Consider the following 57,671-nt stretch of genomic DNA (forward strand, 5'->3'; position numbering starts at 1 on the left):
TAATAATAAAGCATTAAAATTGAAGTTCAATATATATTTATATACCCGATTAAAGTCACAACCAAATGATAGTTTTAATCGTATTATATTAAAACTTACAGCGCTGAATTATAAGATATTCAAAAAATTCAATTGAAATTTTATATTTTCAATACCCTGTATTTTATGGTAATTTGCTCGAAATATCTCAAATTAGTTAATAATTTTCATTAATTATTAACTTTATAAGCACAAAGTATGTTTAATCACCAAAATAAACGCATAAACCAATCTGGCTTTACATTAATTGAACTAGTCGTTGTCATTATTATTATCGGGATTCTAGCCGCTACAGCCGCTCCAAAATTAATTAATATTAGCTCAGAGGCTAATGTGGCTGTTTTAAAATCGATGGGAGGCGCCGTTTTATCAGGTGCTAAATCAGTTTATACAAAATCATTAATCGCTGGAGTACAGGATCAACAAAAAACGACTATCGATCTTAATGGCGATGGTGTCGATGACGTTGAGGTATCTTATGGTTACCCAAGTGCGAGTAGAGGTAATGGTATTTCAAAAATAATGGCCAGTAACTTTGTAACTGAGTGGACGTGGTCTACAACCTACGGTGATACACGTTTTTGGTTAACTACCGCTTCATTAGGTGGCCGCTCAGGACAGTATGTTAATCAAACTGCCGTTCTAGCAAGCGGTTGTTATATTCTTTATGATCCTGCGCTAGCTCCAGGGGACTCGCCCTCAATCAGTTACATTACAACAGACTGCTAGTAAAAATTCGACCTTACTTTCGCTGATTAAGCTAATGCGCATTGATCTTGGTCTTGGTCTTGGTCTTGGTCTTGGTCTTGGTCTTGTAGAAAATGATGATAAATTATTTTAAAGTGCACTTTTTTATAAAACAACTACCCACCACTTTCACAAAGTAAAAATTCATTCAACATATGATAGAAATCCCCCCTCTTATTGGGATAATTTTAAGTGGGATAATTTTAAGCTCTATCATTTATTAAAATTTTCACATCACCCCCTTCCTTTACTAAGCTATACCTAGCCTTTCATTGTGGCCGATATCAGTATCAGGCCACATATAGTTAATGGTGCGGCTCAATATTATTTAAGTTAAGTCGAATGACGAAATATCCATAAGTAATGGCTGAAAGTATGTTATATGGCAATATCAATATTCCGCACTATTTAAAATGGTTTAAAAGTAAAATTTAACTAGCACATACGGTTCAGTTTTCATTAGAATGCTCGCATTATTTCTATTGTAACTATCGCTAACGATTACCAAGTTATTCGTTAGTCATTTTGAGGAAAAGCATATGCTTTTTAATGGTTCGTTTATCTCAGATTGCCCTACTCGTCAAAAAATTCGTGATTTTTATCGAATTGATGAAAATACAGCGGTAGATCATATTTTGCCCCTTGCTGAAGTAAATGTAAGTGCCCGAAGTCGTGCTTGGGAAAGAGCACGTAAAATGGTGCTTAAAATACGTAATGACCAGTCAGGTAACGGCGCAATAGATGCCTTATTAAATGAGTATTCATTATCCAGTGAAGAAGGCGTAGTATTAATGTGTTTAGCCGAAGCTTTGCTGCGCGTGCCAGACAAACATACTCAAGATGCGCTTATTCGTGACAAAATTTCTCAAGGCCAATGGAGCTCACATTTAGGCAGCAGCGAATCATTATTCGTTAACGCTTCTTCATGGGGTTTATTAATCACTGGCGCGATGGTGAATTATGCCGATAAACGTAAGCAAGACAGCTTTGGTTTATTGAAAAAAACCATCGGACGTTTAGGTGAGCCAGTTATTCGTAAATCAATGAACTATGCCATGAAAGTTATGGGCAAACAGTTCGTGATGGGTGAAACCATTGTTGCCGCTACAGAGCGTGCTGCAGAAAAAGAACAAAAAGGCTATGTATATTCTTACGATATGCTTGGTGAAGGCGCACGTACAATGGCCGATGCAGAACGTTACTTAAAAGCGTATCAAGATGCGATAGAAACCATTGGTAAAGTTGCTCGTGCTTCAGGTAAAAATGATCCACGTCGCGTACCAGGTATTTCGGTGAAACTTTCTGCGATTCATCCGCGCTACGAATTTACTCACCAAGCACGTGTTATGGCAGAAGTTGTGCCAAAGCTTAAAGCGCTTTGCTTACAAGCAAAAAGTTACAACATTGGTTTAACGGTTGATGCAGAAGAGTCTGAACGTTTAGATATTTCGCTTGATGTGATTGAAGCGGTATTTAGTGATGACGAATTAGCCGGCTGGGATGGTTTTGGCATAGCTTTGCAAGCGTATCAAAAACGTGCCATTTTCGTGGTCGATTGGTTACGTGAATTAACCTTGCGTGTTAATCGTAAAATGATGGTACGTTTGGTTAAAGGTGCCTACTGGGATACCGAGATTAAAAATGCCCAAAAAGATGGCCTCAAAAATTTCCCTGTATTCACGCGTAAATCTTCTACTGACGTTTCATACCACGCGTGTGCAAATAAGTTATTAGAATATAGAGATACAATTTACCCACAGTTTGCCACTCATAACGCCTACACTGCAGCCACTATTGTAGAATTAGCGGGTGATGATAAAGAAGGTTTTGAGTTTCAATGTTTACACGGTATGGGCGATTCGTTATACGACCAAATTGTATCTCTTGAAAGTATTCAGTGCCGTATTTATGCTCCTGTTGGTCACCATGAAGACTTACTCGCATACTTGGTTCGTCGTTTATTAGAAAATGGCGCTAACTCTTCTTTTGTTAACGCCATTGTTGATGAGTCTCAGCCTGTTGAGTCATTACTGGAAGATCCAGTTGAAAAAACTCAACGTTTAAAAGATAAATATAATCATCAAATTATCAGACCTATTGCCTTATATCATGATAAAAAAGGCTTGGGTCGCGATAATTCTAAAGGCTTAGATTTAACCGATATTAATGTGATCACCCCGTTAAAGTTATCATTAGATAACTGGTTTGAAGCGAACGAAATTAATAGTAGTGACCTTCCTGAAGGCGCTGTCGCTGTGATGAACCCTGCAAACCATCAAGAAATTATTGGTTTTCATCATCACCACAGCAAAGATGACATGCTTGCGATGATTGATACGGCGCAAACTGCTTTTGCTTCATGGTCACAAACGCCAGTTACCGAGCGTGCAGCACTATTATGCCGTGTTGCCGATATTCTTGAGCGCCATACTGACGAACTTATCGCCTTATGTATAAAAGAAGCCGGTAAAGTTGCTCAAGACGGTATTGATGAAGTACGTGAAGCTGTCGACTTCTGTCGTTATTATGCCGAACAAGCAATTGAAGTTGCTGCAGATGAACGTTTAGAAGCACGTGGTGTAGTACTTTGTATTAGCCCATGGAATTTCCCATTAGCGATATTTTTAGGCCAAGTGGCTGCTGCTATTGCGACTGGTAATACGGTATTAGCAAAACCTGCTGAGCAAACCAGTTTAATTGCCTTGCGTACCATTGAATTAATGATGTCCGTTGGCTTGCCAGCAGGTGTAGTGCAAGCGGTAATTGCTCGTGGTAGTGAAGTAGGTAACGTAATTATTCCTGATGCGCGCATTCAAACTGTTATGTTTACTGGCTCAACGGAAACCGGCACCATTATTTCACAAACCTTAGCAGATAGAGGCGGCGATCAAGTGCCACTCATTGCTGAAACCGGCGGTCAAAACTGTATGATAGTTGACTCTACCGCTTTGCCTGAGCAAGTAGTAGACGATGTTATTTCTTCTGGCTTTCAATCAGCAGGTCAACGTTGCTCAGCCTTACGTGTATTATTCTTGCAAGAAGATATCGCAGATGATGTGATTACTATGCTTAAAGGCGCTTTAGCTGAGTTACATGTTGGTAACCCAGAATTTTTAAGTACCGACATTGGTCCAGTTATCGACCAAAAAGCACTTTCTGCGCTTAATGCCCATAGCGATTACATGAAAGCTAATGGCAAATTGCTCTACCAGTGCACCCTTGGTGAAGAAATTACTAACAACCTCGCTGAAAACGAACATTTCTTTTTTGCGCCTCGTCTATATGAAATTGACGATATTAGTGTATTAAAGAAAGAAGTTTTCGGTCCATGTGTACATGTTGTTCGTTTTAAAGGCAATGACATAGAAGCTGTTGTTGATAAAATTAATGGTACTGGTTTTGGCTTAACCATGGGTATTCATACTCGTATTGAGCATCGTGCGTTTGAGCTAGCTAAACTGTCTCGCGCAGGTAATGTATACATTAACCGCAACATGATTGGCGCTATTGTTGGTGTGCAACCCTTTGGTGGCCGTGGCCTTTCAGGTACTGGACCAAAAGCCGGTGGACCAAACTACTTAACCCGTTTAGTTATAGAAAAAGCGACTCCTGATGCTGAGCAATTTAACTTACTGCCTGCACAAGTTGAAGCCTTAGACGGTGATAGTCAATCAGATGCTGAATCCGTATTGTTTATGGATATAGCCAATGCGGCAGAAAAAGCATGGCGCTTAACAGAACTCAATAATCGTATTTCTTGTGTACGTCAACTCTTAGCAAAAATTGCTCATGTAGGTATTGTTGATGATTTAGCGGAAGATTTAAATCGCACGCTAACATCAGCGCGTTCACAGTTAATTGATATTGAAAAACGCATGAAAAAGCCAACATTTTTACCGGGACCAACAGGTGAATCTAATATTTTGTATTTAGAAAACCGCGGTAATATTATATGTTTTGCTGATGCAACCGTAAGCTTTCACTTCTGGGTGCTTTCAATTGTAACGGCGCTAGCAACGGGTAATACCGTGATCAGTGTTGTATCAGATTTGTATTACGATGAAGCCATCGCTTTTAGAGATAAGTTTCTTTCTACTGGTGCAGAAGAAGGCGTATTCCAAGTAGCTCGTTTACGTCATTTATCAACTATGTTATCGCATCCTGCGTTAGCCGGTGTGGTGGTTGACAGTAACTGTGATCGTAAACATTACATCAGCGAAAAATTAGCGGAACGTAAAGGTGCAATTTTACCGGTCATCAGCTCTGAATACTTTGATAGCTTAATTCAGCGTTTGTTAACTGAAAAAACCGTCAGCATTGATACTACAGCCTCTGGTGGTAACACGTCATTAATGACTTTGGTTGAAGAAGATTAACGTTTAAGTACTAATAAATGTTAAATAAAAAGGGCATCAAATGATGCCCTTTTTTAGTGTTTATTTTACTACACACTTTAGTTCTGACTGAAACTCTAACTATAGCTCTAACTATAACAATCAGTGATGGTATTTTAGTTACTTGTTAGCAAAAGCCGTAATAAACTTTTCCACTCGAGCAGCATTAGCACCAAGATCCGAACCGCCAATACGAGAAATTGAACGCAAATCTATTTTACTACTTGCCCCTACCGCTTGAACACGAATAGCAATATCATCTTTAAATGCCCATAGTGCCGAGGTATCAACCGCTTCAATAAGTCCTTGTTGCTCATTTTTAGCGACCACATCCCAGCCTAAACTTGAGGCAACGTTAAGGGCCTTAGCAAACGCTTGTTCTTTATCTAATTGACTGATAATTGGCTTTAATTTTGGATATGCAGCAAGTTGCAGCGGCTCAAGTTTTTCTCGATCATAAGCCAACGGATTGCTGCTTTCACCACGCAGCGCAATAATGGCGTCGAATTCAGGTAGATTAACCGTATCAGTACTCACTTGATGTATAAAAGGTAGTGATTTTGCTTTAGAAGCTTGCATCGACAAACCTATAACAGGTATAGCAGATAGTATCGCGATAAAGGCACAACGTTTTGCCAACGGGTATTGTTTCTTAAAGAGAGTAAAAAGCCCAATCAATATCGACAATGCTAATACCGCGATACTGATATAACCGGTATATTTAATAATTTGAAAAGACACTCCCATTGGCCATAACTCCATTCGGTAAGCGATTACAGCAATTGGAAAGCCCAACAGCAAAGGAATAACAACAGCTTTTAAAGCTTTAGTGATGGTGTTAATTAACATAAATATCCTCATGTTTTTTATATGGCGTACTAGGTTTAAATTGGTTTTTAAGTCTAAATAGCTACAGCCATTTCTAGTGCATTGAACAACAGTTGGCATTTTGACACTTAAACTAACATATAAAAAGTGCTTTGCACTCAAACGCTAATGTTAGCGATAGTAAAAATTAAATACCGTAAAATTAATGACTAACAACCTAAATACATTATCCAGATGTAGATACGTAAATTAGCTAATATTGGATCTTAAACTTTAAATTCGACATCAATATTCAAAGATAGTTGGTGGCAAAGATTTATTATAAATTTAGCTTTACAAAGCACTAAATAAGTTTGATTTATCAAAAGCGAATGTTAGCCTTCTAACCAGTAGAAAGTTCAGTAAAGTATTTACATAACGGTGCATAGTATTATGCTTTTCGTCGTTAAGTATTAGAATTTGTGCAGGCAATTTTAACATTAGAGAGTTAATTAAATGATAAATAATAAAATCAATGGCAGTTGTTTATGCGGTAAAGTTTCCAGTACCGTAGAAGGGCCTTTTAATAAATTTTATCAGTGCTACTGTGATAGGTGTCAGAAAAAAACTGGTTCAGCCTTTGCTGCATTGATGTTCACTACACCGGATAAAATACAGTGGCACTCTGGGCAAGCGTTAATTAAGCGTTTTGACTTACCCCAAGCGCAACGTTTCAGCAATTGCTTTTGTAGTGAATGCGGTTCTCAGGTTCCTTATATCAGCCGCGATGGTGCTTTTTTAATAGTCCCTGCAGGTTATGTTACCGGTGATCCTGGCATTAAGCCTTCAGCAAATATTTTCTGGGCAGAACGACCTTGTTGGTTCGAAGAAGGTAAGCAAGCAGAGAACTTTGAAGACTACCCGAAATAATTTTCCTTAAGCATTATAAGAAGAATGTTATTCGTTATATATTGCTGCGCTAGTGATGTTAGCTCAGCAATAATATTGTTTTAATTTATATATTGTTTTAATTTAAATATTAGTTTCGATTTTATAGTTCAGATTGTTGCTCATCAGTATCACTTAGCGCATCGACAAAAGCCTGTAATCCTGATTGTACTAACGCATAAGTTTTATCAATATTATCAGTAACATCACCCTCTAATACTTTTAAACCGCCAAGAATATCTTTCGCTTCACCAAAACCTTGGTCAATGCCGCCACTAATAATGTCAACAAAAGCAGTTAGCGACTCCTCCTGACTCATTTGTGGATTTTGTTCTCGGTAAGCACCTAAAAATTGAGTACTAAAAGATACAATACGCTCTGCCGTTGCTTCTGGGCTAAAGTCGACGCCTGACTCATAAGCCTCTTCAACATTTTTTTCAACCCCTGATGCTTTAAGCGCTTCGTTTATTCCTTGTAACGCCGTTTTTAATACCAATGACAGCGGTTGATCGCCAACGGTTGTATTGTACTTCAGTGAAGATTCTATAATTGCTGCATTAAGCTGCTTTTTGCTACTAACAAAAATAGAGTCTTGCGTTGGGTTAATTTTTTTCTCTTGTGCAAGTTCAGATACTTGTTGCCCCACAGGCTTACTATCAGAATTTTCTGACGCTTTTGTTAATGATCTAACATCTTGACTGTAAGTATCATTAGGCTTAATGGGTGAGCTCATAAAATTAACCTTCTATTTTCAAAACGTATCTAAAGTATCGGCACATTGGAGTATAACTTAAGTTTCGAGCTGTATATATTTCATGCATAACCTAAGGGGTTTGTACCTTGTTTATGTAAAGCTAATTTCAATCAAGCTAAGCGAGTAAATATTTATTTAAGCAACAATCACTTACCTTACTGGTTTAGGCATATAACATCAGAATTTATATACCTTAAACGGTAAGTGCTATATGTTAGGAGCATCAACATTTACCAATTAAAAAAAATGGCATTAAAAGTAGATTTAAAACAATTCCTAGACGATCAGGGCAACGAAATAGCATTAACTGATCAAGCAAAAACAGTGTTCTATTTTATTACTAACATCGTGCTTTGCGTTACCAAACATATTGAGCAACCAACCGTTGAGGTAGATTTGAAATGTAGTACTCGAGCAAAAAATCTTGATTGTGAAGGTAGCATTAAAGCCAGTTGCTTAGCACCTAACATGATTAATTGGCATTGCGATTGCTGTGAAGCCAGTGGAAGTATCTCAAATTGGCAATATAGCAAGTGGGACAAGCAGTTGCGCACACTCCATTAATACTTAAGTCAGTACTAACAAATGACATAAGTCTTCAGTAAAAGTAAAAGTAAAAGTATTTAAATTTACCTCTACTGCTTCATTTTAATCACTAGGTTATTTTCAACAATCTTTAATTTTTCAAGCAAGGCTTCTCTTGTATCTGCCGACATGAGTACGTGGCCGACTTCGCTACTCGTGCTGTCTCGTTCACCAACCAAAGTACCAGGCTCAACTTTACATTTAAATTGCTTAACTTCTTTAAGTTCCTTAAGTAATGCTATGCCTGACACCTCATCAACAATACCTGCGCCTGGGTGGATCATAAACACACAAGAAAATTTCTTCGCCTTTACGGGTAAGGGTTTTGGCGTGGCTGCTGTTTCAAGTTCTACATAAGTTTTCCAAGGGTTGAACCCATAAGCATACTCAATTAACTCCATGTAATAACCACCTGGCGGTCGAACGGCCATTTCGCCGAATACAGGGCCATTTTTTGTCAGGTAAAATTCGGCATGTGTCATACCATTTTTAACGCCAAAGCCAGCGATAACACGATCATTAATATTTATAATATTTTCTAATAACTCTGCTTCAAAGGCCGCGGGAACGATAGATTTTTTCCACTGATGAAGATATTCAGTAATATTGTGAAAGATAGGTACGCCATTATGAATAAACGTTTCCACACTTACTTCTGTCCCATCAACAAAAGCTTCAGCTAATAACCCCGGTTTTGCATGCAACTTGATTTCATCGAGGTTGTTCAGCACCATAACGCCCCTTGCACCCGACTCTGCTACAGGCTTAACAACAAGTGGAAGTCCTAACTTAGCTGCTAATATTTCAGGGGTATCTTGATCACTTATTAGATGAAACTTTGTAATAGGTATATTGTGTTTGAGCGCTTCCAACTTCATTTCATTTTTATTATGTAACAAGTTGGTAGTTTTTAGTGGAGTGCCGGTGAGTTTAAATTGCTTACGGATCATAGCCGCAATGTCTACGCTTGATTCTGTAGCGGCAATAACGAACTCGATATTAAATTCTTCAATAGCTTCTATGTCAGTAGTTAAAAGCTGTTTTTCGCAACTTTTAAACGGAGTTTCAATCCAACCAGCCAACTTTTCTTTCCGGCTTTCGTGCAAAGGCCCATCGCTCCATAAAAACACGGTATGACCCATTCTTAATGCCGCACGATAACATCGACCTCTTTTACCAACAATTAATACATTAGCCATTAAACCACCCTTGATATTGATTCACTCAGGTGTTAATAAACCCAAGTTTAGTTAACTTATGTGCAATTAAATATAAGATAATATCCGCTGTTAATTCAATAGAAAATGTAAAATTTATCCTATTGTCCCGCAAACTTTTTGAAATAATTTTGACTGTTGCAAAGCGTCCATAGTGCCATTATAAATTTGTTGATCTTTTATTTTAGATGGCTTGGGAGTAAGGTTAAATTGTTGACATAACTTTGCTCCCTCTGGTGTATAAGCAAGCGCAATAACTCCCTTTACCTGCGCTCTGATAGCACTATTATTGAGTTGTTCGAAGAGATGTTTGAGCATGTTCATCAATATTGATTTTTTTTGTAATGACGGTTTTATAACCACACTAGGTATATACAAAAATATATCTTGGTCGGTTATTTCAGACAGACCTTCGATACTATCTTCAACCAACTCACCGCAAGACATTTGCTGATATTCTGTTGCTGTTAATTTAATAAAACCAAATTGCCCAACAAGTTCACCCGCTAACAAAACAGCGGTAAAAAGATCTGCATTTTTACTACGAAGCCTAACCCAATGGTCTAACTCATTGTCATTCGGTATGTAATTGCCAATGCCTTGGGCTGAAATATCGATTGAAGATTTTACAACATCTTTTACTTCCCAACCAAGATCAATCAAATCCGTATAACTAGCAAAATCGACATCATTAATACTTAGCTCATTTTTCGCCGCTTCCAACCATGTTGGAAAATCGCTCAAGCTTACACCTTGATAGTACCAATTAATCCATTCGATCCATGTCAACTCATTACCCTGAGAATCAACTGTTAGCAGCTGTAACATTCTCTTATTTTTGAACACAGGTTTAGCCGTTAAGTATGCTTGTAAAGCTTTCTTCTCTTGATTGGTGAATACTTTTTCTTGGAATTTTTTACTGGATTCAAAAATAGCTGCTAAGTCATATTTTTGCATTTTTTTTCTTCTGTTTATAACTGATAAATAACACTAAAAGGCCAGCAAGTAAGGCAGTAGAAATGCCTGCACCAATTAAAGATAAAAATTCAACTGAGCTAAACCATTTACCGTTTAGTATCCTGGTAAACAGTAAATAGCAATGCGGTGCTAATTCAAAAATAAATAAAATCACCGCAATTATATACAATATGTTATTTTTCTTTTCTTGCTCAATACCTTCTTTTAAATTTATACGGTATTGCAATAATTGTTGGTTTTTTTCATATAACTCAAAATGCTGGTTAACCCCAAACCTCTCATCAAGGTTATTAGCGAGTTGTTGTGCAGTAAGATAATTAAAAATCTTAATATCCCAAAATGGAATAGTCGAAGAAAACTCTGAGGTTAATTTATTTAGCACTTCTAATGCGAGTAAATCATTTTGCTCTATCGCAATGAGTACTTGTTTATTTGTACGAACAACTGCAGCCTCTTTATATAGTAGCGCTTCAAGTACAAACAAAAATGTTCCATCTGACGCTAATGCTGGATATTCGTGTTCACTATTTCGTCTATCTATGCGAATAACGCTATTTTTTCCGACAAAAATATCACTACTATCGTATTGCGCCACATTGGTAGACATTTGATGCTTAAACTCTTTCGAGGTAATTTGCGCCGACATGTTTTTAGACGCGTATGTTTCATTAGCAAAGTAATAAGGTAAAACGTCTTGAGGTATTTCTTGTCTCGTTGATAAACAAGCTTTTGCTGACGTTGTTACAACTGAAACGCCCCATTGAGCAACCAAGCTTTCTATGCTGACACCTTCACCACAGTCGTTGGTAAATAACAGGCTTCCTTTTGATAACCTATCTAGTAATTGCGAGGCGGGTAATTCCTTTTCAAAAAGCCTAATGGTAATAACAGCTAGGCCAGTTTTACGATGAAGTGATAAAAACAATTCTGCATTTTGATGACACTTTTGTTCAAAATGGCTTTCCAAATCATCAAAGCACTCAAGCGGAAATGTACCTAAATAAGATCTAATCAGTGATTTATGTACGTCACTTGATATTTCATCGTTATATTTATCGGCGAGATCGTCAATAAAAGCTTTATGGTGAGGTTCACAGGCTAAAGGCTGTTTAAAGGCAGCATTTTTATTGAGATACGCAGGGATAAGAATGTAAACATTCCCTGAAAAAACTTCATCACTCAATGTATTTTCACTCCAATATGTTAATTAAAAACTCAGGTACAAAAACTTAAATACATAAACAATCAGCCATTAAAAATACAAATACTGGGTTGATAAATGGCTAGAGTCTGATTGTTTACGCCGTTATTTTTTAAAATCACTTTATCAACATTTGCTCGGTATTCAAATATTACAGAGAAAAGGTACTCTCCCCAAAATATAACAACGCGAATAAACAATGGCTAAAAGGTAAGTTCGATAAGAATAAGTTAACTCAATTAGGCGATAAATGTAAGTAAGTACGCCTAAAAACAAGCTATTTAATTGATATAAATTTCACCATTAAGTAACTATTATTAAAAAGAAAGTTATATTAAAAGTCATTTATAAATCACTCAATCTGATCAAGTTAAAATTATTAATAACAAACATTATGGCTGCAGCTATTTTGGTAAGAGTACAACCTAGCCGCTAACGTAAAATACACGATAAAGGGTGGTTAACTTTGCGTAACGCTAAAAAGCACTCAAGGGTATCAAGCGATAAAATATCTATTTTATATTTATCTAAGCCAGCAATGAGATGTTTCAACAGCGAACAGTTATACATAATTTAGGCACAAAAAAGCCTCGATATTGCTATCGAGGCTTAATGTAAAATTGGTGAGATTGACGCATAAGCCGGGTTTTGTATCTCTTCCGAAGAAAAGTGACAATCATTCGTCTAGGCCTTAAATCGCTCTAAGGCTCAAGCAACCTACCCGGTTTCCACGCGAGCCACGCTTATACTATGCTAACTTGCGCTAACGTAGTCATGAAACCCTATTTGGTCTTGCTCCGGGTGGAGTTTACCTTGCAATTACTGTTACCAGCAATCCGGTGCGCTCTTACCGCACCCTTTCAGCCTTACCTGTGAAGTTCCTAAGAACAACCATCGGCGGTCTTCTCTCTGCTGCACTTGTCGTGGGCTCACGCCCCCCAGGCGTTACCTGGCACCCTGCTCATTGGAGCCCGGACTTTCCTCCCCCCTATCTGTCTACCTCTTATTAAAATAAGCGGCACAACGATAAAGCAGCGATTGTCTCGTCAACTCGGCGCGCATTCTACCCCATATTTTTGCTAAGGTCTAAATTTAATATCGTTATGAGTACTTGGCTGCTATAGTATTTTTCAAAAAAATGATTAGGCTTTATTTATGATCGAACTTTGGCATTGTCACAATACTCGTTCACTACGAGTTTTATGGGCTTTGGAAGAAATGCAGCTTGAATATAAGCTTCACTTATTATCCTTTCCACCACGGTTTTTAGACAAAGAATATTTAGAGACTAACCCGCTAGGCACCGTACCTTTTCTAAAAGATGGTGATACTACACTGACAGAATCAAGTGCAATGTTGTTATACCTTGCAGAGCGTTATCAACAAACTGATTTTACCCTATCAGCTGCGCACCCCGAATACGGTTCTTATCTTAACTGGCTATTTAGCAGTGATGCTACCCTGACATTTCCACAAACATTAGTTTTGCGTTATAGCCAATTTGAACAACCTGAACGTCAACAGCCACAGGTGGTGAAAGATTATGCCATTTGGTATTTAGCGCGGTTAAAACGGTTAAACGCTCATTTAGAAAATAATGATTTTTTGGTAGATAATAAATTTACCGTGGCCGATATCAGTGTAGGCTATGCACTTTATTTAGGGGAGTTACTCGGGCTTGCCACGCAATATCAGCCTCAAACACAAGCTTACCTACAAAGACTTAAAAGTAGAGCAAGCTTTATTGCAATAAAAAATACAGGTGAAGAGATTAGTCATTATACAATAAAGCCGGTAGTTCTAGCGTAAACTCTACTCTTCACTCTTCATCGCAAGGGCATACTCATAAAGGGCGTTTTTCTTCACACCATGAATTTCCGCTGCTATTGCACAAGCCCTTTTAGGTTTCATTTCTGTTAATAATAACTTCAACGTTGCGACAACATGGGCAGGTATATCAGTTGGATCGATCTTTTTACCTTCAATTATCAGTACCATTTCACCTTTTAGCTGATTAGGATCGCTTTGCAAAAACGTTAATAAATTATCAGCGGTGTCTGAATGAATAGTTTCAAATGTTTTAGTTAATTCTCGCGCCATAACAACATAACGTTCACCGCCAAGCGTTTTTACTATATCTTCAACCGTATCAATAGCACGGCGTGGGGCATCATAAAAAACCATGGTTCGAGTTTCATTAGCTAATGCATTCAATGTTGATTGTCGTGCACCTGTTTTTGACGGTAAAAAACCTTCAAAAGTAAATCTGTCAGTTGGTAAGCCTGCAACAGAAAGCGCCGCTATAGCCGCACAAGCGCCGGGAATAGGTGAAACACTTAACCCTTGTTGGCGACAATGACGCACTAAATGAAAGCCCGGGTCACTAATCAAAGGTGTACCAGCATCTGACACAAGTGCTACGCTTTTACCTTCTTTTAATAGTGCCGCAATTTGTTCTTGGCGCTGACGCTCGTTATGATCATGCATCGACATGGTTTTATTTTTAATCGCAAATGCCGATAACAAACGTTGAGTATGCCGAGTGTCTTCACAGGCAATAATATCGACCTGTTCGAGTATATCTTTCGCCCGTTGACTAAGATCACCTAAGTTACCTATAGGTGTAGCAACAATATATAAGGTGCTGGGCAAAATTTGAGAATCCGACATAATAAAATACTTGTGTTGAGACTGAAGAGGATGAAGTTTATTATAAAGCACTATTAAAAAGTATGGATTTATTAACTTTGACACTTACTAAATGGTTTTCGTCTTATAAAAGTGGCTTTTGTGCATTTGCTGCAGTGGTTATTTTAGCCAGTTGCTCAACAACTAAACAAAGTAAACCAACCACATCAGCGAATAAACAAGCTGATGTGTTAAAAACGTCTGAAACAAATTTAACCGCAGAGCAATTAGTTGCTCAAGCATCATCACAGGTGGCTTCAAACCAGCAGGCGGAATCGGTGATCTCGTTATTAAGCGCGAGTGAACTCTATTTATCTCAAGAAAACCCACATAAAGCACTTTGGTTGGCTAAACAACTTGAAGTATTAGCGTCATCTCCAGCCCAGCAATATCAACTTGCTATTATTGAAGCTAAAAGTTACGCAATCTTATCAAAAATACCACAAGCTTATTTAGCATTGGAAAACGCCGAATACATTAGAGATTCAGCGCAACTTGTTTATCGTGTTGATTATTTTCAAACATTAGCCGATGTGCAAACACAAAGAGATTTGCCCATTGCCGCACTCGATGCAAGCTTAAGAGCATTTGCTGCTAACACCCAAGCCACAGACAGCGACATTGATGTAATTTGGCAGAAATTTTGCCTATTATCGCCTTGGCAGCTTCAACAGTTAGAAAAAATGTCTGCACCCAATATTAAAGGTTGGAGTAAATTAATCACTTTTGCTAATAAGTTTGGTTATGATGATGCTAGGTTGCAGCGATATTTAAGCCAATGGCAACGAGAATTTAGCACCCATCCTGCCCAATATATAGTGGCGAACTTGAGTCAACAGATACCAACCACGACCAATGTGATAGAAAACATAGCAGTTATTATTCCACTTTCAGGTAAACAAGAGCTTGCAGGAAAAGTAGCGCAACAAGGTATACTCGCGGCTTATAATATTGAAAGCGGTAAAACCTTACACTTTATCGACTCAACAACCTTAGATATGAGTACACTAAATGCCAAGCTACTCGAACTTAATATTGATTACGTTATTGGCCCGCTACTCAAGCAAAATGTAAACAGCTACTTAGCGCAAACTGAAATAACATTACCTACGCTTTTACTTAACTTACCTGCAACAGCAACTTTATTGCCACATCAAGTTGCGCTTTCAATGCGCCCTGAAGAAGAAGCAACACAAGCAGCAACAACATTGAGCCGCCAGCAGTATAAGTACCCACTGATATTAAGTCATCAAGACAGCTCTAGCAGACGAATAGCACAGACATTTAGCCAACAATGGCAACATATAACCGGCAAAGCTCCTGAGACAGTATTTTTTAATAGCGATGCTAAAATGCAAAACCAACTTAAAGCCAGCTTAGGAGTTGACCTAAGCCAGCAACGTACAAAAGAGTTGAACCGACACATAAAGTACACAATTAAAAGTGAATTACGTAATCGTCGTGATATTGATATGATATATGTGGTCGGTTTACCGTTAGAAACCAAGCTATTAAAGCCTTATATTGACGTTAACATTAGTCCGTTTGCCGAAATTATTCCGGTATTTGCAAGCTCACGTAGTCATAGCACTAAAATAGATAAAAGTGATAATCGAGATCTGTCTGGCTTAATATTTACTGAAATGCCTTGGCAATTGCGCAGTAAACAACAAAATAAAGCCTTAGCAGCCCAAGCTAAGAAGCTTTGGCCAAATCGTAGTGACAGCTTACAAACTATATTTGCTATGGGTTTTGACAGTTTAGCGCTAATAGATAAAATTTCTGCCATGCAAAACAAAACTTATGTGCGACATTATGGTCAAACCGGAATATTACAATTAGGAAAAGATAATATTTTAACCCGTAGCTTAATTTGGGGTAAATATAGTCGCAGCAAGGTACAAGAATTTGCTATGGACTAACAAAGCTAACACAGTGACCACAGGAAAAAATAGTGAGCAATTAGCCGCTCACTATTTAGCTCAACAAGGTCTATTATTAAAGACATGCAATTTTCAAAATCGCCGTGGTGAAATTGATTTAATCATGATTGAAAATGATGTTTTCGTGTTTGTGGAAGTAAAATACCGTAAAAATTCACACTTTGGTGGTGCTATTGCCGCTGTTTCCATTAAAAAACAGCAAAAAATTAAGCAATGTGCGGCATTTTATCTGCAACAAGCCGGATTAAATGAATATAATACCCCTTGCCGATTCGATGTTATCGCGATGCAAGGCAATATAAATAACCCAGATATTACTTGGCTTAAGAATGCCTTTTAATCAATGCCTTTTAAGAACTGAAATAACGGAGCTAAGTCCATCATGTTAGAACGGATAAAAAGTAATTTTACTGAAAGCATACAAACAAAAATTGCCGCCAGCGAATTATTGGCAGGGCCAATTGAACAAGCTGGAATGACGATGGTACAAAGTCTATTAGCCGGTAATAAAATATTAGCCTGTGGCAATGGTGGCTCAGCCGGTGATGCTCAACACTTTTCTGCAGAGCTACTTAACAGATATGAAACCGAACGTCCGCCGTTACCTGCAATTGCTTTAACGACTGACAGTTCCACCATTACTTCTATTGGTAATGACTACCACTTTGATGAAATTTTCTCTAAGCAAGTACGTGCACTAGGTAACAATGGCGATGTTTTACTTGCCATTTCTACTAGCGGTAACTCTCGTAACGTTATTAAAGCCATTGAAACAGCAGTTTCACGTGATATGCCTATTATTGCTTTAACTGGTGGCGACGGCGGTGATATTGCTGGCCTTCTAGGTGAAAACGATGTTGAAATTCGCGTACCATCAAGCCGTACAGCTCGAATTCAAGAAGTCCACTTAGTCGTTATTCATTGCTTATGTGACATTATAGATACGACATTATTTCCGCAAACTGAGGGCTAGTATGTCAATGAAATCAATTATCAGTACAATTACAATTGCGGTCTTACTGCAAGGCTGTGTGGCTGCCGCTGTTGTTGGTGTTGTCGGCGGTGCGAGTGTTGCAACCGACAATCGTTCTTTGGGCAACCAAATAGATGACCAAAAGATTGAAATTGATGCTCAGGCGAAACTTAGAAAAAGCGATGCTTTAAGTGACAATACCAACCTACAAGTGATCAGTGTTAATGGTAGCGTATTAGTCATTGGTCAAGCACCTAACAGTTATTTACGTGATCAAGCAATTAAAGCGATAAATGAAGTTAATGGCGTTAAGCAACTTCACAACCAAATTCGCGTCAGCAACACAACATCTTTTACTACTAAAACAAATGACGTGTGGCTAACATCAAAAGTAAAAACTTCTTTATTTGGCACTGATAAACTCGATGCGACCAATATTAAAGTAGTCACTGAAAATGGCGAAGTTTTTTTAATGGGCTTGGTAACTAAAGAACAAGCGACTATTGCGGTAGAAATTGCACGAAATGTAAGTGGCGTTAATCGTGTATTTAAAATATTCGAATATGTTGAGGTAAAGTCAGCGGGTTAATCACTTAAAACGCTGACTTTTAAACTGACTTAAACACAAAAGCAAACCTATTGGTTTGCTTTTTACTTTGAGTTTGAGTTTGAGTGTTCAATTTAGTTACATCAATTAGAAAATACGCTGCCTTTTAAAATATCACTTAAAAATGACTGTTTGCTCACTGCTACTCATTAACTCATGTTTTAACCATTGCAATGCTTGTTGCCACTCGAGCTCTAAACCTGAAAAAATACAACAATTCCATTTGTCATATGCACGCGTTAAATTCAACTTTTCAACCATTGCCTTGCTTTTATCCGAGTAATAAACAAAAGCAATGGCTTTTAAACCTTCATAAGAACCGATGGATAATTGTGCTTCATAACTATAAGTATATTCATTAACCCTATTGATTAGCATGCCGAAACTTCCAAATAAATGTGCTTTAAAAAACACATCACACTCTTCAATCATTTCAAGTGATAACTCAATACCTTCATCAATAGTCACTTCAACAATATTTTCAGCGAGCAATGTAAAGTAACCAAAGCTTAATCTATGTTTCATTATGCTCCTCTTAATTGCTTATTATTGTAACTGTTGTTGTAGCTTTCGCTAATTTGCCCTCTTATTTATTAATAGAGAAACTCTTTTTTACCATTTAACCATAATGCTTATACGAGTTAATTCCAGTAATAAATCAACAAAATTGAGCGCTAAAAGCTTAACATTTGAATTCACTATAAAACTAATTACCAAATAATTTTTCTAACCAAGATTTTTTCTTGTTTTTGGTCGGTGCTTCTTCACATGCCGTTTCATAAATTAATCCCGTGGTTACCGCTGGCAGCATTTGCGAGTTATCGCAATTTTGCGTAACGGGGCGCCCGTTTTTATTGTCAAAGCGCACTAAATCTATACTTTCAGGTACCTGAGTACGTCGACTCACTGCACCATTTTTATGCATAAATTCGGCAAATAATACTAAGGCTCCACTGCTACCGGTGAGTTTAGTTGGTTTGTTATCGTCTCGTCCTATCCACGTGGTGACTAAAAGGTTGTTGTCATAACCAACGAACCAGCTGTCGCGAAGATCATTGGTTGTGCCTGTTTTTCCAGATAAATTTATATCTTTTAATCGCCATGCCAGTGACCGAGCAGTACCTGACGTTGTAACTTTATTTAACGAAAAGTCGAGCAAATAAGCCGCTTGAGTCGAAATAATTTGTTGCTCTAACGCTTGAAATTGCCATAAGGTTTCACCGCTCCCACTAACAACACGTGTTATCGCGTGCGACTTTTCAGCCACACCTTTATTAGCAATAGGGATATAGAGTTGATTTATTTCAATGGGTGACATATTTAATGAGCCCAATAACATCGAAGGACGCGTAACAATATCATCCTGATAACCTAACAAATGAATAGCTTGAGCAACATTATCTAAGCCTAATTGCATACCTAAATTCACCGTAGGCACGTTCAGGCTAGATGCTAAGGCTTCAATCAAGTGCACTTGGCCTCTATATTTACCATCGTAATTTTTAGGTCGCCAAGCTTGGCCGTCTTCACTTGACAGAGTTATGGCTTTATCTTCAATTAATGTCGCTAAATTAAAACGTTGATAACGCTCCAAAGCACCAAGAAATACGGCAGGCTTAATCAGCGAGCCAATAGGTCGCTTAGCGTGTAATGCACGGTTAAAACCAGCATAACCGGCCTCCTTCCCACCGACTAAAGCACGAATCTCACCTGATTTAAAATCAGAGACCACCATCGCCACTTGTAATTCAGCGGCAGAACCTTGCTCCAAAGCAGGTAATTTTTCATCAATGCTCGCTTGCAGGGCTAACTGTTGATTAATTGAAAAACCGGTAAACACTCGCACACCTGATTGCTGTTGGTATTGTGATAAATGTTGCGACAGTTCAGCTTTAACCAATTGCAGGTAGGCTGGAAATTTTTGTTGTTTTACACGACGTTTCTTTCGAATCGATAAAGGCGACTCAACTGCTTGCTCAAATTCAGGCTGCGAAATAATTTCTTGCTGATACATTAACCTTAAAACTAGATCTCGACGTTTAATGGTGCGTTCAGGAAAGCGCCAAGGGTCATAGTAACTAGGCCCTTTAACTTGACCAATAATCATCGCCATTTGTTCTGTATTAAGCGATTGAATTGACTTACCAAAGTAAAATTCTGCTGCTAGCCCAAAGCCATAAATACCATTGGCATAATGTTGACCTAGATATACCTCGTTTATGTACGCTTCTAACAATTGATCTTTGCTGTATCGGTACTCCAATATCAGCGCCATAATGGCTTCATTGGCTTTACGCCATAAGGTTTTATCGCGCGTTAAAAACATATTTTTAACTAATTGCTGCGTTAAGGTACTGCCACCTTGAACCGTACGACCTGCCATTAAATTTTGATAAAGGGCACGTAAAATACCCAGAGGTGAAACACCATGATGAAAGTAAAACTCGCGATCTTCAATTAATAACAAAGTATCTAATAGCTTTGTCGGCACTGCTTGTAAAGAAACTAGCACTCGATCTTCTTTGCTCTCTGGTAAAATTCTATCAAGTAAAAGCGGCTCTAAACGTAATTGAGTGACTTTTTCATCATTAATATACAAAGCCTTAACTTTGTCGTTAGCAATATCGAAGGTAACTTTATTTGCCGGCTCCACACCCGCGCCAAAATCAAATGCACGACGATAAATAATCGCACGACTTTTTGATAAAGCAAATTCACCAGGGCGATGAACATGCGTGACTTTTTTATACCTATTAGCGGTTAAAGCTTTCTGAAGGTTAGTAAGTATTAACTTGCTACCAATTTTATATTCTTCTACAGCACCAAATACTTGAACGGGTACCTGCCAGCGTTGACCTTCAAACTTGTCACGAACTTTTCCGTCGAGATAAATACTGTAAAGAAACAGCACAAATACGCCTATAAGCGTTAGTTTTAACAAAAACCAAAATGACCAACGTAATATTCTTTTTACCCGGTGACTCGTTATTTCTTCGGTCGCCTCTGAGGTTTTAGATTGGTTAGTTTTTGATTTTTTACTGGCTGTTTGCGGCGCTTTTTTGACTGTCATACTTTATTCATACTTAATTTAAACTAACTCTTGGATATACGATTAATCGCTTATAATAATCTAGCTGAGACCATATCCCAACCGATAATTTTTAAAGTCACAAGTTAGGTCGTCACAGATAAAAATTAGCGATATAATTCAGCCATAAGTTTTCATCAATATTTATAGGTTAGTTATGTCTGCATTTAATATGCTGGTTGTACTGGGTTCAACAGCATCAGGGAAAACCAAATTGGCGGTTGAACTTGCTAGAATGTTAAATGGGGAAGTGATCTCAGCCGATTCAAGACAAGTTTATCGTGGTTTAGATATAGGCAGTGGCAAAGATCTCGATGAATATCAAGAAATTAAGCATCACCTTATTGATATTGTTGATCCCGGCTACGAATACAATATTTTTGATTTTCAACAAGATGTTATTAACACCTATGAAAAAATCAGCAATAAAAATAAATTAACTATTATGGCCGGTGGCTCAGCGCTATATGTTGACTCAATATTAAAAGGCTATAGATTAATTGAGGTGCCCGAAAACAAAACACTAAGAGCAACTTTAGACAAGCTTAGCCATGAACAATTAACTGAGCAGTTATTACAACTTAAGCCAAATTTACATAACACCACAGATCTGATTGAACGTGACAGATTAGTACGCGCCATAGAAATTGCGCTAGGTGAACAAGCAGCAAAAAACACAAAGAATGACTTCCCCGAATTTAAATCAATTATTTTTGCCATCAAATGGCCAAGAGAAGTTATTCGTGAGCGTATAACGCTAAGATTAAAGCAGCGCATGGAACAAGGTTTAATTGAAGAAGTAGAGCAACTGCATGCACAAGGCGTTAGTTGGGAGACCTTATACTTTTACGGTTTAGAGTATCGCTACATTGCCCAGCATTTACAGGGCCAATTAAGCAAAAATGACTGTTTTCAAAAACTAAACTCTGCAATTCATCAGTTTTCAAAGAAACAAGATACTTGGTTACGCCGATTAGAGCGAAATGGCGCTAAAATTCATTGGTTAGAGGGTGACAAAGATGTTCTGGCTCAAGCCATGTCTGTTATCGCGAAAATCAATAATCCGTAATCATTGATCAGTGCTCAGTAATAAAACAAGAGCAACCGTTGAACAGTTGAACATTCTCGACTAATCGTTTGGCTTGTAAGGTGAGTTATTAAGCTTGAAGGGTTAACCGAGCTGCATAGAGATAGTGCTTAGCTTAACTAACGTCGATCATAAATCGTGAACGGCGTCAGTTTGTTATGGGCAGATAAGTAACTTAAGCCGACTTAAGTTACTTTCAGTTCAGTTAAGTTAAGTTATCCACAACACTTTTTATATTTTTTGCCACTGCCACATACGCAAGGATCATTACGGTTTGGTGTTTTTTCAAACCTTGTGGTGGTTGGTTTGTTGAGTATTGTGGTTAATTCCTGAATATTCTCATCAGCGGTGCTATCTACCGTAATCTCAGCAAATAATTCATTCTCTTTAACGATTTCTGCCACAGCTATTTTTTTTTCTTCACTTGTAACCACTAAGGTTAACGGATTTTTTTCTGTTCCTATTTTAACAGCACGCTTAGTGTTATAACCTGTTTTAACATGGTTTACTCTGGTGTGGATACGGCCTTTGTAATACAGATCGTGCATGATGAACTCCGCTAAATGAAATACTAAAATTTAAATACTGGGTTTGCGCGCGGCAGTATAACGTAAAATCTAAAATAGTCGACTGTTCAATGATAGAACTTAAGGCTTATGCCCTACTCATGAAGCGATATACACTTGATCAGCATATAATTTACCACTTAAAAAATGCTGTTTATTTTATCTAACCATGCGAAAATAATTTTTTTAATCCACAAAGCGAACACAATAATGAAAAAGTACATCACACCTCTTCTTATTTCTTTTTTATGTTTTACCGGATTCAGTCAAAGCTCAATAGCGGCAGAAGATTACACCATCAACACTGATAAAATATTAGTGACGGTTGTACTTAAGCATCAGCAAGATAAAAGCTTAACCGAGTTACAGAAAAAAATGGATGAAAATCGATTTTGGCAATCATTTCCACCCAAGGGCATGGAAATAGACTCATGGTATGTGATGATGGGTTTAGGGCAAGTCATTACCCTTAAAGTGGCACCTAAAGATTTACGTACACTTAACCTAGCGATTGAAAAGTCAGCATGGGGCATTTTTGACACTAATATTTACCCTACGTATGAATTTAAAGACATTGCACAATCAATCAAAGCCAAAAAAGCACTCACCGATAACCAGTAATATTGATTTTTACTATTAGTGAAGTAAGCAGCGTAGTGACTTTTTGATATCAGTATAATTGCACAAAGATATTAAAATGGCAGTCAAGGCTGCCATTTTAGTATCTATTAAGCATGTGGATTAACCATGTGCATTAACTTATAAAATTTTTAACTTTCTTCTGCGGGCCATATCGCTCAACAAGCCTACCCCACTTTATAGTAATGGCAATATCACAGATAAATAAGCTAACAACGTTGAATCTGCCGTAGCGACCCCATAAAAAATAGCATTAGCCTATTGCACATATCACTTTTAGTCGTGATAGTGTTCGTCTAATTAACTTCTGATATTAGTCCGCGTTCTTTATGTCTTATCTCACTAAAAATAAGTACACTTTTTATGGTGTTATCGCCATTCTACTGTGGAGCGCTGTAACGGCTTTAATTCGGGATTTATCCGAGTTATTTAGTCCTATTGGCGGCGCAGCTATGATGTACACCGTTAGTGCTATATTTTTAATGTTTGTTATGGGCATACCAAAAATAAAGGATTATCCAAAACAGTACTTAATTATTGGTGGCGGGTTATTTGTTACTTATGAAATCTGTCTTGCCCTATCTTTAGGCCTGTCTAATAGTCGGCTTCAAGCGATGGAAATGTCTATTATCAATTACTTATGGCCTGCGCTCACTGTTCTTTTGAGTGTTGTTATCAGTGATAAAAAAATCAATATCTTAGTTTATCCCAGTATTTTATTAGCATTTACAGGTGTTGCTTGGTGTATTTCTGGCGATCAAGGTATCTCGATAAGTACTTTACTGAATAACATTTCAGACAACCCACTGACGTATTTAATGGCTTTTTCGGCAGCAATAATTTGGGCGATATACTGTGTAGTGACACAAAGCATCAGTAACGGGAAAAATGCGATTACACTTTTCTTTAGCGCGACCGCTGCAACGTTATGGGTACAATATTTTTTCAGTAATGAACCAAGCTTACAATTTACCTTGCCCTCAATGTTAACCTTGTTACTTTCTGGCATCGTTATAGGGGCAGGTTATGCCTTGTGGAATCAAGCATTAATAGGTGCAGATATGATTTTATTAGGCACTTTATCTTACTTTACGCCGGTATTTTCTACGCTTTTTGCTTCGGTGTATTTATCTATTTCCCTAACGGGATCATTTTGGCAAGGTGTCGCACTGGTCACATTAGGTTCTCTCATTTGCTTTTTAGTTACTAGAGACAAAAAACATATTTAGCAGAGAATAAATATAAAAATGTTGGCTTAATATTGACTTAATACTCAGTGTTATAATGTAATTGTCATGACTCAAGTAAATGGTAAAAGCTAATTTTATAGCGATTTCTGATGTAAAATTATCGAGCCAATTCGGGCCTAAAAAATCAGCTAAAAACAGCCTTAGCAACAGTCTGTTTTCTACAAAAATTAACCATTACAATTGTGCTTTATAAATTGACAATCACATATACCTCCCCTATAAATAATTGATATTATTATATTTGGAAAATTCATATGTCGCTTAAACCCCACCTTAGATTTATCTGTATTAACCTTTTTATTGTCTTGAGTAGTACGGTTTATGCCGCAGATACTGTCAAAGAAAATAAAGCGTTAAACGCCATAGCACAAGCGCAACAATTTATTAGTGAACATAAAGGACGTTTTAATGGTAAGAGCATTAATTATACGGCAACAGCGGGGGAAACTTATTTAAGAGATAAGCACGGAAAAGAAACAGCAAGTATTTTTACTTTTGCTTATACCAAAAAAAATAATAACAAAGATAAAAATCGACCGGTTACCTTTATATGGAATGGCGGACCAGGTTCGGCTTCTACATGGCTGCATATGGGCGCATTTGGACCCAAGCGAGTAAAAGTACCAAGCGATGCACAATTTCCTGGCGCGGCTCCATATCCGATATTGGATACCGCAGAGTCTATACTCGATGTTTCAGATTTAGTGTTTATTGACCCTGTAGGTACCGGTTTTTCTCGTGCATTAGGGGAACATGAAGGTAAAGAATTTTGGGGATTGAAAGAAGATGCCGCTTCAATGGCTGAATTCATTAGAACTTGGATCACCGAAAATGGTCGCTGGAATTCTCCTCGTTTTTTATTAGGTGAAAGCTACGGTACAACCCGTGCGGCAGCGGTGGCTAAAATTTTAGAGAATGATTTATCAATTAGCTTAAACGGCATTATTTTTATCTCGCAGGCATTAGATTATCAAGGGTCGAGCCCTTATATTCGAGATAATTTAATCTCTCATATTACTTATTTACCAACAATGGCAGCTGCTGCGGTTTATCATGGAAAAGTAAAACCAACACCTGAGAATTTGTCAAACTTTCTCAGCGAAGCAAGAACATTTGCCACTGATGAGTTAATGCCAGCATTATTCAAAGGCAATACCCTGAGTAAAGCGACTAAAAATCATATTAACGATCGATTAGCTTATTTTACTGGCTTAGCTCCGTCGTATATTGATAGAGCTGAATTGCGTATTCAAGGTTTTCATTTTGCTAAAGAGCTTTTACGCGACGAAGGTTTATCGATAGGGTTGTTAGATGCCCGCTACACAGTTGATGAAGTTGATGATTTAAAAGCAACGCCCGGTTATGATGCCAGTCGCGCCATTTCGTCAGCATTTAATTCGGCACTAATGAGTTATATGCGCAGTGATTTAGGCGTGGATTGGAGTCGCACTTATTTATCACCAGCTGATGATGAACTATCTAGTCAGTGGAGTTGGCGCACAGCACCAAAAAATAAAGCTTGGGAGCCCACTTACGTCAACACAGCACACGATTTATCAAAGGCTTTGCGTATTAACCCTGCACTTAAAGTCTTTGTTGCTTCTGGCTATTATGATTTAGTAACACCATTTTTTGATGCAGAATACACCTTGAATCGCCATGGAATAAAGTCTGAACAAATTCAATATAAATACTATCACGGTGGTCATATGATGTACGTAAATGAGCCTACCCGAATAGATTTATTGAATGACACACGAGCTTTTATTCAACAACAAATAAAATAAAAAATATGCAAACCTGAGCATACAACTGAGTGAGTTAACATTGGCCAAAATGTTGCTCACTTAGCCTTTAATATGGCGTTTCGTTTTACGTGTGGCTTGCGCATTTGCGGGATCATCTGGCCAAAAATGCTTCGGATATTTTGACCTCATATCCTTTTGTACCTCACGATAACTGCCCTGCCAAAATGCCACTAGATCTTGGGTTATTTGAATGGGTCGTTGTGCTGGCGACAATAATTCAATAATTAAAGCTACTTGGCTATTATGGTTACTATCACCTACCGACGGCGTCGAGCTGACTCCATATAATTCCTGCATAGGTAAAGAAACAATAGGTGCTTGCTCTAAGCTGTAGCGAATTTTGCATTTTCGCCCTGTTGGTCCGGTAAAGTAGTTGGGGGCAAGTTGGTTAAAGATTTGCTGTTGTTGATAACTTAATTGGCTGAGTAATGCTTCTGCTAAATCAAGCTTATCAAGCTGTGTTTTACTCGTTATATCTACTAAATACGGCCCAAGCCATTGCTCCAAAGTACTCAACAAATGTATTTCACTTACATCCTCAAAGGCTAAATGTTTTTGCGTTTGATTAAGCCAGCGCCAGCGTAATAAAAGCTGCTGTGTTTGTTCATCAAGTTTAAGCCAACTAAGCCCGCGTTTTCGAATTTGTTGGCACCAACATTCAACGATCAACTCAGTCGACAGTTTTTGTAGGGTGTTTTCTTCACTGATCACCAGTGAGCCAATAACTTGCTGATTAGCACAACGTATACGATTTTGTTTATGATCAAAATGCAGATGTGTTTTACTTTCTACTGCGACTACTTGCCAAGCAATGGCTTGCGATAAGTTAATGTCGGCTGCCAATCCAATAGCTAAGGTATTTTGACGTTGAAAAAACTTAACCGCTACTAGGTACTCTTTATCAGCTAAAGCATCACCACTATTCATGACTAACCCTTTACCATAAGCCGTTAAGTAATTACCTTGATGATCTCTTTGTTTAGCTAGGCGTTCTGGATAAGCGAGCATAAGTAATAGCCCAGTACATTGCAGTGGCAATTGGGCTGCCGTATTACAAATGCGCTTGTTTGTATTTGTTAGTTCAAAGTCACTTGCGTCATTGCCTTGTCGAATCGCCACCTGATATAAACGCTGAGCTTGTTGAATTATTCGTTGATGCTGTGGCTTTTTAGCTAGCTGTAAAAGTTGGGTAATACGTTGCGTTATATCGCAGTTATCTAGGCGCTGTTCAGCGCTAAAAATATCGCGTTCTTCTAATAAGCTCGCCAATAAACACGCTAGCGATAATAAATGTTCAACCTGCTGACTATGCTCAAGCTGCAGCGCCGCTAGTAACATTTTCGCAAATCGTGGATGACAAGGAAAAGCAGCCGCTTGTTTACCTTGAGCGGTTAATTGATGCTTGTGAGTTACCAATGCTAAATCGATTAACTCTTGCCACGCTAGTTGCTCTTTTGTTGCGTTAGGCATTTCTATCATCGGCAACTGTTCACAAGCCGTTGCTCCCCACCTAGCGACTTCCATCAGCATGGGAAGTAAATCCGCCTGTTGAATTTCACTACTACTTTGCTCACTTCTGCGTTCAAAATCATCTTTACTGTATAAACGAATACAGTGCCCAGCTTGCAATCGCCCAGCACGACCAGCACGTTGAATGGCAGAAGATTTTGCAATACTGCGTTGCTGTAGTTTATTACTCAGTGTTTGCACATCATAAATCGCAACATTTTCTAAACCAGAATCAATAACTAAATCAACACCTTCAATGGTTAAGCTAGTTTCTGCAATATTAGTTGCTAGTACTAATTTATGATGACCGCTTGGCGCTGGTGCAATAACTTGTTGCTGCTGTTGTAGCGACAATTCACCGTACAATGGACACAATGTCATGTTTGCAGGCATAAAAGGCGATAATTGTTCGGCTAAATAGCGAATATCGCCAGTACCTGGAAGAAACATTAATATCGAACCTTGATGCGAGTTCACCAAAGATTTTAAAACTGACAGTGCGTGCTGACGCCAAAGGCGAGTATTACTTGGGGCTTGGTAGTTAATATCAACGGGAAAACTTCGCCCTTTGCTTTCCAACGCTACCGCATCAGGTAGCTGATGATTTATCGCTTCTGTCGCTAAAGTTGCTGACATTAAAAGAATTTTTAAGCCTTCTCGCAGACCTTGTTGAATATCGCGTGTTAATGCGAAGGCTAGATCAGCGTTTAGCGAACGCTCATGAAACTCGTCAAACACAACTAAGCCACAAGCCGATAGTTCTGCATCGTGCTGAATTATTTGCGTTAAAATACCTTCTGTAATAACTTCTAAACGGGTGTTTTTTGAAGTTTTACTTTCATTTCGAAGTCGATAACCAACTGTGTTTCCAACACTTTCACCTAACTGTTGAGACAGGTAACAAGCAATGTTTTTTGCCGCTAATCGCCGAGGTTGCAAAAGGTATATTTTCTGACCCGATAAGCAAGGTAAGTCTAATAACCATAGCGGTAAGCAAGTTGACTTGCCAGCACCTGGCGGTGCAGTAAGTAAGATGGTTTTATGATGATTTAATGCGACAATAACATCGTCTTTGATGTCATTAATAGGCAGTTGATTGGCCGATATCGTCATATTCTGAAGTGTTTTAGTCTGTTTATAATTTCATGATAGTAATGTTACCATAACCACGAATGATCGTTGTTTTGTATCAAGCACTTTATTAAATAATTTATCTTATTCTATGTCACTAATTCTCTAATGCTAAACACAATAACGGAACAAATATGAAAAAACGTATGTTTATTGCCTTAGATATTTCAAGCGCTGATAAAGTCAAAGTTGCGCAATGGCGAAAGCAACATTTAGACTTACCATTTAAAGCAATTGATGAAAATAACTTTCATGTCACATTGGCTTTTCTTGGCTTACTAGAGCAAGAAAAACAAGCCAATTTAACAGTACTAATTAATCAACAGCACCATTTAATTCAACAACAACTCAATATGTTAGCAACACAAGATATCAGTTTTTCTTTACGCTTATCTAAAGTTGGGTACTTTAAAAAAGCGCAGGTATTACATCTTATGCCGGAAAGTTGTCCCCATTGGTTAATGTATTTAAATGAGGTGATTGTTGAGTTAAGTCTAAACAGCAATATCACATTAGAAAATTATCGCTACCAACCTCACTTAAGCTTATACCGTAAAGCAAAGTCATCATTAATTGAGACTAACAATATCATCGAAAAGACAGCAGTAACTCAGACATTAAGTATCAAGAGCTTTAGCTTATATCACTCATTCTCTTCAGAATATGGCGTTCAATATATACCAATTCAAACGTGGAAGCTTTAAATTAAATCGGTTAATTTACATACAAATTAAATTTGCAAATTTTAAAATTTATGCTTACTTGGCAAAAGAATAAAATGCTGCTATCACTTGTGACCCTATTTTTAAATGGAGTTTGATAATGGAAACAATAGTCGAGGATAAGTATTCGATAGCGTCACGATCGAACATTTTACAAGTTGAAGCCTTCGGTCCATTTAATGACCAAGTAACTGAAAAATATATTGACGATATGTACAGTGCTTGTGATCAGTTTTCTGGTCAACCTTGGGGGTTATTAATTACTTTTTATGGTAACAGTGTTTTTTCGCCTGAAGCTGAGGAAGCCCTTATCAAGGTTAATAAATACCGAGTAGAAAAAGGCTTAATTGCTAATGCTAGTGTGCTAATTGATAGCAGTACCGCGGATATTCAACAATTGCAGTTACGCAGAATTTACCAAGCATGTAATATTACTTTTTATGTTTTTAGTGACATCAACTGTGCTCAATCTTGGTTAGAACAATATTTACAGTACAACAAGACTTAATAAGAGGTTGAAATATAGACTTGCCGACTCTTCAGAAGTTTTCGGCCTTACATTTTAGACAACTAATACCTATTTCTATATTCCCTCATTTCGCCTGACGAAAAAATAAAAATTATTACAGGGTTAGAAAGTTATTTCTGCCAATGCTCAATAGCGCTTTAGCGATAAGAATAGCGAAAGCTTTGAACTTCCGCCATTCGTTGTCTTAATAACATCTTAATAAAATCTTAATTGATTATTATTGAGTAATTAAGTCGGCAATGGTAGCGATACAAAGACCTGTTGCGCCTGCTGCCCAAAGTCCAGACTCAGTTCCATTGTAAGCGCCTGCTAAGTCAAAGTGTAACCAGCCAGCACCGTCATTATCAACAAAGCGTGATAAAAAGCCTGCTGCATTACTTGCTCCACCAGCTCCACCACCTTTTACTGTACGACTGTTTGCTGTATCAGCAAAAACTGACGGACACTTATCTTGATGCCAAGGCTCTAGAGGTAATTGCCAAATAGCTTCGCCAGTTGCGGTTGCAGAAGTTTGAGCTTTAGCTACTGCACTTTGGTCAAGTGCGAACAAAGCAGTGTAATCACCACCTGTGGCACCTACAGCAGCACCCGTTAATGTCGCCGCATCGATAATCATCGGCGCACCCGTTGCACTTGCCGCCATCAAACCATCGGCAAGTACAAGACGACCTTCAGCATCGGTATTGGCTATTTCACAAGTAACACCGTTTTTATAAGTAATAATATCGCCAAGTTTATAAGCATCACGGCTGATCATATTTTCTGCACAACAAAGGTACAATTTAACGCGTTGATTTAATCCTTGCTTCATTGCCAATGCTAACGCACCTGCAACAACGGCAGCTCCGCCCATATCGCACTTCATATCAAACATGCCTGCGTTACTTTTTATACTATAACCACCACTGTCAAAAGTAATCCCCTTGCCCACTAGGCATGCCGCTACTTGAGCGTTGTCGTCACCCGTAGGATTAAAGTCTAACTCGAGTAAGCAGGGTTCATTAACACTACCTTTACCTACATTGTAAATACCCATCCATTGCTGTTCTTTCAACGCTTCACCTTGAATCAGGCGTGAAGAAACATGCGCTGGTGCAATATTTTTAATATAGTCTGTGGCCAGTTCGGCTAATTTTAATGGATATAGCTCTGCCGGAGTTTGGTTAGTTAAATCACGGCTCCAAGCATAAACGGCTAATTTATTATTCAGGCGTTCAATTAAAGCGGGGTCGCCACAAAAGCTGATATTTTCTAATTTATTAACACAACTAAAACCAAGTGCAAATGCCCATTGGCTTGCTTCGTTCCAGTCGTTACCTTGTAAAGTCGCATGCTCAATGCCTAGTTTTTCTATTTTACGTGCGGCCATTTGAATTTTTCGTAAGCGAAAATCAGCGTCTTGTGGTAAATAAATAGCAATATTATCTTGGGTAATTTGAAGAGTTTTATCTTGCTGCCAACCTTGAGTAAGATTAGTTGGGGTCAACGTTATTGATACTGGGGCAGAATTAGCTGTTGTCATGTTATCGCCTTTACATTAATTTTAAGCTGATAGTTTACACTACATAAATAAATAATTAACCTAAACACCTAGTTGACCAATAAGGCTTTCTTATTAGATATCGGCTAAATGTTAGATCAATCACTAAAGCTCACGTAGTTTAATATATTTGAGCATTTATAATACAAGGTTTTAAAAAAATGAGCTTGAGTCACTATAAAATTAATTATTTTCTCATAGTATTTTTCCTGATGATGGCAAACCATGTTCAAGCCCATAACAAGAGCTGGATTTTAATCGATAATTTTGAACAAAAAAATAACCTTGTCGGGTGGACCAAAGCTGATACTAAAAATGACACTGCGCCTAACATCCCTACCCCTCAGGTCACTGAACAACGTAGTGAAAAGTTACATTCAAAAGATAATACTTACCTAATTAAAAAACCCGCTGCAGAAAATATTATAGGCAACCGAAAAGCCCTCACCTATAAAAAGTTGCCTGTACAGGTAGCCGTTGGAGAAACCTACACGTTTTATACTCGAATAAATGTTGAGTCTTTCCCTAACAATCATGCTTTTGGCATAAGCAACATGCACCCGAAAGACATTGAACTTAACGATTATAACGCTTTTGAACCCACGCTCAGAGTAACCGATAAAACTGAATCGAATGGCTTAATCAATACTGGGGCGCTTATGGTAAAAGTCGACAAAGGCTACGCTAATATTATTAACCCTGTAACCCAGCAAGATGCAAAGCCTTTAATAGCAGGAGTTTGGTACCAAATATGGTATGTCGTGAATAACGCCTTATTAAGTGATAATGGACAAACGTATGATGTATACATTCAAGGCTCAGACGAATTTCCTACTCAGACAAAAGTTTATACAAATGCTACATTTAGAATGGCGAGAGAATTGCCGCTTATATATTTTCTAATGAATGCTAATACTGGACCAAAGTCCCACCCTTATGGTAACGGTGGGGTAAAGTATGACGATTTATATATGTCGAAAAACGTGAACCTATCGAAGCCTATGTAAATGATAAGCGAGTGTTTATATCTGCCAATGAATTAGCAGTTCAAGACTGAATAACGTAAAATAAACGAAATACTCTTTACCATTCAAAATAAACCATTCAATAAAATGGAAATTAACCTTAAAAAGGCGACGTTGATTAAACGTTACAAACGTTTTCTCGCCGATATAACATTAGAAGATGATAGTGACTGTACCATTCATGTAGCAAACACAGGAGCAATGAGTGGCTGTGCGATACCTAATGATATTGTTTGGTATAGTACTTCTGACAATTTAAAACGCAAATATTCTTTTAGCTGGGAATTAACACAAACTCAAAATAATGACTTTATTTGTGTCAATACTATTCGCGCTAATCAACTGGCAGAAAAAGCCATTTTAAATGGCACTATTTCAGAGCTACAAGGATTTGAAACATTAAATCGTGAAGTTAAATATGGTGAAGAGAATAGTAAAATAGATTTCCACTTAACCAATAAGAATGGTTTTGAAACTTTTATTGAAGTAAAAAGTGTAACACTACTTGAAGATAATCAAGGTTATTTTCCTGATGCGGTCACACTTCGCGGGCAAAAACATTTACGTGAGTTAATAGCCGTTGCTGCAAAAGGTCATAGAGCGGTACTTTTATTTGCTGTGCTCCATTCAGGTATCAATGACGTAAAACCTGCTGAACATATTGACCTTAAATACACAAAGCTATTACGTGAAGCAAGCCAACAAGGCGTTGAAATCATAGCTTACAAAGTTATATTTAAAAAAGAACAACTTAAATTTAACGTTGCTTTAACCAACAAAGTCCCTGTAATACTTTAGCGATAACTAAGAAATAGCAAGAATAATGATTGACGTAGGGGCTATAAACTTGCTAAAAGAGCTTGCTCAAAAATTATTGTCACTTTAATTAAAGTTTAGACAGCAGATAAGATTAAAAAATACTTTCAATTTTATCATGATTATTTATCAATTAAGCCTTGAATTTTATACTAGCTAACACAATATATGTGGAATATTACAGGTCTACATAAATTGGCAGTTGCAACCAAGCGATGACGTTACATGATGTAACGATGCACCGTCGAATTAGGTCTAGTAGCATTAGGAGAATTAGCATGCCAACACAGAAAACATTAGGTATTTTAGCATTAGCGGGCGTTAACCCTTACGTCGAAAAACCTAAAGAAGAATACATGAATGGCGCGCAACTAGAACATTTCAAGAAAATTCTAGATGCGTGGCGTATACAACTTCGTCAAGAAGTCGATCGTACCGTAACGCATATGCAGGACGAAGCAGCAAACTTCCCAGATCCTGTTGACCGTGCGGCTCAAGAAGAAGAGTTTAGCCTTGAATTACGTACTCGTGACCGTGAACGTAAGCTAATAAAGAAAATTGAAAAGACTTTACAATTAATCGAAGACGATGACTTTGGTTTTTGTAACTCTTGTGGCATAGAAATCGGTATTCGCCGTTTAGAAGCCCGTCCAACTGCTGATCTTTGTATTGAATGTAAAACATTACAAGAAATCAAAGAACGCCAACTCGCAGGTTAATACCTTCGACCTTGTTGGAATTTAAGAAAGCTATGCGACCCAATATTGTTCAACAATATCGCGGTCGCTTTGCTCCATCCCCTTCTGGTCTTTTACATTTCGGTTCTTTAATTGCTGCATTGGCGAGTTATCTAGACGCTAAGCATAATAACGGCCTATGGCTTGTTAGAATTGAAGATATTGATCCCCCAAGAGAAAAAGCAGGTGCGAGTAAAGACATTCTGCAAACCTTAGAACTTTTTGGCTTGCATTGGGATGAACAAGTACTCTATCAAAGCCAACAAAGTTCGCTATATCGCGAAGTATTAGCCGATTTAGCCCAACAAAACCTCAGTTATTATTGTCACTGTACTCGAGCTCAAATTAAAGCTCTTGGTGGTATTTACCAAGGCCATTGCCGAGGTTTAGCACAGCCAGAAGCTGACAGTGCTACGCGTGTAATTAACACTTTCGGTATTTCACAATTTAACGATATTATTCAAGGCCATGTCGCTTGTAATCAAGAGCTTGCGCAAGAAGATTTTATCGTGCTAAGAAAAGATGGCTTATTTGCTTATCAATTAGCAGTGGTGGTTGACGATATCTATCAAAATATTACCCATGTTATTCGCGGCTGTGATCTGCTCGAACCAACAGCACGACAATTGAGCTTTTACCAAACATTGCAACAAAAACCGCCAAGTTACGGCCACTTTCCTTTAGCCGTTGCTAAGCCTGGATTTAAATTAAGTAAGCAGAATAACGCACCAGAAGTTGATAAAAACAATCCCATCCCTTCACTATTTTCAGCATTAAAATTTCTTGGCCAACAACCGCCTAATGAGTTACTTCAAGCCAACGTTGCTGAGCTTTTAAGCTGGGCAATCACTCATTGGTCGATAAGCCAAGTGCCAAAATCACAAGAAATCGTTCTATAAGCCTTTTTTTCACACTGTTTCCATTCTCTTTTTGCTTGCACTGTTATATCATTGCGCGAGAAATTTAATGATAAAACTGGGGTCCACCATTATCAAAAGCGTCATCAATTTGTGTAAAAAAGTACTTGGAAAAACACGAAAAAATAACTCTACTCTGCCTTCATTTGAGCAGCCAATTATACTTTCTCGTGATCAGCACCCTGTATCTAGAAAACACATGAGTCACAATGCTTTAAAAGTATTGTATCGCTTAAATAAAGGTGGCTATGACGCTTACCTCGTTGGCGGTGGTGTCCGCGATATTATTTTAGGTTTAACGCCTAAAGATTTCGATATTGCGACCAATGCAACCCCTGAACAAATTAAAGCCTTGTTTCGTAACTGTCGTCTTATTGGTCGTCGCTTTCGTCTTGCACATATTGTTTTTGGTCGTGAAATTATTGAAGTTGCCACATTTAGGGGCCATCACGACAGTGATGAAGATAAAAATTGTCAAAAAACGTCAAAGCAAAGTGAAGATGGTATGTTACTGCGAGACAACATTTATGGCAGTATTGAAGAAGACGCTGAACGTCGAGACTTCACCATCAATGCGCTTTATTATTCAGCCAAAGACTTTAAAGTTTATGACTTTGCCAATGGCGTAGCAGATGTTTATGCCAAACAAATTCGCTTAATTGGTGACCCAGAAACACGCTACCGTGAAGATCCCGTTAGAATGCTTAGGGCGATTCGTTTTTCGACAAAACTCGGCATGGAAATTCATGCAGATACTAAAGCACCCATAAAATCTCTAGCTCCGCTGATGGCTAATATTCCGCCAGCTCGCTTATTTGAAGAGTTTTTGAAGTTGTTTATGTCAGGTAAAGCGGTAGAAAACTTCCAATTGCTTCGTGAATATAGCTTATTTCAGTATTTTTTCCCTGCAGTAGATCAACAACTTAATCAACAATCTCAAGTATATTTAGCCGACTTTATTGCCCTTGCAATGAAGAATACTGATTATCGAGTTAATAATGATCAACGTGTAACACCCGCATTTTTGTTTGCTGCAATGCTTTGGTATCCAATGCAAGAGCATATAGAGCGCTTGAACAGTGAAACACAACTCACGCCACAAGATGCATTTTTTGGTGCATTAAGCGAGATAATGTCAGAGCAACAACGCAGTATCGCTATTCCAAAACGCTTTCAAGCGGTAATGAAAGATATTTGGATTTTACAAGAAAAATTAGCGCGTCGAGATGGCAAGCGAGCATATAAAGCGCTTGAGCATCCTAAGTTTAGAGCAGGTTATGACTTTCTTTTGTTACGAGCTGAAATTGAAGGTGACATCAACAAAAATGTTGAGGAAGTTGCTGCACTTCAAGAATTGGCTAAATGGTGGGGAGATTTTCAAGCCTGCAATATAGAAACACAACAAGTGATGGTTAAAAGTGTAGTGGCAAACAAAAGTGGTCCTCGCCGAGCAATTCGAAAGCGCAGAAAGCCTCGAGTACAAAATTCGAGTAACGAAGCGTAATGCCACTCGCCTATATTGGATTAGGTAGTAACTTATCTGATCCTCAAGCACAAATATCTGCCGCGTTAGAGAAATTGCGCCAACTTAAATGCTGTATTGTAACTCAAGTATCTTCTTTATATTTCAGCCGTCCCATGGGGCCGCAAGATCAACCTGATTATATGAATGCGGTAGTGGCTATTGAAACTAGCTTAAGCGCTATTGAGTTACTTGAACAACTGCAAGAAATTGAAAACATGACTGGTCGTATTCGAAAAGACAATCGTTGGGGCGCTCGAATATTAGACTTAGACATTATATTATTTGATCAACAAGTCATTAATACTGCACGCTTAACCATTCCACATTACGGCTTAAAGCAACGAGAGTTTGTATTACTGCCGTTAGCTGAAATAGCACCCAATCTATTTTTACCGGATGGTGATAGTATTAATGAATTGGCCAGTAAGATAGCGAAAAATGGGCTAAAAATTCACAGTAAGTTAAGTTAGAATATCAACGTTAGCATTATAATAATACGGCATCATAAACAACGGAAAATAATATGGCTAAAATAACAACTGCCACCTTAATGAAAATGAAGCAACAAGGTGAAAAAATAACCACCATTACCGCTTATGATGCCAGCTTTGCGAAACTATTCGATCAAGCAGGTATTCACGCCATATTAATTGGTGACTCTCTAGGCATGGTTTTACAAGGCCATGACGATACTCTCCCCGTTGATATTGACCAAATGGCATATCACACACAATGTGTAAAACGCGGTGTTGAAAACACTTTAATTATTGCTGATATGCCGTTTATGAGTTACGCAACCACTGAACAAGCCTATATAAACGCTGCTAAATTAATGCAAGCGGGTGCTAGTATTGTAAAAATTGAAGGTGGTGAATGGTTAGAAGAAACGATTAAAGGCCTAGTTGAACGTGGTATTCCTGTTTGTGCTCATTTAGGTTTAACACCCCAGTCGGTCAACGTTTTTGGTGGGTTTAAAGTACAAGGCAGAGACAGTGCCAAAGCTCAAGAAATGATCGAAAATGCCAAAGCATTAGAAGCCGCTGGCGCTCAGTTACTCGTGCTAGAATGTATTCCAAGCAGTTTAGGCAAGGCTATTACTGAGGCCGTATCGATACCTACCATAGGTATTGGCGCAGGCAAAGACACCGATGGTCAAATTTTAGTTATGCATGACGCCTTAGGTATTTCGTGTAGTTACATGCCGAAATTTTCACGTAACTTTTTAATCGATACTGGCGATATTCAAAAAGCCGTAGAGCTGTATATTGACGAAGTCAGTAAGGGTAATTTTCCTGGACCCGAGCATATTTTTAAATAAGTATTATCAATAAGATTAATTTCTAGGGTGCTAAGAGCAAGTGAGCACTTTAAACATCGAGTAAAAAGTAGAATAACCATGCAAACAATTGAAAAAATTTCGAGTTTACGCAGCGAAATTAATCTTTGGCGACAAAAAGGCCTTAAAATTGCTTTTGTGCCTACTATGGGTAATTTACATCAAGGACATATTGCCTTGGTTGAAAAAGCCAAATTAGTTGCCGATAAAGTCGTGGCGAGTATTTTTGTTAACCCGATGCAATTTGGCGTAAATGAAGATATTGATAATTACCCTCGCACAATGGCTGATGATCAAGCAAAACTATTAGCCGCTGGTTGCGATGTATTATTTACCCCAACACCCGCTATTATTTATCCTAAAGGGCTTGAAAACCAATCATTCGTTGAAGTGCCCAATGTGTCACAAAGCTATTGTGGCGAAAGCCGTCCAGGGCATTTTCGTGGTGTAACAACGGTTGTTTGTAAATTGTTTAATTTAGTACAACCTGATATTGCTTGCTTTGGTTTAAAAGATTATCAACAAGTACAAGTTATTCAAACCATGGTTGAAGATTTATCCATGCCAATTGAAATAATTCCCGTTGAAACAGTCCGAGAACTTTCAGGCTTGGCTTTAAGCTCGCGAAATAATTACCTCAGTGTTGAAGAAAAGAAAATAGCGCCGGCATTGAGCCAAAATATTCAATGGCTAGCGAAAGAAATTCAACATAATAATGACTTCATTGGCTTAGCAAAGAAGGCCGCTGGCTATATCGACAATGCAGGAATGAGAACGGATTATATTCATATTTGTCACGCCCGCACACTGCAACCAGCCAGTGAAGACGATAAAGAATTAGTCATACTTGCGGCAGCGCACTGCGGTAAAGCCAGGTTGATTGATAACTTACAAGTGCAATTAGCTTAAATATATTTCGGTGAGTTGAGCAACGTACTTACGAACATTAAAGCGACTACTTAGTTAGTCGCTTTTTTATGCCATGAACTTTATTTCAGCGATAAAAGTTGAGGGAGAAAGTTTTCACTCTCTTGTGCTAATAGCACTTGCTCTGCTAACACATCTTGTAGAATAGTTTTTGACGTTAACGGGTTGGCTAATACCACTCTAAAAACTAACGTTTTACGACCTTGGTATTTTTGTACTTCGATACGGGTTCTAGAAACAAAAGACTTGCCATTTTCACGTTGACGCTTTTGAATGAATTTTGTCAACTTATCAAGCAATAGGTTCATTTCTTCTTGTTTTAGGTCATCAGCATTAGCCAATACTTTTTGTACACAAGCAGGGTTATAGCGATACGTTAATAAGCATAATTCTGGTTTAGTGACCAATTCAAAATCGGCATGTTGGGTGATCAACTCGGCAAAATAATTCGCTTTTTCAATACTATTATTAATCAGTAACTCATAGCCAGGTCGACTAATAACGTGCAATGCAGAGTACACCAACATTGCCATACCAGGTCTTGAACCTTCAAGCGTATGGCTACCTAAATCTTTTGATCCTTTGCGCAAAATATATTCAGCATGGTGTTCAATTGCAGCAACAGAAGCAGGGTTTTTAAACACCACTAAGCCAGCTCCCATTGGCACATACATTTGTTTATGTGCATCAATAGTCACTGAGTCGGCTAACTCTATACCTTTTAGTAGTGGACGATACTTATTAGATAGAAGAGTCGCGCCACCCCACGCTGCATCAACATGAAAGTGTGCTTGGTAGCGTTGAGCAATATCAGCCATTTTATCAAGCGGGTCTATATTGCCAGTTTCAGTGGTGCCAGCAACACCCACTATACTGAGTACCCGAATATTCTGGCTTGCTAACTGCTGACATTTAGCTTCAAGCAGTTTGCAGTCAATTTTATTATTTTCATCGGTTGGAATAGCAATAACACTGTCTTGGCCTATGCCTAAAATATCTGCTGATTTTTTCAGAGAATAGTGACCACGTGCGGAAACTAAAATAGCTAAGCCATCGTATTGATAGTGCTTAAGTGCGTTAAACAAGCCCTCTCGTGCTACACCTTTAAAGTTCCCATTAGGTTTAAGCAAGTTATTACGCGCCACCCAAAGTGCCGTTAAATTTGCTACAGTCCCACCTGAACAAAACGCACCCAAAGAATGATTCGCACTGTGCATCCATTGCTGGTAAAAGGGTTCGTCATCTTGGTAAACCAAACGATGCATCATACCCAGAACTTGTCGTTCCATTGGGGTAAATGCTTTAGAGGTTTCTATTTTTACCAAATTTTGATTTAAGCCGACCATCAATTTCGAAAGCGGTAAAATAAAGTACGGTAAAGCAGAGGTCATATGACCGATAAAATTTGGACTTGAAGTATGAACGGACTGAGACACTAACTTATCAAGTAAGTGCTGCATATGGTCTGAAACAAAAGCAGGCTCTTCAGGGATCTTAGGATCCGCAAAATCTTTTTCAATTTCGCTTAAAGCTTGTTCAGTGGCCGCAATGTGCTCACCCAGAAAACCAGCTAAGTTCTGAGATATGTCATTCTCAATGCGTCCCAATGTAGAATCGGGTGCAACTGGAATGGTAAAAATACGATGTAAAGACTCTTCAGATACTTTTGCCGCGCGTTTACTGACCGTCATACTTATTCACTATTAACTACTTGCCCGAAGCAAGTTGAGGTTTATATAAGATCGGCACTTTAATAAAAATAGCAGCAAATGTCTCGTTATTTCCACCAATTTTGATGTTAAAAGCAAATTTTAATTGCAATAAAGTTGCTCTTAGCCCAGCAGAGTTGCGATATAAACTAAGCCGAGTTCAACAATCGCTAAACTACTTAATGCCATCATAAATACAGTTTTTTTAATATTATTAGTCATGGTATTCGTCCTAAATTTCACGTTGATATAACTAAGTAATATCAACATTCAGGCCAAAACTGTAACCACTTGAAATAAAAGGTATAAAACAAAATAACGCTTATAAACCAGTTAGGTGATTCATAATTATTAGCTAATAAATTGTTAATTTAACCAAAATATTGTCTTTAATTTAACACTAGAATTATTTGGAAATATGCAATTGCCAACATTGCTGGCCACTTGCATGAAATTTAGCCTCAAATGGGGTTAGAGGCTGAGTAACGTTAATGGTTGATATTGTGCCTTGGAAATTTAAAATGCCCGCTGCCACTTGAAACTCTTCCAAATAAAGTAGCCAATTACTGCGTAAAATAATTTCCTGCCCTATAGCGACTATTTGTGGAAAAACCGCACTGCCGTGCCAACGTCTTTGCACATGTTTAGCTTTTGGCCAAGGATTTGGATATAAAATATAATGCTGAGTAACTTGCCAATTAGCGGCAACTACCAAACGATAAAAATCATTTAAATCAGCACGTACTAAATGAAAATTATTAACTGTGCCTTCGCCATTATCCAGTTTAACTTCATCAACGTTACGGTTAATTCTATGGGCTGATTTATCAACACCAATAACTAAGGCATCAGGATTTTGCTTTGCTATTAAGCGCGTACTTTGACCAACTCCACAACACGAATCAAGAATAACCTCACCTGAAAAAGCCTGCACAATTTCATTTATCTCATCAAAAGCTTGCTGAGTGTGTGCTTGTATCGGCTTTTGAGAAGGATGCGCAATATGCTTGTTAACAATTTCAACCAGTTTTTCATGTACACCAGGTTGATTCGTTACAATGGCTTTAGAGTCACCGGTTATTTCCGTGTTGTTCATCAAATACTACCTATAAAAATTCAATACGTTAATGACTAATGATATTAGCTTCTTAAGCCAATACCTTTAGTAATTAATACCATAGCAATGGTATATAAACTGACAATAAACACACCAAGTACAGCAAAAGACAAGGTTAAGCTAACATCAGAAATGCCTAAAAAGCCATATCGAAAGGCGTTAACCATATATACAATAGGATTAATTTGAGAAACGCCCTGCCAAAACTCAGGTAATAAACTGATAGAATAAAATACGCCACCTAAATAGGTTAATGGCGTAAGAATAAACGTTGGAATAATCGATATATCGTCAAAACTGCCAGCAAAAATAGCGTTAATTAATCCGCCTAAAGCAAAGGTGGCTGATGTTAGCGCAACCGTTACAATAATGACCCAAATATTATGAATTTGAATATCAACAAAAAACATTGAAACTAAAGTCACAATGCCCCCCACTAACATCCCTCGAGCCATACCGCCACCTACATATCCAGCAACAATAACCCAATTAGGCACAGGTGCCACTAGCATTTCTTCTACGTTACGTTGCCATTTGGCACTGAAAAATGACGAGGCAACATTAGAGTATGAATTAGTAATAACACTCATCATGATCAAACCAGGCACAATAAATGACATATAGTCAAAGCCACCCATTTGCCCAATACGTGAACCAATCAATGAACCAAAAATAACAAAATACAAGCTAATGGTGATTGCTGGTGGTACTAATGTTTGCACCCAAATACGCATAAAGCGGTGGATCTCTTTATGCATAATACTTTTAAGCGCAATAATATTTCTAGAAGATACCATAATATTTATTCCTTAACCGCGCTATTGTTTGATACTTTACCACTACCCACTAGCCCTACAAATAGCTCTTCTAGTCGATTACTCTTATTACGCATACTTAATACTTCAATGCCTTGATTATTTAGTTCTGTAAACACTGAATTAATCGTTTGAGTTTTTTTCACATCAACTTCTAATGTGTGTCCGTCAATAACTCTAGAACTTAATCCAGCCAACTCGCTAGGTGAACTGTTAGGCTTCAAATCAAACACAAATGTTTCAACATCTAATTTAGCGAGTAACGATTTCATATCGGTATTTTCAACAATAATACCTGAGTCAATAATGGCAATGTTACGACAAAGCATTTCTGCTTCTTCTAAATAATGCGTCGTTAATATAATGGTGATACCTTGTTTATTAAGCTCACGTAAAAACTCCCACATTGAGCGTCTAAGTTCAATATCAACACCCGCAGTTGGTTCATCAAGTATCAGCATTTTAGGCTCATGCATTAAAGCGCGTGCAATCATTAATCGACGCTTCATGCCACCTGAAAGCATACGGGCTGCGTCATTGCGCTTTTCCCATAAATTAAGCTGCTTTAAATATTTTTCAGCTCGCTGTAAAGCTAACTTGCGCTCAACACCGTAGTAACCCGCTTGGTTAACCAAAATTTTCATTAATGATTCAAACTGATTAAAGTTAAACTCTTGCGGCACTAAGCCTATAAAGCTTTTAGCTGCTTCAAGTTCTTGATCAATATCATGACCAAAAACGGCTACTTTTCCGGCAGTTTTATTCACTAATGAAGTAATAATACCAATAGTGGTCGATTTACCTGCACCGTTAGGGCCAAGTAAAGCGAAAAAATCGCCTTGATTAACTGTCAGGTCAATACCTTTAAGTGCCTGAAAGCCACCTTTATAGGTTTTAGTTAATCCGGATATTTCTAATGCTGGTAGCATAGCGAACCTCAAAATAATTGCGTGTCATTAATGTGGGGGCAAGTTAGATATTTTCAACAACAAATTTAGCGCTTATAACGCTAATAATGACGAACTAACAAAATGTTAGGATGAATGCGTTTGCCTTGCCTAAGTATAAAACTTAAAGTAGACAAAAACATTAAGGATAAACCATGTTTATAAATAAACTCTTGCATTGGGGTGCTTTAACGACCATTTCAATGTCATTAATTGCTTGCCAAAGTACCAATGAGCAGGCCACAACTAAAAGTGTAACTACAGTGCCTTTAACCCTAGAACGTATTTATCAAGAGAGTGAATTTAGCTCACAGTGGCTTGGACAAATTCGTTGGTTAGCCGATGGAAGTGGTTATACCGCGATTGAAAAATCTAAAAAAGCAGCAATTAGCGAAACAGGCGCAGAGCAAACCACAAATGTTGGTGAAGACATTGTTTTTTATGATCCAAACTCACTAGATCGTCAAGTGCTTATTTTTGCAGAACAACTAATCCCAAGTAACAAAGAAACGCCCTTATCAATTGATAATTACCTTTGGTCAGACGACCGCTCGCAAGTGCTTATTTATACCAACAGTAAAAAAGTATGGCGTTCAAAAAGCCGTGGTGATTATTGGATATTAAACCTGTTAACAAATAAGCTGAGTCAATTAGGCGGTAAAGCAGTAAAAGAAAGCAGCTTAATGTTTGCCAAATTTTCACCCGATGGTAAAAAAGTCGCTTATGTCGTTGGTAACAATATTTATGTTGAAACGATTAAAAACAACAATATTACGCAATTAACTTTTGATGTCGGCAATGGCCTTATTAATGGTTTGTTTGACTGGGTTTACGAAGAAGAATTTTCAATCCGAGATGGTTTTCGTTGGAGCCCCGATGGTAAAAGCATTGCTTATTGGCAGCTAGACACTAGCGGCAGTAAAGACTTTATCATGATCAACAACACTGACGAACTTTATCCTACGTTAACGACATTTCCGTACCCAAAAGTAGGCGAAGAAAATGCTTTGGCTAAAATTGGTATTGTTAATGTAAAAAGTACTAAAACCACATGGGCAAAACTGCCTAATAATTCACGCGAAATGTACGTACCACGCATGAACTGGTCGGGTAATTCTGAGCAAGTATTAATTCAGCACGTTAACCGTAAACAAGATACAAATAAACTTTATCTCACCAATATCAATACTGGTGCAGTAGATCTAATACTTACTGAGCAAGAAGAAACCTTCTTAGACTTTTACGATGATGCTAAATGGCTAGAAAATGGTACTGACTTTATTTGGAAAAGCGAGCGAAGTGGTTGGCGACACATCTACAAAGTATCTCGTGATGGTTCAACTATGGTGAACTTAACCCCTGGTGAATTTGATATTACAGACCTACAAACGATTGACGAGAAAAACGGCTGGATATATTTTATAGCATCACCTGACAATGTAGCTCAACGGTATTTATATCGCAGCAAACTTGATGGTTCATTATCAAACCAACGTATAACACCTGAGCAATATTCAGGCTCAAATCGTTACCAAATGTCGCCCGATGGGCAATGGGCGATTCATACACACTCAAGCTTTGCTCAACCAAGCCAAAAGCAGTTAATTAAAGTCGAAGCACATCAAAGTAAGCATTTGTTAATGGGCAATAAAAAACTCAATGAGCAATTGGCTGTGTTAGCAAAACCTCAACATGAGTTCTTTCAAGTAACGGCACAAGACGGTGTTGTGCTTGACGGTTATATCATGCGCCCTGCTGACTTTGATGCCAGTAAAAAGTACCCTATTATTTTTTATGTTTACGGTGAACCTGCAGGACAAACAGCACAAGATAAATGGCGCGGCAATGCTTACTTTTGGGATCAAATGTTGACCGAGCAAGGCTTTATTGTCGCTTCAATTGATAATCGCGGCACACCCGCCCCTAAAGGCCGAGAATGGCGTAAGTCTATTTATGGCGCCGTAGGTATTTTATCTTCACGGGATCAAGCTGACGCGCTTAAAGCCATGACTGAGCGTTGGTCTTATATTGATGTAGACCGTGTAGGTATTTGGGGCCATTCAGGTGGCGGCTCAATGACCTTAAATATGTTATTTCGTTATCCTCAATTATATAAAGTAGGCATATCGTTAGCTCCTGTGGCTGATCAACGCCTATACGACAGTATTTATCAAGAGCGCTATTCAGGATTATTATCAGATTATGCCGAAGGGTATAAGCAAGGTTCTCCTATAACGCATGCCAAGAATCTACAAGGCAAGCTATTGCTCGTTCATGGTACGGGTGACGATAACGTGCATTACCAAGGCACTGAACGTTTAATTAATGAATTAATAAAGCATAACCGCCAGTTTGACTTTATGTCATACCCCAATCGCAGCCACGGTATTCGTGAAGGAGAAGGCACTACTTTACATTTAAAAACCATGATGACAAATTATTTTAATGAACATTTAAAGTAACTTAATTGGTATTTAAGCCCGTATTTTAAAATGAATACTTTACTAAGCCTGCCATTGCAGGCTTTTTACTTTTTTATCTAAAATTAGTGATTTTCACTAAATAGTCATTACATTAACTACAGAGATAAAATAGATAAGAGTTAATCTATTGATAAATAAGTATATAAATATTGGCTTCGACTTTGCACACAATATAGTAGGTATCAGCATTAATACAGTATTGGAGTTACTTATGAGAGCAGATCTAGAAAACGAATTATTTGGCGAAGATAAAACCACGAACAGCTCATGGAAAAATCCCGGTATTTGGCAACGCGGTTTAGCCATGTTGTGCTTTGGCTTTATTAGCGGTTTTATTCGACTTTTTATTAGCCTTATCGCTATTGTACAATTTATCACGCTGTTATTTAGCCAAAAGCCGAACAGTCAGCTAGTAAGGTTTGGGCAAAGCTTAAACAGTTATACTTACCAAATTAATCAATTTTTAACGATTAACTCAGAGTCTTACCCATTCCCATTCTCAGATTGGCCTGACGGGCGCACCTCAGAAGTGCCTCCTGCAGAACAGGTATAATCCTTGATCGATAAAGACAAAAAAGCTCACAAAAAGTGAGCTTTTTAGTTTATCTAACGTCTTCATTAACGTTAGATTGATGATAAAGGGTTATTTACTTGCACGTGATACATAATCACCCGAACGCGTATCAACTTTCACCACATCACCTATTTGCACAAATAATGGTACACGCACTACCGCACCTGTAACCAATGTTGCTGGTTTGCCGCCAGTACCTGCTGTATCGCCTTTAAGGCCAGGATCAGTTTCAGTAATTTCTAATTCAACAAAGTTTGGTGGATCGACTGAAATAGGATTGCCATCCCAAAAAGTAATGGTACATACATCACCTTCTGCTAACCATTTTGCCACATCGCCAACCGCTTTTTCATCAGCAGCAATTTGCTCAAAGGTTTCGTTGTTCATAAAATGCCAAAACTCACCATCAGCATATAAATAGCCTAGCTCTGAATCCATAACATCAGCGCCTTCAACACTCTCACCAGATTTATAAGTTTTCTCTAATACCTTGCCAGATATTAACTTACGAATTTTAATGCGATTGAATGCTTGCCCTTTACCTGGTTTTACTATTTCATTCTCGATAATGTTACAAGGTTCACCATCAATCATTAATTTAAGTCCAGCTTTGAACTGGTTAGTGCTAAAATTAGCCATAATTATTATGCTCGCTCGTTCACGTAGAAAACGTAAAGGTTAAAAATTGAATATAGAAATGCCGCAAATAATAACCCAAATCAGTGATAGATTGCACACTTCTTGGCAAAAAGAATTAGCAAATGTGATTACCGATCCTAAAACCTTGTTAGAGTTGGTGGATATTTCACCAGAAGATTACCAACATCACTTTGCAGCGCGTAAACTATTTCCGGTGCGTGTGCCGCGCCCCTTAATGTCTCGCATTAAAAAAGGCGACATTAACGACCCCATTTTAAAACAAGTGATGCCCTTAGATGCAGAGTTTTCGATAACTGACGGTTATAACGAAGATCCATTAGAAGAACATGACACTGTGGCACCGGGATTACTGCATAAATATAAACACCGGGTATTAATGATGGTAAAAACAGGTTGTGCGGTTAATTGTCGCTATTGTTTTCGCCGCCATTTTCCTTATGCGGATAACAGTCCAAATAAAGCACGTTGGCAACAAGCACTGGTCTATATTCAACAACATAGTGAGATTAACGAAGTTATTTTCAGCGGTGGCGACCCCTTAATGGCTAGCGATGATCACCTGCAATGGCTTATTACAGAAATAGAAAAAATTCCGCATATTTCGCGCTTGCGTATCCACACTCGTTTACCAATAGTGATACCACAGCGAATAACACCGGCACTGGTACACACCTTGAAAACCACTCGACTTAAACCTGTGATTGTTTTTCATGTAAATCATGCGAATGAAATCGACGAAAACGTAGCTGATGCTATTGAGCCTTTAATAAAAGCGCGCATTCCACTTTTTAATCAAAGTGTTTTATTAAAAGGAATTAACAACAACGCCAATATCTTAGCTCAACTAAGCGAGCGTTTGTTTGATGTTGGCATTCAGCCATATTACTTACATTTATTTGATAAAGTGCAAGGCGTGGCCCATTTTGATTTAACAGAAGCAGAGGCAAAAAATATTACCTTGGAACTTATGGCAATTTTGCCGGGTTATTTAATGCCAAAACTCGTTAGAGAAATTGCTGGAGAAGCCAACAAAACACCGATTAATTTGGCATAGCACTGGTATAACATTGGTATAACACTGACATTTAAAATATAGCGAAGTATAAGCACAAATGAGGCAACGCACATAAGAGTATGCTGGCACTCGTTACTGGCAAGACTAACAACATAAAATTACATTAGAGACTAACAAAATCTAAATCAATTTGGCATAATAGCGCCATTGAATACACAAACTGAAAATAAGTTATTATGAGCGAAGCCGTACACAAGCAACTAATCGAAAATATTTCGATAATTTTAAAAAAGTCACTCGCAGCTGACGCCACGTTAACGACATTACGAGAAGCAAAACAGGCTGGGTTTGCAGCCATATTCACTGAAGATGCAGGTTTTAAGTGTTCTGCGAATACTTTTCAACCCTATGTTGAAGAAGTAGCGAATGATTTAATCTTTTGGCAAAAAACTTCAGACCAAAACACATTGATTGATATTGTAAAAAAAATTGAGCAATTATTTACCGTATTAGCTAAATTCGAACACAGCTAAACTTTCTGTCGCGATCAAAAAACGCAGCCAAGCTGCGTTTTTTATGCTTTAAATATATTTATTTCGTCATGTTATTTTCAAAGGTTTTTTTAAACCAATCATCAAACATCTTTTTTTCATAACTTAAGCTTTCATTACGATATTTTAGACTGCTATGCGTTAAAAATCCCATGTCGTGTAGCGAAACATCATCACGTTTAACCACAGTATTATCAGCATTTAGTAACTCGTAACTAAACTTCATTCGAGGGGAAAATATATCTTTTATAATACGAACACGCTTTATGCCGTAATTAATATCGCCAGCTAAATCTAAATTGGTTACTTCAAAAATTAATTTCTGCTGCTCGGGTAACTTTTCAGCTAATTTAGAAAAATGCGCTTCCAAGTTTTTAAACGTGCGCTCTTTAAATTTTTGTCTGTGCCCTTGAGCTGAATCAACATCCGTGTATTTTTCTGGATTTGTCCACTTAACTTCAACTTGCGCGGCTTCTACCGCCGTTATTGAAAACGTAACAACAGTTAAACTTAATAAGCATGTAATAAATTTCATCATAATTTTGCCCTCTTTATTTAGTTCATTATACCGAATCATCATAATATTGCTTGATTCACAATGTAACCCTTTTAAGCTTGAGCTTTACTGTCTTTGTATCATGCAATATTTCATATCAATAATCGTGAAAATGAGTCTAATTTATAAAGCATAGTAATCAAAGTTATTGATTTACCTCCGTGTTAATCGCTAAACTGCAAGGCTATACACAAGTTAGCTTAAAGAAATATGATAACTTGTGTATAGCCTTGTTTTAATCTAAATAACTGAGCCAAATGTGCTAACTGAATTTCTATCAACGCTTAACTTTTCGTTCGCTGTCACTGGCCCTATTTTTATGATGGTAGTGCTCGGTAGTATACTTAAATACTATGGCATTATTGGCCAAGCCTTTGTTGATCAAGCGTCAATATTGGTGTTTAAAATATCGCTCCCGATACTACTTGGTATGAGCATGATAAGAACCGATATTGCAACGGTTTTTGACCCTGTCACCATTGCAAATGCGTCATTATCAACCTTTTTGGTATTTATACTATTGACATTAACCGCGAGTATTTTCGTGAAAAACCCTCGCGATAAAGGGGTTTATGTCCAAGGCGCATTTCGCGGAAATTTAGCTATTGTAGGTTTAGCACTTTGTGTAAATTTATATGGTGATGCGGGTATTGCTAAAGCGTCAATTGTTATGTCGATACTGTCATTGGTGTACAACATTCTGTCTATTTATACCCTAACGACAACACTAACCGACAAAAAACTTAATTTTTTCTCGATGATCATTAGCATGACTAAAAATCCATTAATCATCGGTATTGTACTCGGTATTATGATTAATTTGCTGCACATACCTGTGCACCCAGTAATAATGCAAACAGGTGATTATTTAAGCCAATTAACCTTACCCGTTGCGCTACTCTGTATTGGCGCTAGTTTGTCGTTTGCTGATATGAACGATACTAAAACCGTTGCTACAATCGCTGTTATCGCTAAATTAATCGTCTCGCCGATTATCATTACCTATATCGCATATCTCAGTGGTTTTTCAAAAATGGATTTAGGAATAGTGTTTTTAATGTCAAGTACACCAACAGCGGCAGCAAGTTACATTATGGTGAAAGCGATGAAGGGCAATGAAACCTTAGCGGCTAATATTATTGTAATGAGTACGGTGGCTTCTTTATTTACCGTCAGTATTGGCTTAGCAATGTTAAAGACTTTTGAGTTGATTTAAATAAGCTTAAATCAACTTCATCTCAATGTTTTATTATCTGATTATGGTTAAAAAAGTTCTTTAAATACAACCTTAAAGCTGCCAACACCGGCATAATCAATGTCTGTGTTTTTATCAAAATCTAACTCTACAACCCCTGCATACGATCCTGTTGTAAAGGCTTCACCTTTTTTAAAGCTCGTGCCTCGTTTTGTCATAAAGTTTATCGCCCAATAAACGGGTAATTGCGGCAACGGGTTAGGATGCACGCCATTAAATATCTGCTCGTTAAGCTCACCACCTTCTTCATACTGTTTAATTGATACCTGAAATTTATCTGCTGAGAATGCCACGGACTTATCAATTGTAGGGCCTAAAAATAAGCCTTGATTAACTAAACAATCAGCTAAGCGTTCAGGAAATGTCGCGTCGTAGTCATCAGCAAAGCGACTTTGTATTAATTCTAATGCCATATGACAACTGCCAATAGCCGCGTTGATTTCTGCTTCAGAATAATCTTCATCGCGTGCAGGTAAATCTTGACTCAAAACAAAGGCAATTTCAGGTTCAATTCGCACTTTGCTATTGTCTTGCATTAACCAACATTGTTCTCCCTCTTGCATCGTTTCGCTAAAAATAGGCGCGATAATAAGCTTGTCTTCAGCTAAAGGTAATAGGCATTTCCAGCCGGTAACATTATCAGGGCGAAGCTTAATTATGGCTTGTTGGATCGATAACGCTTCATCAATAGAACGAGGGATTAAAGCTTCAGCTAAACTATAGGCTTTAGTACCTGAGACTCTACGCGCTAAGAATTGTTGAGCTGCGTTTGTAAATTTTTCAAGGGTCATAACCGTTCACTTTTTAGTGGCTAAATAATCAATAAAACTAGATCAACTCTAACTTGATAGCAACCCCTTTGCTAGCCATGGCTTAGACTCTTAAACTTAAGAAAGTAGAAGATACACATAAGCAAAATTCCAATACCTGCTGATCTAGGTGTATACGCGTTCCGTACTAATTTAACATGCTACCCACGTAATAATGGGTAGGTAGCTTTGAGACTGCCATTTCGTTTATAATATGCAGCCTTTATAGTTACAATTCATCAACCTATAAGTGTTAGCGCTGATATGAAAGTTTCTCCCAAGTCAAAACCTGTTTTAATTATATTCATTCTAGCTATTTTGGGTGGCTGTGCCATGATCGCCAATAGCCAATTTGATGATCTGTTCGGCATTGCGGAACCGCAAGCACGTATGGTCGTAAATAATTCGGCTCAAGCCGAGTTTTATCATGATGAAGTACAGCCAATTATTGAACAGCGTTGTGTTGTTTGCCACGGCTGTTACGACGCGCCTTGTCAGTTGAAACTATCATCTCCGCAAGGTATAGATCGAGGTGCAAACAAAGAGTTAGTGTATGACGGCACTCGATTGTTGGCTGCGACACCACAGCGCTTATTTGTAGATAATGACAGCACTCAAGCATGGCGAAACAACGGGTTTTATGGCGTGCTTAACGAGCGTCAACAATCGCCAGCACTTAATCAGCAAGCAAGTGTTATGTCGAGATTACTCTCGCTTAAACAACAACACCCGTTACCTGCGGGTAAAATACTACCTAAGCAATTTAACTTCTCGTTAGATAGAGAACAACAATGTCCAACAGACGTTGAAATAGAAAACTATGTCCAAAACTATCCAGATTGGGGTATGCCATTTGGCTTGCCTGCGCTGTCAAAGCCTGAAGATAAAATTTTGCAGGATTGGCTGCGTAACGGCGCAAAAATGGCACCACTACCGCCATTAACTGATCATTATATTAACCAAATAGCCACTTGGGAAAACTACCTAAACGGTGACTCATTAAAAGAAAAACTGGTCAGTCGATATTTATATGAACATTGGTTTATCGCCCACCTTTATTTCTCTGAATTACCTGCCGGCGAATTCTTTAAAGTTGTCCGTTCTCGAACGCCTCCTGGCCAACCGATCGATATTATTGCCACCCGTCGACCATATGATGATCCCGGTGTAGAGCGAGTTTATTATCGCTTATGGCGCGAGCAAGGCAGCATATTAGAAAAAACTCATATGCCGTATGCATTAAATAATGACCGCTTAATAACATTTACGCAGTTATTTTTTCAAGATAACTATCAAGTAGAAGCTTTACCTTCATACCAGCCAGAAATCGCTTCAAACCCTTTTAAAGCTTTTGAGGCAATACCTTCTATTTCACGTTATAAGTTTTTGCTAGAAGAAGCCGAATTTACCATCATGAATTTCATTAAGAGTCCGGTTTGCAGAGGGCAAGTCGCATTGAATGTAATTAATGATCACTTTTGGGTATTCTTCGTTAATCCAAATGAGAAAAATGCTAAAGATCACTCTGCATTTTATAACGAGCAGCAAGATAAATTAGCCTTACCTTCTGCCGCTGAAAGCAATGCCTATGTTATTACTAATTGGCTGAAGTACTCTAAACTTCAGCGTTCGTATATGCACAATAAAGCCACAAGAATGAATACAGCATTTCCTAACGGCGAACATTTAACGACGGATCAAATTTGGGCAGGTGATGGTGACAATACTAATGCAGCATTAACTATTTTTCGACATATTGATTCTGCAACCGTGGTTAAAGGATTAGTCGGTCGCCCTCCTCAAACATCTTGGGTAATTGACTATGGCTTGTTAGAACGTATTCACTACTTATTAGCTGCTGGCTTTGATGTTTATGGCAATATAGGTCACCAATTAAATACCCGCTTATATATGGACTTTTTGCGTATCGAAGGTGAGTTTAACTTTCTTGCATTATTGCCACCTGAAACCCGTAAAGCTGAACTAAACAAATGGTATCAAGGCGTGTCAGACAGTCAAAAAGAATACTTGATGGCACCACATAAATTGTTTTCTCAACCTTCAGGAATACATTACCAAACTGAACAGCCTAAACAGGAGTTGTATCAGTTATTAAAACAAAAAGTTAACCCGGTATTAGTCACTGATAATAATTTGGCCAGTAAGAGTACACCAAAAAGTCATCGTAAAGCGCTCGCTAAATTACAGCACTTAGTTGGCGGTGCCGTTACCTTGATGCCACAAATCACCTTTTTATCAATACAAGGCAAAGAACAAACACATTATTATTCCGTACTGCGTAATAATGCCCACAGTAATATAACAAGCTTGTTAAGTGAAGATGAAAACCGCTTGCCTGAGCAAGACACTATTACCGTTACTAGCGGCTTGGTCGGTGCATACCCTGATGTGTTCGTGAATGTTAGCGAGTCACAATTAAATAACTACGTTAACTCTGTATCGGCATTAACTACAAAAGCAGACTATCAAAAATTAATGGACAACTATGCTATACGCAGAACCGACCCTAACTTTTGGCAACATAGTGATGCAATGCACGCAGACAATAAAAAACAACATCCTTACAAAGCCGGGTTGTTTGATTACAATCGACTGCAAAATCGATAGCATTAAACTGACTGTTTACTATAGCTAGATAATTTAGCTATATAATTTAGCTAGATAATAAGCGTCGAACTTAACAATAAAAAGCTCAACTGAATGAGCTTTTTATTGTTTTTCTATGTTGCTCAGAACATATAACTAGATACTGTTTACGCAAGATAAGCTCATTAGTTCACTCATTTTATATTCCTGACCTCATTTAAGCCCCTCAGCCCATAATCACATTAAGACGAAAGCTGTGTTCGCATCTCCCAGAAGTTCGGGCAGACATTGCTTCCAGAAATACTCGAAACATCCGAATACAGCCACCTATGAATTTTAATCATGCATTTATGAAATAAAATCAATTTTATTCATGTAATTAACCACGTATAAAATACATTCTGCTTTTAACTTTAGACATTATTACAGCTGGTTTTCAATTAAGCCTTTAGGCATAAACCAAAGAAACTGTAGAAGACTACTGACAAAGAAAATCAGAAAAGGAAGCTAACAGCTCAAAAAGAGCATGAAATACATTCAGGTTTTATTACAGAAATTGGATATCAGATCATCATGAATACAGATTTTACATTTACGATTAAAAACATATGTCTCAATGAAAACTATCATCCATCAGACAATACACGCATTACAACCAACTTTGCTAACTTGGCCAGAGGCAAGAGTCGCCAACAGAATTTACGCAATACGTTAAAGATGATCGACAATAGCTTTAATGCCCTAGCCTATTGGGATAATCCCAAAGCTGATCGTTATTCTGTCGAGCTTGAAATCATTTCTGTTGATATAGATATTGAAGACAGTGGGCAGTCTTTTCCGTCAATCGAAGTATTAAAAACAACGGTTGTTGATCATCAAACTAACGAACGCATTGAAGGCATTGTAGGAAATAACTTCTCTTCTTATGTCAGAGATTATGATTTTAGTGTGCTGTTGTCAGAACATAATAAAGGCCAAGCGCAGTTTAGCATTCCAGATAGTTTTGGCGATTTGCATGGAAAACTTTTCAAATATTTTGTTAATTCAACTACTTATAAAAAACACTTTAAGAAAACGCCCGTTATCTGTTTAAGTGTTTCTGATAACAAAACTTACCTTCGAACTGGTAATCAACATCCTTTGTTGGGGGTTGAATACCAACCTAATGAATCATCTTTAACTGAGCAATACTTCAAAAAAATGGGCTTACAAGTTCGATACTTTATGCCTCCTAAAAGTGTTGCGCCTTTGGCTTTCTTTTTCTTTGGTGATTTACTTAATGATTACAGTAACCTTGAGCTAATTAGTACCATCAGCACGATGGAAACATTTCAAAAAATTTACCGACCTGAAATTTATAATGCCAATGCTGTAGCAGGAAATTTTTATCAACCCAATTTAAAGAACCAAGATCATTCATTAACGCAAATTGTTTATGACAGAGAAGAGCGTAATAAATTGTCCATTAAGCAGGGAAAATTTACTGAAGAGAACTTCATCAAACCTTATCAAAAAATACTTACGCAGTGGTCTGCTAATTACGCGCTTTAATTAACCCAATTGAAATGAATAAAAAGGTACAGCGGCATTTATTATGAAAACACTTATTAAGAAAAATCCCACTAACAAAGCGCTTATAGAAAAATTACTACCTACATCAACCGCAGGCAGTTTACCTAAGCCCTCATGGCTTGCAGAGCCTGAAGCACTATGGTCACCTTGGAAGTTACAAGGCGATGAATTAATTGACGGTAAACACGACGCTTTACTTGTGTCATTGCAAGAACAACAACGTGCAGGCATTGATATTGTTAGTGATGGCGAGCAAACGCGTCAACATTTTGTGACCACATTTATCGAGCACCTAACCGGCGTCGATTTTGAGAAGCGTAAAACGGTTAAAATTCGTGATCGTTATGAGGCTAGTGTTCCTACGGTAGTTGGCCCAGTTTCTCGCCCTAAGCCTGTTTTTGTTGAAGATGCCAAACTTTTACGCCAGCAAACCAGTCAACCTATTAAATGGGCGTTGCCAGGCCCAATGACCATGATTGATACGCTTTATGATGACCATTATAAAAGCCGCGAAAAGCTGGCTTGGGAATTTGCCAAAATTCTTAATCAAGAAGCTAAAGAATTAGAGGCAGCAGGAGTTGATATTATTCAGTTTGACGAACCTGCTTTTAATGTGTTTTTTGATGAAGTTAATGATTGGGGCATTGCTTGTTTAGAGCGAGCAATTGAAGGCTTAAAATGTGAAACCGCAGTACATATTTGTTATGGCTATGGCATCAAAGCCAATACAGATTGGAAGAAAACATTGGGTTCACAATGGCGACAATATGAAGAAGCGTTTCCTAAACTGCAAAAGTCGAGTATCGATATTATCTCGCTAGAGTGCCATAACTCGCATGTACCAATGGATCTATTGGAGCTTATTCGCGGTAAAAAAGTAATGGTAGGTGCTATTGATGTCGCAAGTAACACGATTGAAACGCCAGAGGAAGTCGCGAAAACGCTACGAGAAGCACTTAAATATGTCGATGCCGATAAACTCTACCCTTGCACTAACTGTGGCATGGCGCCTTTATCTCGGGAAGTAGCAAGGGGGAAATTAAAAGCGTTAAGCGCAGGAGCTGACATAATCCGAAAAGAACTCGCCAGCCAAACCTGAGCCTAATATTGATACTGAATAGGGTTACTTTAGGGGTAATGGAGTGTCACTTCCAATACCAAGTTAGTGGCCCTTATCTGCTCCCTTAATAAAACTAAAAATTTTCTTGTTCTAGTGAGTATTCAACAACAATTTAGCATTATAAAAACGCTAAAAGAAAAATTGCGCCAACATACGTAAGCCAGTAAAAAGCAATACAAAGGCAAAAATCTTCTTCAGTTTTACCGCATCTAGTTTTGCTGCCAATGATGCCCCAACAGGTGCGAATAAAACGGTTAGCGGTACAATACAAATAAATCCAAATAGATTAACCAAACCAAACGTTCCCGCAGGAGCATCGACAGGTGTACTACCTAAAATCAACATGGTTAACGCGCCCGGCAAGGAAATAATCAACCCTATTGCCGCCGCAGTGCCAATGGCCTTATGAGCAGGATAATTATAAAGGGTGAGTAGTGGCACCGAGATAGTACCACCGCCAATCCCCACCATAGCACTGAAAAAACCGATGGATGTGCCCATTATCGTTTGCCCGGTTGCACCTGGTAATTTTTGGTACAGTGCCGATTTACCGGTTCTAAACAACATATTTAATGCTGATAAGACTGCTATCACACCAAAAAGCAGTGTCAGTATATTACCTTCAACACGAGTGACTAACCAACTACCAACCAATACCCCGATAAGAATAAATACCGCCCAACGTTTGAGCAGAACAAAATCGACATTACCTTTTTGATGGTGAGAACGAATTGAACTAATCGACGTTGGTACTATGGTGGCCAGAGAGGTTGCAGTTGCAACGAGCATCGCAGACTCTGGCGAGACACCAAAGCTTTGGAACAAAAAAAACAACACAGGTACAATAA

At 38.0% G+C, this 57,671-nt stretch carries 50 protein-coding genes and 1 other RNA gene (1 of these 51 running past the window's edge); 31 read left to right on the forward strand and 20 right to left on the reverse strand.

Features of this window, described 5'->3' with window-relative positions; translation table 11 throughout:
• Positions 1-237 precede the first annotated feature (237 nt).
• Positions 238-768, forward strand: coding sequence for a prepilin-type N-terminal cleavage/methylation domain-containing protein (locus tag H4J50_RS19825; RefSeq protein WP_182254552.1), 531 nt, complete (start codon positions 238-240; stop codon positions 766-768).
• Between the two features lie 557 nt (positions 769-1,325).
• Positions 1,326-5,162 (forward strand): bifunctional proline dehydrogenase/L-glutamate gamma-semialdehyde dehydrogenase PutA, encoded by a 3,837-nt coding sequence (gene putA, locus H4J50_RS03860; RefSeq protein WP_182254553.1) that lies wholly within the window; start codon positions 1,326-1,328, stop codon positions 5,160-5,162.
• Between the two features lie 138 nt (positions 5,163-5,300).
• Here putA and H4J50_RS03865 read toward each other — a convergent pair whose 3' ends face one another.
• Positions 5,301-6,029, reverse strand: a complete 729-nt coding sequence (locus H4J50_RS03865) for a DUF1499 domain-containing protein (RefSeq protein ID WP_182254554.1) — start codon at positions 6,027-6,029, stop codon at positions 5,301-5,303.
• 474 nt (positions 6,030-6,503) lie between these two features.
• On the opposite strand from H4J50_RS03865, the gene H4J50_RS03870 reads away from it, so the two are divergent.
• Complete coding sequence (locus tag H4J50_RS03870; RefSeq protein WP_220466091.1) at positions 6,504-6,917, forward strand: GFA family protein; 414 nt, start codon at positions 6,504-6,506, stop codon at positions 6,915-6,917.
• A 121-nt stretch (positions 6,918-7,038) separates the two neighbouring features.
• Here the strand turns inward: H4J50_RS03870 and H4J50_RS03875 are convergent, their stop codons facing one another.
• Positions 7,039-7,668 (reverse strand): DUF5610 domain-containing protein, encoded by a 630-nt coding sequence (locus H4J50_RS03875; RefSeq protein ID WP_182254555.1) that lies wholly within the window; start codon positions 7,666-7,668, stop codon positions 7,039-7,041.
• A gap of 267 nt (positions 7,669-7,935) precedes the next feature.
• Here H4J50_RS03875 and H4J50_RS03880 point away from each other — a divergent pair, with 267 nt between their 5' ends.
• Positions 7,936-8,253 carry a hypothetical protein gene (locus tag H4J50_RS03880; protein WP_182254556.1) on the forward strand — a complete coding sequence of 106 codons (318 nt, stop codon included), beginning with the start codon at positions 7,936-7,938 and terminating at the stop codon, positions 8,251-8,253.
• Between the two features lie 71 nt (positions 8,254-8,324).
• Here the strand turns inward: H4J50_RS03880 and H4J50_RS03885 are convergent, their stop codons facing one another.
• From H4J50_RS03885 to rnpB, 4 genes are all read right to left on the reverse strand, one after another.
• Positions 8,325-9,473 (reverse strand): ATP-grasp domain-containing protein, encoded by a 1,149-nt coding sequence (locus H4J50_RS03885; RefSeq protein WP_182254558.1) that lies wholly within the window; start codon positions 9,471-9,473, stop codon positions 8,325-8,327.
• Between the two features lie 114 nt (positions 9,474-9,587).
• A complete protein-coding gene (locus tag H4J50_RS03890; protein ID WP_182254560.1) occupies positions 9,588-10,448 on the reverse strand; it encodes a hypothetical protein in 861 nt (286 codons plus the stop codon).
• A complete protein-coding gene (locus H4J50_RS03895; RefSeq protein WP_182254562.1) occupies positions 10,435-11,652 on the reverse strand; it encodes a hypothetical protein in 1,218 nt (405 codons plus the stop codon). The genes H4J50_RS03890 and H4J50_RS03895 overlap by 14 nt, the downstream gene beginning before the upstream one ends.
• 638 nt (positions 11,653-12,290) lie before the next feature.
• An RNA gene (gene rnpB / locus H4J50_RS03900) (RNase P RNA component class A) lies at positions 12,291-12,724 on the reverse strand.
• Between the two features lie 101 nt (positions 12,725-12,825).
• Between rnpB and H4J50_RS03905 the strand changes: the two genes are divergently transcribed.
• Positions 12,826-13,479 carry a glutathione S-transferase family protein gene (locus tag H4J50_RS03905; RefSeq protein ID WP_220466092.1) on the forward strand — a complete coding sequence of 218 codons (654 nt, stop codon included), beginning with the start codon at positions 12,826-12,828 and terminating at the stop codon, positions 13,477-13,479.
• A gap of 3 nt (positions 13,480-13,482) precedes the next feature.
• On the opposite strand, the gene rsmI is transcribed toward H4J50_RS03905, so the two are convergent.
• On the reverse strand, positions 13,483-14,340 hold the full coding sequence (gene rsmI / locus H4J50_RS03910) for a 16S rRNA (cytidine(1402)-2'-O)-methyltransferase (RefSeq protein ID WP_182254564.1): 858 nt from the start codon (positions 14,338-14,340) through the stop codon (positions 13,483-13,485).
• Between the two features lie 77 nt (positions 14,341-14,417).
• Here rsmI and H4J50_RS03915 point away from each other — a divergent pair, with 77 nt between their 5' ends.
• The 4 genes from H4J50_RS03915 to dolP are packed head-to-tail and all read left to right on the forward strand — an operon-like array spanning position 14,418 to position 17,863.
• Positions 14,418-16,280, forward strand: coding sequence for a penicillin-binding protein activator (locus tag H4J50_RS03915; protein WP_182254566.1), 1,863 nt, complete (start codon positions 14,418-14,420; stop codon positions 16,278-16,280).
• A gap of 13 nt (positions 16,281-16,293) precedes the next feature.
• The gene (locus H4J50_RS03920) at positions 16,294-16,641 is read left to right on the forward strand and encodes a YraN family protein (protein WP_310733252.1); all 348 of its coding nucleotides are present in this window, start codon (positions 16,294-16,296) and stop codon (positions 16,639-16,641) included.
• Between the two features lie 42 nt (positions 16,642-16,683).
• The gene (locus H4J50_RS03925; protein ID WP_081180055.1) at positions 16,684-17,274 is read left to right on the forward strand and encodes a phosphoheptose isomerase; all 591 of its coding nucleotides are present in this window, start codon (positions 16,684-16,686) and stop codon (positions 17,272-17,274) included.
• Between the two features lies 1 nt (position 17,275).
• Positions 17,276-17,863 (forward strand): division/outer membrane stress-associated lipid-binding lipoprotein, encoded by a 588-nt coding sequence (dolP, locus tag H4J50_RS03930; RefSeq protein WP_239059095.1) that lies wholly within the window; start codon positions 17,276-17,278, stop codon positions 17,861-17,863.
• Between the two features lie 132 nt (positions 17,864-17,995).
• Here dolP and H4J50_RS03935 read toward each other — a convergent pair whose 3' ends face one another.
• Positions 17,996-18,406: a hypothetical protein gene (locus H4J50_RS03935; protein WP_182254568.1), complete on the reverse strand. Its 411-nt coding sequence runs from the start codon at positions 18,404-18,406 to the stop codon at positions 17,996-17,998.
• A gap of 181 nt (positions 18,407-18,587) precedes the next feature.
• On the reverse strand, positions 18,588-20,951 hold the full coding sequence (gene mrcB, locus H4J50_RS03940; RefSeq protein WP_182254570.1) for a penicillin-binding protein 1B: 2,364 nt from the start codon (positions 20,949-20,951) through the stop codon (positions 18,588-18,590).
• 175 nt (positions 20,952-21,126) lie between these two features.
• On the opposite strand from mrcB, the gene miaA reads away from it, so the two are divergent.
• A complete protein-coding gene (gene miaA / locus H4J50_RS03945; RefSeq protein ID WP_182254572.1) occupies positions 21,127-22,038 on the forward strand; it encodes a tRNA (adenosine(37)-N6)-dimethylallyltransferase MiaA in 912 nt (303 codons plus the stop codon).
• Between the two features lie 233 nt (positions 22,039-22,271).
• Here miaA and H4J50_RS03950 read toward each other — a convergent pair whose 3' ends face one another.
• A complete protein-coding gene (locus H4J50_RS03950) occupies positions 22,272-22,604 on the reverse strand; it encodes a PBPRA1643 family SWIM/SEC-C metal-binding motif protein (protein ID WP_108454995.1) in 333 nt (110 codons plus the stop codon).
• Between the two features lie 228 nt (positions 22,605-22,832).
• Here H4J50_RS03950 and H4J50_RS03955 point away from each other — a divergent pair, with 228 nt between their 5' ends.
• The 3 genes from H4J50_RS03955 (at position 22,833) to H4J50_RS03965 (ending at position 26,298) form a co-directional block, all read left to right on the forward strand.
• Positions 22,833-23,243, forward strand: coding sequence for a hypothetical protein (locus H4J50_RS03955; protein WP_182254574.1), 411 nt, complete (start codon positions 22,833-22,835; stop codon positions 23,241-23,243).
• Between the two features lie 347 nt (positions 23,244-23,590).
• Complete coding sequence (yddG, locus tag H4J50_RS03960; protein ID WP_182254576.1) at positions 23,591-24,490, forward strand: aromatic amino acid DMT transporter YddG; 900 nt, start codon at positions 23,591-23,593, stop codon at positions 24,488-24,490.
• A gap of 275 nt (positions 24,491-24,765) precedes the next feature.
• On the forward strand, positions 24,766-26,298 hold the full coding sequence (locus H4J50_RS03965) for a S10 family peptidase (protein WP_182254578.1): 1,533 nt from the start codon (positions 24,766-24,768) through the stop codon (positions 26,296-26,298).
• A 60-nt stretch (positions 26,299-26,358) separates the two neighbouring features.
• Here the strand turns inward: H4J50_RS03965 and hrpB are convergent, their stop codons facing one another.
• A complete protein-coding gene (hrpB, locus tag H4J50_RS03970; RefSeq protein WP_182254580.1) occupies positions 26,359-28,941 on the reverse strand; it encodes an ATP-dependent helicase HrpB in 2,583 nt (860 codons plus the stop codon).
• A 152-nt stretch (positions 28,942-29,093) separates the two neighbouring features.
• On the opposite strand from hrpB, the gene thpR reads away from it, so the two are divergent.
• Both thpR and H4J50_RS03980 read left to right on the forward strand, forming a co-directional pair.
• Positions 29,094-29,663: an RNA 2',3'-cyclic phosphodiesterase gene (thpR, locus tag H4J50_RS03975; RefSeq protein WP_182254582.1), complete on the forward strand. Its 570-nt coding sequence runs from the start codon at positions 29,094-29,096 to the stop codon at positions 29,661-29,663.
• A gap of 118 nt (positions 29,664-29,781) precedes the next feature.
• Positions 29,782-30,189 (forward strand): hypothetical protein, encoded by a 408-nt coding sequence (locus H4J50_RS03980; protein WP_108454990.1) that lies wholly within the window; start codon positions 29,782-29,784, stop codon positions 30,187-30,189.
• Between the two features lie 238 nt (positions 30,190-30,427).
• On the opposite strand, the gene pepB is transcribed toward H4J50_RS03980, so the two are convergent.
• Positions 30,428-31,732: an aminopeptidase PepB gene (gene pepB, locus H4J50_RS03985; protein WP_108454989.1), complete on the reverse strand. Its 1,305-nt coding sequence runs from the start codon at positions 31,730-31,732 to the stop codon at positions 30,428-30,430.
• Positions 31,733-31,962: 230 nt separating this feature from the next.
• Between pepB and H4J50_RS03990 the strand changes: the two genes are divergently transcribed.
• The 8 genes from H4J50_RS03990 (at position 31,963) to panC (ending at position 39,015) form a co-directional block, all read left to right on the forward strand.
• Entirely contained in the window at positions 31,963-32,757 is a 795-nt protein-coding gene (locus H4J50_RS03990; protein WP_259366154.1) for a hypothetical protein, read from the forward strand.
• Between the two features lie 105 nt (positions 32,758-32,862).
• Positions 32,863-33,573, forward strand: coding sequence for a DNA/RNA nuclease SfsA (sfsA, locus tag H4J50_RS03995; RefSeq protein ID WP_182254586.1), 711 nt, complete (start codon positions 32,863-32,865; stop codon positions 33,571-33,573).
• Positions 33,574-33,869: 296 nt separating this feature from the next.
• A complete protein-coding gene (gene dksA, locus H4J50_RS04000) occupies positions 33,870-34,310 on the forward strand; it encodes an RNA polymerase-binding protein DksA (RefSeq protein ID WP_108454986.1) in 441 nt (146 codons plus the stop codon).
• Positions 34,311-34,342: 32 nt separating this feature from the next.
• A complete protein-coding gene (gluQRS, locus tag H4J50_RS04005; protein ID WP_182254588.1) occupies positions 34,343-35,227 on the forward strand; it encodes a tRNA glutamyl-Q(34) synthetase GluQRS in 885 nt (294 codons plus the stop codon).
• A 67-nt stretch (positions 35,228-35,294) separates the two neighbouring features.
• Entirely contained in the window at positions 35,295-36,749 is a 1,455-nt protein-coding gene (gene pcnB, locus H4J50_RS04010; RefSeq protein WP_182254590.1) for a polynucleotide adenylyltransferase PcnB, read from the forward strand.
• Complete coding sequence (gene folK / locus H4J50_RS04015) at positions 36,749-37,240, forward strand: 2-amino-4-hydroxy-6-hydroxymethyldihydropteridine diphosphokinase (protein ID WP_182254592.1); 492 nt, start codon at positions 36,749-36,751, stop codon at positions 37,238-37,240. Before pcnB ends, folK begins: the two co-directional genes overlap by 1 nt.
• A 53-nt stretch (positions 37,241-37,293) precedes the next feature.
• Positions 37,294-38,088, forward strand: a complete 795-nt coding sequence (panB, locus tag H4J50_RS04020; protein ID WP_108454982.1) for a 3-methyl-2-oxobutanoate hydroxymethyltransferase — start codon at positions 37,294-37,296, stop codon at positions 38,086-38,088.
• 78 nt (positions 38,089-38,166) lie between these two features.
• Positions 38,167-39,015: a pantoate--beta-alanine ligase gene (panC, locus tag H4J50_RS04025; protein ID WP_182254594.1), complete on the forward strand. Its 849-nt coding sequence runs from the start codon at positions 38,167-38,169 to the stop codon at positions 39,013-39,015.
• Between the two features lie 80 nt (positions 39,016-39,095).
• Here panC and panP read toward each other — a convergent pair whose 3' ends face one another.
• From panP to H4J50_RS04045, 4 genes are all read right to left on the reverse strand, one after another.
• A complete protein-coding gene (gene panP / locus H4J50_RS04030) occupies positions 39,096-40,724 on the reverse strand; it encodes a pyridoxal-dependent aspartate 1-decarboxylase PanP (protein ID WP_182254596.1) in 1,629 nt (542 codons plus the stop codon).
• Positions 40,725-41,148: 424 nt separating this feature from the next.
• Positions 41,149-41,838, reverse strand: a complete 690-nt coding sequence (locus H4J50_RS04035) for a tRNA (guanosine(46)-N(7))-methyltransferase TrmB (RefSeq protein WP_108454979.1) — start codon at positions 41,836-41,838, stop codon at positions 41,149-41,151.
• 44 nt (positions 41,839-41,882) lie between these two features.
• On the reverse strand, positions 41,883-42,656 hold the full coding sequence (locus H4J50_RS04040; RefSeq protein WP_182254598.1) for an ABC transporter permease: 774 nt from the start codon (positions 42,654-42,656) through the stop codon (positions 41,883-41,885).
• 5 nt (positions 42,657-42,661) lie between these two features.
• Positions 42,662-43,603, reverse strand: a complete 942-nt coding sequence (locus H4J50_RS04045; protein WP_182254600.1) for an ABC transporter ATP-binding protein — start codon at positions 43,601-43,603, stop codon at positions 42,662-42,664.
• Between the two features lie 173 nt (positions 43,604-43,776).
• On the opposite strand from H4J50_RS04045, the gene H4J50_RS04050 reads away from it, so the two are divergent.
• Positions 43,777-46,083 (forward strand): S9 family peptidase, encoded by a 2,307-nt coding sequence (locus tag H4J50_RS04050; RefSeq protein ID WP_182254602.1) that lies wholly within the window; start codon positions 43,777-43,779, stop codon positions 46,081-46,083.
• Between the two features lie 232 nt (positions 46,084-46,315).
• The gene (locus H4J50_RS04055; RefSeq protein WP_182254604.1) at positions 46,316-46,657 is read left to right on the forward strand and encodes a DUF4389 domain-containing protein; all 342 of its coding nucleotides are present in this window, start codon (positions 46,316-46,318) and stop codon (positions 46,655-46,657) included.
• 90 nt (positions 46,658-46,747) lie between these two features.
• Here the strand turns inward: H4J50_RS04055 and efp are convergent, their stop codons facing one another.
• Complete coding sequence (efp, locus tag H4J50_RS04060) at positions 46,748-47,317, reverse strand: elongation factor P (RefSeq protein ID WP_182254606.1); 570 nt, start codon at positions 47,315-47,317, stop codon at positions 46,748-46,750.
• A 58-nt stretch (positions 47,318-47,375) separates the two neighbouring features.
• Here efp and epmB point away from each other — a divergent pair, with 58 nt between their 5' ends.
• Together epmB and H4J50_RS04070 are read left to right on the forward strand one after the other, a co-directional pair.
• Positions 47,376-48,392 carry an EF-P beta-lysylation protein EpmB gene (gene epmB, locus H4J50_RS04065; protein WP_182254632.1) on the forward strand — a complete coding sequence of 339 codons (1,017 nt, stop codon included), beginning with the start codon at positions 47,376-47,378 and terminating at the stop codon, positions 48,390-48,392.
• Positions 48,393-48,589: 197 nt separating this feature from the next.
• The gene (locus H4J50_RS04070) at positions 48,590-48,886 is read left to right on the forward strand and encodes a hypothetical protein (RefSeq protein ID WP_182254608.1); all 297 of its coding nucleotides are present in this window, start codon (positions 48,590-48,592) and stop codon (positions 48,884-48,886) included.
• Positions 48,887-48,944: 58 nt separating this feature from the next.
• On the opposite strand, the gene H4J50_RS04075 is transcribed toward H4J50_RS04070, so the two are convergent.
• Positions 48,945-49,442: a DUF3016 domain-containing protein gene (locus tag H4J50_RS04075; protein ID WP_259366156.1), complete on the reverse strand. Its 498-nt coding sequence runs from the start codon at positions 49,440-49,442 to the stop codon at positions 48,945-48,947.
• A 277-nt stretch (positions 49,443-49,719) separates the two neighbouring features.
• On the opposite strand from H4J50_RS04075, the gene H4J50_RS19830 reads away from it, so the two are divergent.
• Positions 49,720-50,676, forward strand: a complete 957-nt coding sequence (locus tag H4J50_RS19830) for an AEC family transporter (RefSeq protein WP_182254610.1) — start codon at positions 49,720-49,722, stop codon at positions 50,674-50,676.
• A 47-nt stretch (positions 50,677-50,723) separates the two neighbouring features.
• Here H4J50_RS19830 and H4J50_RS04085 read toward each other — a convergent pair whose 3' ends face one another.
• Entirely contained in the window at positions 50,724-51,506 is a 783-nt protein-coding gene (locus tag H4J50_RS04085) for a hydratase (protein WP_182254612.1), read from the reverse strand.
• A 282-nt stretch (positions 51,507-51,788) separates the two neighbouring features.
• On the opposite strand from H4J50_RS04085, the gene H4J50_RS04090 reads away from it, so the two are divergent.
• The 3 genes from H4J50_RS04090 to H4J50_RS04100 all read left to right on the forward strand — a co-directional run bounded on the left by H4J50_RS04090 (position 51,789) and on the right by H4J50_RS04100 (position 56,802).
• Entirely contained in the window at positions 51,789-54,152 is a 2,364-nt protein-coding gene (locus tag H4J50_RS04090; protein ID WP_182254614.1) for a fatty acid cis/trans isomerase, read from the forward strand.
• 552 nt (positions 54,153-54,704) lie between these two features.
• Entirely contained in the window at positions 54,705-55,682 is a 978-nt protein-coding gene (locus H4J50_RS04095; RefSeq protein WP_182254616.1) for a DUF1852 domain-containing protein, read from the forward strand.
• 43 nt (positions 55,683-55,725) lie between these two features.
• On the forward strand, positions 55,726-56,802 hold the full coding sequence (locus H4J50_RS04100) for a methionine synthase (protein ID WP_220466093.1): 1,077 nt from the start codon (positions 55,726-55,728) through the stop codon (positions 56,800-56,802).
• Between the two features lie 150 nt (positions 56,803-56,952).
• Here the strand turns inward: H4J50_RS04100 and H4J50_RS04105 are convergent, their stop codons facing one another.
• Positions 56,953-57,671, reverse strand: the 3' portion of a protein-coding gene (locus tag H4J50_RS04105; RefSeq protein ID WP_182254618.1) for a sulfite exporter TauE/SafE family protein. The gene runs 112 nt beyond the window's last position; the window shows 719 of its 831 coding nt (coding positions 113-831); the start codon falls outside the window, past its right edge; the stop codon is at positions 56,953-56,955.

The sequence above is a fragment of the Colwellia sp. 6M3 genome, assembly GCF_014077595.1.
In the GTDB taxonomy this organism is placed as follows: Bacteria; Pseudomonadota; Gammaproteobacteria; order Enterobacterales; family Alteromonadaceae; genus Cognaticolwellia.

Bases quoted from the DNA above. Each gene is read 5' to 3' on its own strand.
- miaA (WP_182254572.1), top strand. From the start codon at position 21,127: ATGTCTGCATTTAATATGCTGGTTGTACTGGGTTCAACAGCATCAGGG.
- pcnB (WP_182254590.1), top strand. From the start codon at position 35,295: ATGATAAAACTGGGGTCCACCATTATCAAAAGCGTCATCAATTTGTGT.
- H4J50_RS03925 (WP_081180055.1), top strand. From the start codon at position 16,684: ATGTTAGAACGGATAAAAAGTAATTTTACTGAAAGCATACAAACAAAA.
- putA (WP_182254553.1), top strand. From the start codon at position 1,326: ATGCTTTTTAATGGTTCGTTTATCTCAGATTGCCCTACTCGTCAAAAA.
- H4J50_RS03990 (WP_259366154.1), top strand. From the start codon at position 31,963: ATGATGGCAAACCATGTTCAAGCCCATAACAAGAGCTGGATTTTAATC.
- H4J50_RS04035 (WP_108454979.1), bottom strand. From the start codon at position 41,838: ATGAACAACACGGAAATAACCGGTGACTCTAAAGCCATTGTAACGAAT.
- yddG (WP_182254576.1), top strand. From the start codon at position 23,591: ATGTCTTATCTCACTAAAAATAAGTACACTTTTTATGGTGTTATCGCC.
- H4J50_RS04090 (WP_182254614.1), top strand. From the start codon at position 51,789: ATGAAAGTTTCTCCCAAGTCAAAACCTGTTTTAATTATATTCATTCTA.
- H4J50_RS03935 (WP_182254568.1), bottom strand. From the start codon at position 18,406: ATGAAACATAGATTAAGCTTTGGTTACTTTACATTGCTCGCTGAAAAT.
- H4J50_RS03890 (WP_182254560.1), bottom strand. From the start codon at position 10,448: ATGCAAAAATATGACTTAGCAGCTATTTTTGAATCCAGTAAAAAATTC.
- panC (WP_182254594.1), top strand. From the start codon at position 38,167: ATGCAAACAATTGAAAAAATTTCGAGTTTACGCAGCGAAATTAATCTT.
- H4J50_RS04055 (WP_182254604.1), top strand. From the start codon at position 46,316: ATGAGAGCAGATCTAGAAAACGAATTATTTGGCGAAGATAAAACCACG.
- H4J50_RS04085 (WP_182254612.1), bottom strand. From the start codon at position 51,506: ATGACCCTTGAAAAATTTACAAACGCAGCTCAACAATTCTTAGCGCGT.
- H4J50_RS04100 (WP_220466093.1), top strand. From the start codon at position 55,726: ATGAAAACACTTATTAAGAAAAATCCCACTAACAAAGCGCTTATAGAA.
- H4J50_RS03950 (WP_108454995.1), bottom strand. From the start codon at position 22,604: ATGCACGATCTGTATTACAAAGGCCGTATCCACACCAGAGTAAACCAT.
- H4J50_RS04070 (WP_182254608.1), top strand. From the start codon at position 48,590: ATGAGCGAAGCCGTACACAAGCAACTAATCGAAAATATTTCGATAATT.
- epmB (WP_182254632.1), top strand. From the start codon at position 47,376: ATGCCGCAAATAATAACCCAAATCAGTGATAGATTGCACACTTCTTGG.
- H4J50_RS03880 (WP_182254556.1), top strand. From the start codon at position 7,936: ATGGCATTAAAAGTAGATTTAAAACAATTCCTAGACGATCAGGGCAAC.
- hrpB (WP_182254580.1), bottom strand. From the start codon at position 28,941: ATGACGATATCGGCCAATCAACTGCCTATTAATGACATCAAAGACGAT.
- H4J50_RS03885 (WP_182254558.1), bottom strand. From the start codon at position 9,473: ATGGCTAATGTATTAATTGTTGGTAAAAGAGGTCGATGTTATCGTGCG.
- H4J50_RS03905 (WP_220466092.1), top strand. From the start codon at position 12,826: ATGATCGAACTTTGGCATTGTCACAATACTCGTTCACTACGAGTTTTA.
- gluQRS (WP_182254588.1), top strand. From the start codon at position 34,343: ATGCGACCCAATATTGTTCAACAATATCGCGGTCGCTTTGCTCCATCC.
- H4J50_RS04095 (WP_182254616.1), top strand. From the start codon at position 54,705: ATGAATACAGATTTTACATTTACGATTAAAAACATATGTCTCAATGAA.
- H4J50_RS03980 (WP_108454990.1), top strand. From the start codon at position 29,782: ATGGAAACAATAGTCGAGGATAAGTATTCGATAGCGTCACGATCGAAC.
- efp (WP_182254606.1), bottom strand. From the start codon at position 47,317: ATGGCTAATTTTAGCACTAACCAGTTCAAAGCTGGACTTAAATTAATG.
- H4J50_RS04050 (WP_182254602.1), top strand. From the start codon at position 43,777: ATGTTTATAAATAAACTCTTGCATTGGGGTGCTTTAACGACCATTTCA.
- H4J50_RS03875 (WP_182254555.1), bottom strand. From the start codon at position 7,668: ATGAGCTCACCCATTAAGCCTAATGATACTTACAGTCAAGATGTTAGA.
- H4J50_RS03865 (WP_182254554.1), bottom strand. From the start codon at position 6,029: ATGTTAATTAACACCATCACTAAAGCTTTAAAAGCTGTTGTTATTCCT.
- thpR (WP_182254582.1), top strand. From the start codon at position 29,094: ATGAAAAAACGTATGTTTATTGCCTTAGATATTTCAAGCGCTGATAAA.
- H4J50_RS03870 (WP_220466091.1), top strand. From the start codon at position 6,504: ATGATAAATAATAAAATCAATGGCAGTTGTTTATGCGGTAAAGTTTCC.
- mrcB (WP_182254570.1), bottom strand. From the start codon at position 20,951: ATGACAGTCAAAAAAGCGCCGCAAACAGCCAGTAAAAAATCAAAAACT.
- dolP (WP_239059095.1), top strand. From the start codon at position 17,276: ATGTCAATGAAATCAATTATCAGTACAATTACAATTGCGGTCTTACTG.
- H4J50_RS04075 (WP_259366156.1), bottom strand. From the start codon at position 49,442: ATGATGAAATTTATTACATGCTTATTAAGTTTAACTGTTGTTACGTTT.
- H4J50_RS04040 (WP_182254598.1), bottom strand. From the start codon at position 42,656: ATGGTATCTTCTAGAAATATTATTGCGCTTAAAAGTATTATGCATAAA.
- H4J50_RS03955 (WP_182254574.1), top strand. From the start codon at position 22,833: ATGAAAAAGTACATCACACCTCTTCTTATTTCTTTTTTATGTTTTACC.
- H4J50_RS03965 (WP_182254578.1), top strand. From the start codon at position 24,766: ATGTCGCTTAAACCCCACCTTAGATTTATCTGTATTAACCTTTTTATT.
- pepB (WP_108454989.1), bottom strand. From the start codon at position 31,732: ATGACAACAGCTAATTCTGCCCCAGTATCAATAACGTTGACCCCAACT.
- rsmI (WP_182254564.1), bottom strand. From the start codon at position 14,340: ATGTCGGATTCTCAAATTTTGCCCAGCACCTTATATATTGTTGCTACA.
- dksA (WP_108454986.1), top strand. From the start codon at position 33,870: ATGCCAACACAGAAAACATTAGGTATTTTAGCATTAGCGGGCGTTAAC.
- panP (WP_182254596.1), bottom strand. From the start codon at position 40,724: ATGACGGTCAGTAAACGCGCGGCAAAAGTATCTGAAGAGTCTTTACAT.
- folK (WP_182254592.1), top strand. From the start codon at position 36,749: ATGCCACTCGCCTATATTGGATTAGGTAGTAACTTATCTGATCCTCAA.
- H4J50_RS19825 (WP_182254552.1), top strand. From the start codon at position 238: ATGTTTAATCACCAAAATAAACGCATAAACCAATCTGGCTTTACATTA.
- panB (WP_108454982.1), top strand. From the start codon at position 37,294: ATGGCTAAAATAACAACTGCCACCTTAATGAAAATGAAGCAACAAGGT.
- H4J50_RS04045 (WP_182254600.1), bottom strand. From the start codon at position 43,603: ATGCTACCAGCATTAGAAATATCCGGATTAACTAAAACCTATAAAGGT.
- sfsA (WP_182254586.1), top strand. From the start codon at position 32,863: ATGGAAATTAACCTTAAAAAGGCGACGTTGATTAAACGTTACAAACGT.